44 protein-coding genes and 6 tRNA genes are annotated in these 48803 nt (G+C 71.3%); 31 read left to right on the top strand and 19 right to left on the bottom strand.

Annotated features, from left to right (window positions below; translation table 11 throughout):
- The 3 genes from ACOWU6_RS15425 to ACOWU6_RS15415 all read right to left on the bottom strand — a co-directional run.
- On the bottom strand, nucleotides 1–716 hold a 716-nt coding region (locus ACOWU6_RS15425), incomplete at its 3' end, for a biotin/lipoyl-containing protein (RefSeq protein ID WP_421076226.1).
- Nucleotides 717–783: 67 nt separating this feature from the next.
- Nucleotides 784–2157 carry a dihydrolipoyl dehydrogenase gene (lpdA, locus tag ACOWU6_RS15420; RefSeq protein ID WP_421076225.1) on the bottom strand — a complete coding sequence of 458 codons (1374 nt, stop codon included), beginning with the start codon at nucleotides 2155–2157 and terminating at the stop codon, nucleotides 784–786.
- Nucleotides 2154–3647, bottom strand: a complete 1494-nt coding sequence (locus ACOWU6_RS15415) for a leucyl aminopeptidase (protein WP_421076224.1) — start codon at nucleotides 3645–3647, stop codon at nucleotides 2154–2156. Before ACOWU6_RS15415 ends, lpdA begins: the two co-directional genes overlap by 4 nt.
- 75 nt (nucleotides 3648–3722) lie before the next feature.
- Between ACOWU6_RS15415 and ACOWU6_RS15410 the strand changes: the two genes are divergently transcribed.
- The 3 genes from ACOWU6_RS15410 (at nucleotide 3723) to ACOWU6_RS15400 (ending at nucleotide 6889) form a co-directional block, all read left to right on the top strand.
- Nucleotides 3723–4658 (top strand): PAC2 family protein, encoded by a 936-nt coding sequence (locus ACOWU6_RS15410; RefSeq protein WP_324014576.1) that lies wholly within the window; start codon nucleotides 3723–3725, stop codon nucleotides 4656–4658.
- Between the two features lie 210 nt (nucleotides 4659–4868).
- On the top strand, nucleotides 4869–6176 hold the full coding sequence (locus ACOWU6_RS15405) for an RNA polymerase sigma factor (protein ID WP_282977951.1): 1308 nt from the start codon (nucleotides 4869–4871) through the stop codon (nucleotides 6174–6176).
- Nucleotides 6176–6889, top strand: a complete 714-nt coding sequence (locus tag ACOWU6_RS15400; RefSeq protein ID WP_271172089.1) for a coenzyme F420-0:L-glutamate ligase — start codon at nucleotides 6176–6178, stop codon at nucleotides 6887–6889. The genes ACOWU6_RS15405 and ACOWU6_RS15400 overlap by 1 nt, the downstream gene beginning before the upstream one ends.
- Nucleotides 6890–6944: 55 nt before the next feature.
- On the opposite strand, the gene ACOWU6_RS15395 is transcribed toward ACOWU6_RS15400, so the two are convergent.
- Nucleotides 6945–7967: a sugar-transfer associated ATP-grasp domain-containing protein gene (locus tag ACOWU6_RS15395; protein ID WP_282977949.1), complete on the bottom strand. Its 1023-nt coding sequence runs from the start codon at nucleotides 7965–7967 to the stop codon at nucleotides 6945–6947.
- 49 nt (nucleotides 7968–8016) lie between these two features.
- On the opposite strand from ACOWU6_RS15395, the gene ACOWU6_RS15390 reads away from it, so the two are divergent.
- Nucleotides 8017–8700: an alanine racemase gene (locus ACOWU6_RS15390; protein ID WP_421076223.1), complete on the top strand. Its 684-nt coding sequence runs from the start codon at nucleotides 8017–8019 to the stop codon at nucleotides 8698–8700.
- Nucleotides 8697–9731 carry an alanine racemase gene (locus tag ACOWU6_RS15385; RefSeq protein WP_421076222.1) on the top strand — a complete coding sequence of 345 codons (1035 nt, stop codon included), beginning with the start codon at nucleotides 8697–8699 and terminating at the stop codon, nucleotides 9729–9731. Before ACOWU6_RS15390 ends, ACOWU6_RS15385 begins: the two co-directional genes overlap by 4 nt.
- Before the next feature lie 60 nt (nucleotides 9732–9791).
- Here the strand turns inward: ACOWU6_RS15385 and ACOWU6_RS15380 are convergent, their stop codons facing one another.
- Nucleotides 9792–10007 carry a DUF7455 domain-containing protein gene (locus tag ACOWU6_RS15380; RefSeq protein ID WP_271172085.1) on the bottom strand — a complete coding sequence of 72 codons (216 nt, stop codon included), beginning with the start codon at nucleotides 10005–10007 and terminating at the stop codon, nucleotides 9792–9794.
- Nucleotides 10008–10221: 214 nt separating this feature from the next.
- Here ACOWU6_RS15380 and ACOWU6_RS15375 point away from each other — a divergent pair, with 214 nt between their 5' ends.
- Nucleotides 10222–12303, top strand: coding sequence for a DNA gyrase/topoisomerase IV subunit B (locus ACOWU6_RS15375; protein ID WP_421076221.1), 2082 nt, complete (start codon nucleotides 10222–10224; stop codon nucleotides 12301–12303).
- Nucleotides 12304–12329: 26 nt separating this feature from the next.
- Here ACOWU6_RS15375 and ACOWU6_RS15370 read toward each other — a convergent pair whose 3' ends face one another.
- On the bottom strand, nucleotides 12330–14777 hold the full coding sequence (locus tag ACOWU6_RS15370; RefSeq protein WP_421076220.1) for a DNA gyrase/topoisomerase IV subunit A: 2448 nt from the start codon (nucleotides 14775–14777) through the stop codon (nucleotides 12330–12332).
- Between the two features lie 99 nt (nucleotides 14778–14876).
- On the opposite strand from ACOWU6_RS15370, the gene ACOWU6_RS15365 reads away from it, so the two are divergent.
- Complete coding sequence (locus ACOWU6_RS15365; RefSeq protein ID WP_421076219.1) at nucleotides 14877–16001, top strand: alkaline phosphatase family protein; 1125 nt, start codon at nucleotides 14877–14879, stop codon at nucleotides 15999–16001.
- A gap of 3 nt (nucleotides 16002–16004) precedes the next feature.
- Here the strand turns inward: ACOWU6_RS15365 and sepH are convergent, their stop codons facing one another.
- Nucleotides 16005–17042 (bottom strand): septation protein SepH, encoded by a 1038-nt coding sequence (gene sepH, locus ACOWU6_RS15360; RefSeq protein WP_421076218.1) that lies wholly within the window; start codon nucleotides 17040–17042, stop codon nucleotides 16005–16007.
- Between the two features lie 232 nt (nucleotides 17043–17274).
- Here sepH and ACOWU6_RS15355 point away from each other — a divergent pair, with 232 nt between their 5' ends.
- Nucleotides 17275–17568 carry a DUF4193 domain-containing protein gene (locus tag ACOWU6_RS15355; protein WP_271172080.1) on the top strand — a complete coding sequence of 98 codons (294 nt, stop codon included), beginning with the start codon at nucleotides 17275–17277 and terminating at the stop codon, nucleotides 17566–17568.
- Here ACOWU6_RS15355 and ACOWU6_RS15350 read toward each other — a convergent pair.
- A complete protein-coding gene (locus ACOWU6_RS15350; protein WP_421076217.1) occupies nucleotides 17543–18052 on the bottom strand; it encodes a DUF3093 family protein in 510 nt (169 codons plus the stop codon). The genes ACOWU6_RS15355 and ACOWU6_RS15350 overlap by 26 nt on opposite strands.
- A 12-nt stretch (nucleotides 18053–18064) precedes the next feature.
- On the opposite strand from ACOWU6_RS15350, the gene dut reads away from it, so the two are divergent.
- The 5 genes from dut (at nucleotide 18065) to dxs (ending at nucleotide 24994) form a co-directional block, all read left to right on the top strand.
- Nucleotides 18065–18514 (top strand): dUTP diphosphatase, encoded by a 450-nt coding sequence (dut, locus tag ACOWU6_RS15345; protein WP_282977938.1) that lies wholly within the window; start codon nucleotides 18065–18067, stop codon nucleotides 18512–18514.
- Nucleotides 18511–19134 carry a DUF3710 domain-containing protein gene (locus ACOWU6_RS15340; RefSeq protein ID WP_271172077.1) on the top strand — a complete coding sequence of 208 codons (624 nt, stop codon included), beginning with the start codon at nucleotides 18511–18513 and terminating at the stop codon, nucleotides 19132–19134. The genes dut and ACOWU6_RS15340 overlap by 4 nt, the downstream gene beginning before the upstream one ends.
- Complete coding sequence (locus tag ACOWU6_RS15335; protein ID WP_421076216.1) at nucleotides 19131–19856, top strand: DUF3159 domain-containing protein; 726 nt, start codon at nucleotides 19131–19133, stop codon at nucleotides 19854–19856. Before ACOWU6_RS15340 ends, ACOWU6_RS15335 begins: the two co-directional genes overlap by 4 nt.
- A 187-nt stretch (nucleotides 19857–20043) precedes the next feature.
- Entirely contained in the window at nucleotides 20044–22926 is a 2883-nt protein-coding gene (locus ACOWU6_RS15330) for an aconitate hydratase (protein ID WP_421076215.1), read from the top strand.
- A gap of 106 nt (nucleotides 22927–23032) precedes the next feature.
- Nucleotides 23033–24994 (top strand): 1-deoxy-D-xylulose-5-phosphate synthase, encoded by a 1962-nt coding sequence (gene dxs, locus ACOWU6_RS15325; protein WP_324014590.1) that lies wholly within the window; start codon nucleotides 23033–23035, stop codon nucleotides 24992–24994.
- 60 nt (nucleotides 24995–25054) lie between these two features.
- On the opposite strand, the gene ACOWU6_RS15320 is transcribed toward dxs, so the two are convergent.
- From ACOWU6_RS15320 to ACOWU6_RS15305, 4 genes are all read right to left on the bottom strand, one after another.
- Nucleotides 25055–27193 (bottom strand): 3-hydroxyacyl-CoA dehydrogenase NAD-binding domain-containing protein, encoded by a 2139-nt coding sequence (locus ACOWU6_RS15320; protein WP_271172194.1) that lies wholly within the window; start codon nucleotides 27191–27193, stop codon nucleotides 25055–25057.
- Nucleotides 27194–27198: 5 nt separating this feature from the next.
- The gene (locus ACOWU6_RS15315) at nucleotides 27199–28407 is read right to left on the bottom strand and encodes a thiolase family protein (RefSeq protein WP_271172073.1); all 1209 of its coding nucleotides are present in this window, start codon (nucleotides 28405–28407) and stop codon (nucleotides 27199–27201) included.
- Between the two features lie 73 nt (nucleotides 28408–28480).
- Entirely contained in the window at nucleotides 28481–29695 is a 1215-nt protein-coding gene (locus ACOWU6_RS15310) for a ribonuclease D (protein ID WP_421076214.1), read from the bottom strand.
- The gene (locus tag ACOWU6_RS15305; protein ID WP_271172071.1) at nucleotides 29692–30267 is read right to left on the bottom strand and encodes a DUF3000 domain-containing protein; all 576 of its coding nucleotides are present in this window, start codon (nucleotides 30265–30267) and stop codon (nucleotides 29692–29694) included. The genes ACOWU6_RS15310 and ACOWU6_RS15305 overlap by 4 nt, the downstream gene beginning before the upstream one ends.
- Nucleotides 30268–30292: 25 nt before the next feature.
- Between ACOWU6_RS15305 and ACOWU6_RS15300 the strand changes: the two genes are divergently transcribed.
- Nucleotides 30293–31498 carry an alpha/beta hydrolase family protein gene (locus tag ACOWU6_RS15300; protein ID WP_421076213.1) on the top strand — a complete coding sequence of 402 codons (1206 nt, stop codon included), beginning with the start codon at nucleotides 30293–30295 and terminating at the stop codon, nucleotides 31496–31498.
- A gap of 6 nt (nucleotides 31499–31504) precedes the next feature.
- On the opposite strand, the gene ACOWU6_RS15295 is transcribed toward ACOWU6_RS15300, so the two are convergent.
- Entirely contained in the window at nucleotides 31505–31942 is a 438-nt protein-coding gene (locus ACOWU6_RS15295) for a SufE family protein (RefSeq protein WP_271172069.1), read from the bottom strand.
- A gap of 10 nt (nucleotides 31943–31952) precedes the next feature.
- Nucleotides 31953–32858 carry a sulfurtransferase gene (locus ACOWU6_RS15290; RefSeq protein WP_421076212.1) on the bottom strand — a complete coding sequence of 302 codons (906 nt, stop codon included), beginning with the start codon at nucleotides 32856–32858 and terminating at the stop codon, nucleotides 31953–31955.
- Nucleotides 32859–32969: 111 nt separating this feature from the next.
- Between ACOWU6_RS15290 and zapE the strand changes: the two genes are divergently transcribed.
- The 3 genes from zapE to ACOWU6_RS15275 all read left to right on the top strand — a co-directional run bounded on the left by zapE (nucleotide 32970) and on the right by ACOWU6_RS15275 (nucleotide 36130).
- A complete protein-coding gene (gene zapE, locus ACOWU6_RS15285; protein ID WP_324014597.1) occupies nucleotides 32970–33992 on the top strand; it encodes a cell division protein ZapE in 1023 nt (340 codons plus the stop codon).
- Nucleotides 33993–34184: 192 nt separating this feature from the next.
- The gene (locus ACOWU6_RS15280; RefSeq protein WP_324014598.1) at nucleotides 34185–35447 is read left to right on the top strand and encodes an ammonium transporter; all 1263 of its coding nucleotides are present in this window, start codon (nucleotides 34185–34187) and stop codon (nucleotides 35445–35447) included.
- A 77-nt stretch (nucleotides 35448–35524) separates the two neighbouring features.
- Entirely contained in the window at nucleotides 35525–36130 is a 606-nt protein-coding gene (locus tag ACOWU6_RS15275) for a type II toxin-antitoxin system PemK/MazF family toxin (protein ID WP_282977927.1), read from the top strand.
- On the opposite strand, the gene ACOWU6_RS15270 is transcribed toward ACOWU6_RS15275, so the two are convergent.
- From ACOWU6_RS15270 to ACOWU6_RS15260, 3 genes are all read right to left on the bottom strand, one after another.
- A complete protein-coding gene (locus tag ACOWU6_RS15270; RefSeq protein ID WP_419775752.1) occupies nucleotides 36106–36309 on the bottom strand; it encodes a DUF2180 family protein in 204 nt (67 codons plus the stop codon). The genes ACOWU6_RS15275 and ACOWU6_RS15270 overlap by 25 nt on opposite strands.
- Nucleotides 36296–36955: a sugar O-acetyltransferase gene (locus ACOWU6_RS15265; protein WP_421076211.1), complete on the bottom strand. Its 660-nt coding sequence runs from the start codon at nucleotides 36953–36955 to the stop codon at nucleotides 36296–36298. Before ACOWU6_RS15265 ends, ACOWU6_RS15270 begins: the two co-directional genes overlap by 14 nt.
- A gap of 155 nt (nucleotides 36956–37110) precedes the next feature.
- Nucleotides 37111–37186, bottom strand: a tRNA-Val gene (locus tag ACOWU6_RS15260).
- Between the two features lie 197 nt (nucleotides 37187–37383).
- Here ACOWU6_RS15260 and ACOWU6_RS15255 point away from each other — a divergent pair.
- The 7 genes from ACOWU6_RS15255 (at nucleotide 37384) to ACOWU6_RS15225 (ending at nucleotide 40497) form a co-directional block, all read left to right on the top strand.
- Nucleotides 37384–37456, top strand: a tRNA-Gly gene (locus tag ACOWU6_RS15255).
- Between the two features lie 50 nt (nucleotides 37457–37506).
- A tRNA-Cys gene (locus ACOWU6_RS15250) sits at nucleotides 37507–37577 on the top strand.
- A 28-nt stretch (nucleotides 37578–37605) separates the two neighbouring features.
- Nucleotides 37606–37677, top strand: a tRNA-Val gene (locus tag ACOWU6_RS15245).
- A 1-nt stretch (nucleotide 37678) separates the two neighbouring features.
- Nucleotides 37679–37751, top strand: a tRNA-Gly gene (locus ACOWU6_RS15240).
- A 36-nt stretch (nucleotides 37752–37787) separates the two neighbouring features.
- A tRNA-Val gene (locus ACOWU6_RS15235) sits at nucleotides 37788–37859 on the top strand.
- A gap of 135 nt (nucleotides 37860–37994) precedes the next feature.
- Nucleotides 37995–39923 carry a threonine--tRNA ligase gene (gene thrS, locus ACOWU6_RS15230; protein WP_421076227.1) on the top strand — a complete coding sequence of 643 codons (1929 nt, stop codon included), beginning with the start codon at nucleotides 37995–37997 and terminating at the stop codon, nucleotides 39921–39923.
- A 1-nt stretch (nucleotide 39924) separates the two neighbouring features.
- Nucleotides 39925–40497 (top strand): HIT family protein, encoded by a 573-nt coding sequence (locus ACOWU6_RS15225; RefSeq protein ID WP_271172064.1) that lies wholly within the window; start codon nucleotides 39925–39927, stop codon nucleotides 40495–40497.
- A 201-nt stretch (nucleotides 40498–40698) separates the two neighbouring features.
- Here the strand turns inward: ACOWU6_RS15225 and ACOWU6_RS15220 are convergent, their stop codons facing one another.
- Nucleotides 40699–42027, bottom strand: a complete 1329-nt coding sequence (locus tag ACOWU6_RS15220; protein WP_421076210.1) for an aminotransferase class I/II-fold pyridoxal phosphate-dependent enzyme — start codon at nucleotides 42025–42027, stop codon at nucleotides 40699–40701.
- A gap of 102 nt (nucleotides 42028–42129) precedes the next feature.
- Here ACOWU6_RS15220 and pdxS point away from each other — a divergent pair, with 102 nt between their 5' ends.
- Both pdxS and pdxT read left to right on the top strand, forming a co-directional pair.
- Nucleotides 42130–43020, top strand: coding sequence for a pyridoxal 5'-phosphate synthase lyase subunit PdxS (gene pdxS, locus ACOWU6_RS15215; RefSeq protein WP_421076209.1), 891 nt, complete (start codon nucleotides 42130–42132; stop codon nucleotides 43018–43020).
- 2 nt (nucleotides 43021–43022) lie between these two features.
- A complete protein-coding gene (gene pdxT / locus ACOWU6_RS15210) occupies nucleotides 43023–43619 on the top strand; it encodes a pyridoxal 5'-phosphate synthase glutaminase subunit PdxT (RefSeq protein ID WP_421076208.1) in 597 nt (198 codons plus the stop codon).
- A gap of 40 nt (nucleotides 43620–43659) precedes the next feature.
- Here pdxT and pdxY read toward each other — a convergent pair whose 3' ends face one another.
- Nucleotides 43660–44511, bottom strand: a complete 852-nt coding sequence (gene pdxY / locus ACOWU6_RS15205) for a pyridoxal kinase PdxY (RefSeq protein ID WP_421076207.1) — start codon at nucleotides 44509–44511, stop codon at nucleotides 43660–43662.
- Between the two features lie 73 nt (nucleotides 44512–44584).
- On the opposite strand from pdxY, the gene ACOWU6_RS15200 reads away from it, so the two are divergent.
- From ACOWU6_RS15200 to ACOWU6_RS15180, 5 genes are all read left to right on the top strand, one after another.
- Complete coding sequence (locus tag ACOWU6_RS15200) at nucleotides 44585–45487, top strand: L,D-transpeptidase (RefSeq protein ID WP_421076206.1); 903 nt, start codon at nucleotides 44585–44587, stop codon at nucleotides 45485–45487.
- 102 nt (nucleotides 45488–45589) lie between these two features.
- On the top strand, nucleotides 45590–46351 hold the full coding sequence (locus ACOWU6_RS15195; RefSeq protein ID WP_271172058.1) for a YebC/PmpR family DNA-binding transcriptional regulator: 762 nt from the start codon (nucleotides 45590–45592) through the stop codon (nucleotides 46349–46351).
- Nucleotides 46352–46443: 92 nt separating this feature from the next.
- Nucleotides 46444–47706 carry a DNA polymerase IV gene (gene dinB / locus ACOWU6_RS15190; protein ID WP_421076205.1) on the top strand — a complete coding sequence of 421 codons (1263 nt, stop codon included), beginning with the start codon at nucleotides 46444–46446 and terminating at the stop codon, nucleotides 47704–47706.
- A gap of 32 nt (nucleotides 47707–47738) precedes the next feature.
- Nucleotides 47739–48059: a hypothetical protein gene (locus ACOWU6_RS15185; protein ID WP_271172056.1), complete on the top strand. Its 321-nt coding sequence runs from the start codon at nucleotides 47739–47741 to the stop codon at nucleotides 48057–48059.
- A complete protein-coding gene (locus ACOWU6_RS15180; protein WP_421076204.1) occupies nucleotides 48043–48612 on the top strand; it encodes a hypothetical protein in 570 nt (189 codons plus the stop codon). The genes ACOWU6_RS15185 and ACOWU6_RS15180 overlap by 17 nt, the downstream gene beginning before the upstream one ends.
- The last annotated feature ends 191 nt before the right edge of the window (nucleotides 48613–48803 follow it).

Genomic DNA, 48803 nt, shown 5'->3' with positions numbered 1-48803 from the left:
ACGACGTCGAGGCGCTCGAGCCCGAGGCCGAGGAGCCCGACGCCCTCGGCGGGAGCCGCGGGGGCGGCAGCCGGGGCGGCGGGAGCAGCCGGGGCTCCGCTGCCGACGCGAGCGAGCACCGACCCGACCTCGACCGTCTCGTCCTCCTGGACGAGGATCTCCTGGACCGTGCCGGCGACCGGCGACGGGATCTCGGTGTCGACCTTGTCCGTGGAGATCTCCAGCAGCGGCTCGTCGACCTCGACGGAGTCGCCGACCTGCTTGAGCCAGCGGGTGACGGTGCCCTCGGTCACGCTCTCGCCCAGCTCGGGGAGCACGACGTCGGAGGAGTCGCCGCTCGCGGCGGGCGCGGCAGCGGGAGCCTCCGCGGCAGGCGCAGCCTGGGCGGCCGGAGCCTCCGCGGGGGCAGCCTGGGCGGGGGCGGCCTCGGCGGGCGCCGCCTCGGCGGCCGGTGCCGCGGGAGCCTCGGCCGCGCCGGAGCCGTCGCCGACACGGGCGAGCTCAGCACCGACCTCGACCGTCTCGTCCTCCTGCACGAGGATGGTCTCCAGGACGCCGCTCACCGGCGAGGGGATCTCGGTGTCGACCTTGTCGGTCGACACCTCGAGAAGCGGCTCGTCCGCTGCGACGGTGTCACCGACCTGCTTCAGCCAGCGGGTGACCGTACCCTCGGTCACGCTCTCTCCGAGAGCGGGGAGGACGACGGAAGTGCTCATGTCAGGAGTCTCCTTCGGAATGTCGAATTCTTGTCTAGCTTAGTGTTGTTGGGGTCCGGGGGCGGCGTCACAGCGCGTGGAGCGGCTTGCCCGCGAGCGCCAGGAAGGCCTCGCCGAGCGCTTCGCTCTGCGTCGGATGCGCGTGGATGAGGGGCGCCAGGTCGTCGGGGTGGGCTTCCCACGCGACGGCCAGCTGGCCCTCCGTGATGAGCTCGCCGACGCGGTCGCCGATGAGGTGCACGCCGAGGACGGGGCCGTCCTTGCGGCGCACGACCTTCACGAGTCCGCCGGTCCCGATGATCTCGCTCTTCGCGTTGCCCGCGAGATTGAACTCGGCGGTCTCGATCCCGTCGGCACCGTGCTGCGCGATCGCCTGCGCCTCGGTCACGCCGACCGAGGCGAGCTCGGGGTGGGAGTAGGTCACGCGGGGGAGCTGGGCATCGGGAACCGGGGCGCTCGCGAGACCCGCGATGCGCTCGGCGACGGCGATGCCCTGCTGGAAGCTGCGGTGGGCCAGCTGCAGGCCCGGCACGATGTCGCCCACGGCCCACACGCCGCGTGCGCTCGTGCGCAGCTCGTCGTCGACGACGACGAAGCCGCGATCCCGCCGGACGCCGGCCTCGTCGAGACCGAGCCCGTCGGTCGCGGGGCCGCGACCGACGGCCACGAGCAGCACGTCGGCCGTGTGCGTCTCGCCGTTCTCGAGCGTCACGGTGACGGCGTCGGCGGTCTGCGACGCCGACGCGAAGCGGACGCCGAGCGAGGTGCGGATGCCGCGACGGCGGTAGGCGCGCTCGAGACCCTTGCTGAGCGCGATGTCCTCGTTGGGCGCGAGATGCTCGAGGGCCTCCACGATCGTCACGTCGGCGCCGAAAGACCGCCAGACGCTCGCGAACTCGACGCCGATCACCCCGCCGCCGAGGATGATCGCGCTCGACGGGATCTCATCCAGGGCGAGGGCGCCCTCGCTCGCCATGATCCGGCCCCCGAGCTCGAGCCCGGGCAGCGTCCGGCTGTACGAGCCCGTCGCGAGGACGACGTTCTGCGCACGCAGGAGATCGTCGCCGACGCGGACGGCCGGGCCCGCCTCGAGACGCCCCTCGCCGGCGACGACCGTGATGCCGCGCGCCTTGATGAGGCCCTCGAGGCCCTTGTGCTTCTTCGCCACGATGCCGTCGCGGTAGGCCGCCACCTGCGCGGCGTCGATGCCCGAGAGCTCGGCGGTGACGCCGAACTCGGCCGCGCCGCGCACGGTGTCGGCGACCTCCGCCGCGTGCAGCAGCGCCTTCGTGGGGATGCACCCCCGATGCAGGCACGTGCCGCCGACCTTGTCCTTCTCCACGATCGCCACGCGCTTGCCGAGCTCGGCGGCGCGCAGCGCGGCGGCGTAGCCGCCGCTGCCGCCGCCGAGGACGACGATGTCGAAGACCTGCTCGGTCATCGCACCTCACCGCCCGCCGCGACGAAGTCGATGAGCGCGCGGACGGTGGCGCCGGTCGGCCCCTTGTCAGTGAAGCCGAAGGCGCTGCCGGTGCTCATCGACGAGCCCGCGATGTCGAGGTGCACCCACGGGATGCGCGGGGCGTCGTCTCCCTCGCCGGTGCGGCCCACGAAGCGCTGCAGGAAAAGCCCCGCGAAGAGCGCGCCGCCCGCGCGGTTCCCGACGTTCGCGTTGCGCATGTCGGCCACACGCGACTCGAGCTCCTCGGCGATGTGCTCGGGCAGGGGGAGCGCCCACGCGAGCTCGCCGGTCCGATCGGCTGAGCGGAGGAACGCGTCGACCGCGTCGCCGTGCCCCATCACGCCCGTGTGGCGCGTGCCGAGGGCGACGATCATCGCCCCGGTGAGGGTCGCGACGTCGACGATGACATCGGGGTTCTCCCTGCTCGCGGCGATGAGGCCGTCGGCGAGCACGAGGCGCCCCTCGGCGTCGGTGTTGGTCACCTCGACGGTCGTGCCGTCGGCCATCACGAGCACGTCGCCGGGGCGCGTCGCGCGACCGGACGGCATGTTGTCCGCGATGCACATCCACGCCGTCACCCGCACGGGAAGCTCGAGCTGGGCGGCGGCGCGGACGACCGCGAGCACCTCGGCGGCGCCCGTCATGTCCTCCTGCATGCCGACCATGGACGCCGCGGGCTTGAGCGAGAGCCCGCCCGTGTCGAAGGTGATGCCCTTGCCGACGAGCGCGATATGGCGCTCCGCGCCGGCCGGGGCGTAGTCGAGGCGGACGAGGCGCGGCGGCCGGTCGGATCCCTTCCCGACGCCGAGGATGCCGCCGAAGCCGGCCTCCGCGAGGGCGCTCTCGTCCCACACGGTGACGTCGATCGGCAGACCCTGCGTCGTCTCGACGGCCGTGTCGGCCAGCTGCGCAGGGCTCTGCCACTCGGCGGGCGTCGACACGAGGTCCTTCACGAGGGCGACGGCCTCGGCTCCTGCGCGCACCGTGGCGAGGGCCGCGTCGTCCGCGCCTTCCGGCGCGTGCACGACGACGCGCGACGCCCGACGGCGCTTGTCCTTCTTGTCCTGCGAGTCGGACTTGTATCCCGCGAACGCGTATCCGCCGAGCGCCGCGCCCTCGGCGGCCGCGCGCCATCCGTCCTCCACCTCGGCGGCGACGGAGACGGCGATCGTGTCGAAGCCCGTGAGCGAGCGGATGGCCGTCCCCACGGCGTCGCGGACGGCGTCCGCATCGGGGCGCCGCCCGAGGCCGACCACCGCGACCGGGGCGTCCGAGAAGCCCGGCGTGTAGACCCGCGCGAAGGCGTTGCGGGCCCCCGTGAAGCCGATGGCGTCGAGCGCGGGGAGGAGGTCGGCGAGCCCGGCCGGCCCCGGCCCGTCGCCCGTCAGATCGGGGATCGCGATCACGAGGGCATCGGCGCCCTCTGCGGGGAACGTGGCTGCGGACAGCTCGATCTCGGGGTGAGGCATTCCTCCATCCTAGGTTCGCGCTCGCCCGACGCCGACGACCGCCCGCGCGGGCCGTGCGACTCGTAGCATGGAGGAATGCCCGCTCATCGAGATCTCTTCGAACGACTCGCCGACGCCCCCGTGGTTCCCGGTGGCCTGCCGCTCGTCGTGCTCCTGACCGGGTTCACCGACGCCGGCGGCGCGGTGTCGGGCGCGATCGACTACATGCGGGAGGACCTCGATCCGCACGTCATCGCGGTGTTCTCGAACGACGTGCTCCTCGACTACCGGGCGCGTCGCCCGATCGTCACCTTCGACAAGGACCACCTCACCGAGTTCCGCCCTCCGCGCCTCGAGCTCTCCCTCGTCCACGACGCGCTCGGCCAGCCCTTCCTCCTCCTGTCCGGGTACGAGCCCGACTTCGTGTGGGACGCGTTCGCCGAGACCGTGATCGCCTTCGCGCGGGAGTTCGACGTGTCGGGGCTCACCTGGGTGCACGCGATCGCGATGCCGGTCCCGCACACCCGCGAGCTGGGTGTCACCGTGAGCGGCAACCGCACCGAGCTGATCGCCGCGCAGTCGATCTGGCAGCCCCGCACGCAGGTGCCGGCGACTGCGGGGCACCTCCTGGAGTACCGCGCGTCGGCCGCTGGGCTGCTCGTGGCCGGGTTCGTCCTCCTCGTGCCGCACTACCTCGCCGAGACCGACTACCCCGCGGCGACGCTGTCGGCGATCGACCGGATCGCGTCGTCCACGGGGCGCGTGTTCGATCTCGACGGACTCCGCGACGACAACCTCGAGTACCTCGCGAAGGTCGAGGAGCAGATCCACGGCAACGACGAGCTCGCGCGGATGGTGACGGGGCTCGAGGAGCGGTACGACGCCTACATGGCCAATCTGTCGGACGGCGGAGCGCCGAGCTCGGCCGGCCTCATCCACGAGAGCGACATCCCGAGCGCCGACGAGCTCGCCGCCGAGCTCGAGCGGTACCTCGCCTCCCGTCCGAACGGCGACGAGGACAAGCCGAACTGACCCCGCCGGGAATGTGGGCGGGGGCCGGGCTGTTTCCCTCATCGGAGCGGATCGAGCCGCGGCGGAGGACGCGGCTCAGGTATGAGAGAATGAGTGCACGACCCGTTGTCGAGTCCGTGCTGTCGAGGCGCGGGACTTGACAAGGGTCTTACTAGTGCCCGAAGACACCCGGGGGCGACGCGCGCAGCGCCGTCGGTGAAAGGCGAGAACGTGACAACTGCCACGAAGGCTTCGCGGAGTACCGCGAAGAAGGACGAAGCCGCCGCGGAAGAAGTCGTCGAGGAGACGGCTCAGGGCTCCACGGCGAAGAAGACGACCAAGAAGACCGCAGCGAAGACCGCGTCGACGAAGAAGACGAAGGCGGCCAAGAGCACAGCGAAGAAGGGGTCCGACGAGGACGCCGAGATCGAGGAGGACGTCGACGTCGAGGACATCGACGTGGACGCCGACGCGGAGACCGACGCCGACGAGGTGAAGGACGACGCCAAGGGCGACGAGAAGGACGAGAAGAAGCCGGCCGTCGAGCCGCTTCCGACCGGCGCGATCGTCATCAGCTCGAGCGACGAGGAGGACGTTCCCGTCTACTCGACGCAGATCACGGGCGCGACGGCCGACCCCGTCAAGGACTACCTGAAGCAGATCGGCAAGGTGCCCCTCCTCAACGCGGCGGAGGAGGTCGACCTCGCGATGCGCATCGAGGCCGGTCTGTTCGCCGAGGAGAAGCTCTCCAAGATGTCGGCCGCCGAGAAGTCGAGCCAGCTCGGCCTCGACCTCCAGTGGGTCGCGCGCGACGGCCAGCGGGCCAAGAGCCACCTGCTCGGCGCCAACCTGCGCCTCGTCGTCTCGCTCGCGAAGCGCTACACGGGCCGCGGCATGCAGTTCCTGGACCTCATCCAGGAGGGCAACCTCGGTCTCATCCGCGCGGTCGAGAAGTTCGACTACACCAAGGGCTTCAAGTTCTCGACCTACGCGACGTGGTGGATCCGCCAGGCGATCACGCGCGCGATGGCCGACCAGGCGCGCACCATCCGCATCCCGGTCCACATGGTCGAGGTCATCAACAAGCTCGCCCGCGTCCAGCGGCAGATGCTGCAGGACCTCGGTCGCGAGCCCACGCCCGAGGAGCTCTCCAAGGAGCTCGACATGACCCCCGAGAAGGTCATCGAGGTCCAGAAGTACGGTCGCGAGCCCATCTCGCTGCACACGCCCCTCGGCGAGGACGGCGACAGCGAGTTCGGCGACCTCATCGAGGACACCGAGGCCGTGGTCCCCGCGGACGCGGTGGGCTTCACGATGCTGCAGCGTCAGCTCGAGAGCCTGCTCGACTCGCTCTCCGAGCGCGAGGCGGGCGTCATCCGCATGCGCTTCGGTCTCGGCGACGGGCAGCCCAAGACGCTCGACCAGATCGGCGACACCTTCGGCGTGACGCGTGAGCGCATCCGCCAGATCGAGTCGAAGACCATGGCGAAGCTGCGCCACCCGAGCCGCTCGCAGTCGCTCCGGGACTACCTCGAGTGATGGCGGAGGCGAACGAGGGCAAGCACCTCGAGGTCGAGGTCGACGGCGTCCGCTACGCGCGCATCCCCCTGCGCACGAAGGTGGTCATGCCGGATGACGAGATCGACGCGATCATCGCGGAGTACGCGAAGGACGCCGTCGAGCCGGGAGACCTCCTGTTCGTGACGGAGAAGATCGTCGCGATCACGCAGGGCCGCTCGTACATGATGGACGAGATCCGGCCGCGGAAGCTGGCGACCTTCCTGTCGAAGTACGTCACCAAGACCGCGTACGGCATCGGTCTGGGCATCCCCGAGACGATGGAGATGGCGCTGCGCGAGGTCGGCACGCCGCGCATCCTCTTCGCGGCCGCCGTGTCGGCCGTGACGAAGCTCCTCGGCCGCCGCGGCGACTTCTACCGCATCGCGGGAGACAAGGCGCGCGCGATCGACGGGCCGACCCCCGGCACGATCCCGCCCTACAACCGGGCGGTCGTGCTCGGCCCCGAGCGTCCGCGCGAGGTCGCCGAGCACGTGCGCTCGCTGCTCGGGGTGGACGCCGACGTCGCCGTGGTCGACATCAACGACATCGGCGGGAACATCCTCGGCTCGACGCTCGACAAGGCCGGCGAGAAGCGCCTCGTGCGCATCCTCGGCGACAACCCGCTCGGGCAGGGCCACCAGTCGACCCCGCTCGGCATCATCCGGAAGGTCACCGCGCCGGCCGGTCGCTGATCAGACGCGCGAGAACGGGCCGGACCCCTCGGGGTCCGGCCCGTTCTGCGTTCCGTCAGAAGCCGATCGCCTTGCGGTAGCGGGGCTTGTGCCCCGTGCGGATGCCCGTCACGGACGGCTTGTTCTCGTAGACGCCGGCGCCCCAGTTGCCCTCGACGAGCACGGGGCCGTCGGGGGAGACGACGACGTCCCAGCCCACGTACTGCACCTGCGGCACGATGCGCGCGACCTGGTCGATGAACGCGCGCACCTCCTCCATGAAGGGCAGCTGGAACTGCGCGATCGGGAAGCCCGTGTCCGGGTGCTTCTCGTGGACGTGGCCGTGGGAGTCGTACCCCGCGCCGATCGCGTGCCCCGCGTCGTCGAGCATCGTGTAGAAGCCGCCGAACGACATCTGGTCGCTCACCGCTCCGCGGCCGAACTTCTGCGCGATCGCGAGGATGTGCACGTCGCTGCCGTCGTTGAACGCCGTGATGCGCGTCGTGTTGACCGTTCCGGGGCAGACGGCGGCGAGGTCGGGATGTTGCACGATGACCTCCTCGAGGAGGATCTCGTCGCGCTCGAGGAGACCGCGGTGGAACGCGGCCCAGTCCTGCACCTCCTCGGCGTGGTAGCGGTGCACTCCGAGCCCCATGTGGCTCACGGGCACCTTGGCGACGATCGTGCCGTGCTTCTCGACGAACGCGCGGACGGCGTCCGCGTTCCCCGCCTCGACGACGAGCCACTCGCGCCGCAGGAAGCGGTCGAAGCGCCGGTTGAACTCGATCTTGTTCTCGAAGAGGACGCGGTGGTCGGGGTGCGCGTACTTCGCGGCGAGCTGCATCGACACCGGGTGGGTCATGAACGTCGCCCGCTCCTCGCGCGTGAGGATCGCGAAGTCGTAGTCGACGTAGTCCTGGAACGCGACGTCGCGCCGTGCGGCGGACCACAGCATGTCGGCGACGACGAGCGGGACCGCCTTGCCGTGCTGCTCGTGCACCTCCTTGGCGCGTTCGATCACCGACCCGACGTCGATGCGGCGCGCGCGCTCCACGAGGTAGCGGAGCTTGGGGCCGAGGCTCAGGCCGGTCGAGGGCATACGGGCGTCCTCCAGGTCGCTTGCGATGGGCCTGGCTAGTCTAGATCGGGTGACTTCGCAGCGCCTTCGGACGTCCGCGCCCCGCGCGCGCGTGTCGGCAGCGGCCCTGGCCGCGAACCTGCGTGACACGCCGCCCGACGCGATCGGCGACGTCCGGCGCGATGCGTGGGGTCACGGCCTCGTGACCGTGGCGCGCGCCCTGCACGCGGCGGGTGTCCGCGCGGTGCGCGCGGACGCCCCCGATGTCGCGATCGTCGAGGATCTCGGCCTCGTCGCGACCGCCGACGAGCCGACGCTGCCCATGGCCCGCGTGCTCGGCCTTCCCGGCTCCGGCGGACAGCCGGTCCTGTCGCTCGCATCGCGCGTCCTGTCGACGAAGCCGCTCCTCGCGGGCGAGGGCGTGTCGTACGGCTTCGTCCACCGCGCGCCCGCTGACACGCAGATCGCGCTCGTCCCCGGCGGGTACGCGCAGGGCGTCGTGCGCGCGCTCGGCAGCCGCGCGCACGTCGACATCCGCGGACGCCGCTGCGCGATCGTCGGGCGCGTCGCGATGGACGTGTGCGTCGTGGACGTCGGCGGGGCGGGTGGCGCGGAGCCGGGCGACGAGGTCGTCTTCTTCGGATCGGGCGCCGTGCGCGACGAGATCGCGGAGTGGACGACGGTGACGGGTCTGACGGCCGCCGAGCTGGTGGCGCGGGTCGGCCTCGGCGTGGAGAGGGAGGTCGTCGCGTGAGCGCCCTGCGGATCGATCTGGGACGGTTCCGGGAGAACGTGCGCGCCGTCAGGGCCCGCGTCGCGCCGGCCGACCTCATGGTCGTCGTCAAGGACGACGCCTACGCCCACGGCGTGGAGGCCATCGCGGATGCGGCCGCCGCGGAGGGCGTGCGCTGGCTCGGCGCATTCGACATCGCGACCGGCGTGCGCGCCAAGGCCGTGACCGGCGACCGCGCGCGGGTGTTCTCGTGGCTGACCGTCGACGAGGGCGAGATCGCGGAGGCTCTCGAGGCGGGCGTCGAGCTCGGCGTGGGCGACGCGGGCTATCTCGAGCGCGTCGGCCGCGTGGCCGCCGCCCGCGGCGAGACCGCGGTCGTCCACCTCAAGATCGACACGGGCCTCCACCGCAACGGCGTGCGCGTCGAGGCGTGGCCGGCGTTCGCGGCCCGCGCGGCCGCGCTCGAGGCGGAGAACGCGGTGCGGGTCGCCGGGATCTGGAGCCACATCGCCGAGGCGAGCGACGAGGAGGACGACGCCGCGCGCGCTCTCTTCGACGAGGCGGTCGCGGCGGCGCGAGCGGCCGGCCTGCGGCCCGAGGTGCGCCACCTCGCGGCCAGCGCGGCCGCGTGGCATCGCGCGGAGTTCCGGTGCGACCTCGTCCGGGTCGGCGCCTTCTGCTACGGCATCCGCTCGGCCGAGGGGCCGGAGATCCCCGGCACCGCGCCATCCGCCTCCCTCGTGAGCGAGGTGACCGCCGTGCACGGCGACACGGTCGAGGTGGGCATCGGATCGCTCGACGGCCTGTTCTCCACGCTCGCCGGGCGGATGTCGGTGGGCACGCCCGCGGGCGCGCGTCGGCTGCGCGCGGTGCGCGAGACGACGTCGACGATCGACGGATGGGACGGCGCGGCCGTCGGCGACGAGGTCGTGCTGTTCGGCGCGGGCGATCGCGGCGAGAGCACGTCGACGACCATCGCCGAGGCGATCGGCACGGTCGGCGAGGAGCCCCTCCTGCGCGTGTCGCCCCTCATCCCGCGCGTGTACGTCTGAGGAGCGGGAACGGCGAAGCGCCCGCCCCCTCGCGGGGACGGGCGCCTCGGAAGCCTGGTGTCAGTCCGTCTCGGCGAGACGGGCCGTCTCGTCGAGCCACGAGGTCGCCACGGCGCGCAGCTTCTCCTCGTACTTGCGACCGTGGTGGGCGCAGTAGAGCAGCTGGCTGCCGTTGACCTCGGCGGCGATGTACGCCTGCGCCCCGCAGCTGTCGCAGCGGTCGGCCGCGGTGAGACGGTACGAGACAGGGGCTTCGGGTGTGGATGTCGCGGTCATGGTCTGCCTCCCTGTTCGAACCTGTCGATCTCGGTCTCGACTCTTCCGATTCACTGTATGAAACCACGGGGACCTCGGAATCATGCCCGCATGGCCGCATGTTTCGCTCTGCGCGTACGGGCTGGACGCGAGCGCGCCGGATGTCCTCGTGGGAGCGCGCATCGGGGGAGTGTCGCAGGCTCTTCCGGGCACGTCGAAAGTATGATCGAAGATCGTGACCTCCGAGTACTCCGCTCATCATCTCCAGGTGCTGGAAGGCCTCGAGGCCGTCCGCAAGCGCCCCGGCATGTACATCGGGTCGAACGGATCGCCCGGCCTCATGCACTGCCTGTGGGAGATCATCGACAACGCCGTGGACGAGGCGGTCGCCGGCAACGGCACGCGCATCGACGTCATCCTGCACGGCGACGGCAGCGTCGAGGTCCAGGACCGCGGCCGCGGCGTGCCGGTCGACGTCGAGCCCCGCACGGGCCTGTCCGGCGTCGAGGTCGTCTACACGAAGCTCCACGCGGGCGGGAAGTTCGGCGGCGGCTCGTACGCCGCCTCCGGCGGACTCCACGGCGTCGGCGCGTCGGTCGTGAACGCCCTGTCCGAGCGCCTCGACGTCGAGGTCGACCGCGACGGCAAGACCTGGGCGATGTCGTTCCACCGCGGCGAGCCCGGGCGCTTCGCGGACACCGGCGAGCCGACGCCCGAGGCGCCGTTCACGCCCTTCGAGGAGCGCAGCGAGCTGCGCGTCGTCGGCAAGGTCGCCAAGGGCGTCACCGGCACGCGCGTGCGGTACTGGGCCGACCGGCAGATCTTCACGAAGGATGCGGCGTTCCAGGTCGACGAGCTCGTCACGCGCGCGCGGCAGACGGCGTTCCTCGTACCGGGGCTCGAGATCGTGATCCGCGACGAGCGCGGAGACGAGCCGACGGAGACGTCGTACCGCTTCGACGGCGGCATCTCCGAGTTCGTGCACTTCCTCGCGACCGACGCGCCCGTGACCGACGACTGGCGCTTCCAGGGCTCCGGCACGTACACCGAGACGGTGCCGATGCTGCAGCCCGACGGATCGATGCGATCCACGGATGTCCAGCGCGAGTGCAGCGTCGACATCGCGCTGCGCTGGGGCACGGGGTACGACACGATCATCCGCTCGTTCGTCAACATCATCTCCACGCCCAAGGGCGGCACGCACCAGCAGGGCTTCGAGCAGGAGCTGCTCAAGCAGCTGCGCGCGGAGGTCGAGAAGAACGCACGGCGTCTCAAGGTCGGCCAGAACGACCGCATCGAGAAGGACGACGTGCTGGCCGGTCTCACGGCGGTCCTCACGGTGTCGGTGCCGGAGCCGCAGTTCGAGGGCCAGACGAAGGAGGTGCTCGGGACGCCCGCCGTCCGCGCGATCGTCGCGAAGGTCGTCCGCGAGGGCCTCAAGGAGCGCTTCACCTCGACGCGCCGCGACGACAAGAACCAGACGTCGATGCTCCTCGACAAGGTCGTCGCCGAGATGAAGGCACGCGTGTCGGCGCGCGCCCACAAGGAGACGCAGCGCCGCAAGAACGCGCTCGAGAGCTCGTCGCTCCCGGCCAAGCTCATCGACTGCCGCTCGAGCGACGTGTCGAACTCCGAGCTGTTCATCGTCGAGGGCGATTCGGCGCTCGGCACGGCCCGCCGCGCTCGCGACAGCGAGTTCCAGGCCCTTCTGCCCATCCGCGGGAAGATCCTCAACACGCAGAAGGCCTCGATCGGCGACATGCTCTCGAACGCCGAGTGCGCCTCGATCATCCAGGTCGTGGGCGCGGGCTCCGGGCGGACGTTCGACATCGACGCCGCGCGCTACGGCAAGGTCATCATGATGAGCGACGCCGACGTCGACGGCGCGCACATCCGCACCCTGCTGCTGACCCTCTTCTACCGGTACCTCCGGCCCCTCATCGAGCACGGCAGGGTGTACGCGGCCGTTCCGCCGCTGCACCGCGTGATCGTCATGAACCCGGGCTCGAAGCCCAATGAGACGATCTACACCTACAGCGACGCCGAGCTCACGCGCCTCCTCGCGCGACTGCAGAAGCAGGGCAAGCGCTGGCAGGAGCCCATCCAGCGCTACAAGGGGCTCGGCGAGATGGACGCGGACCAGCTCGCGGAGACGACGATGCAGCGCGACGGCCGCCTCCTGCGCCGCGTGCGCATGGAGGACGCCGAGGCCGCGGGCCGCGTGTTCGAGATGCTCATGGGCAACGAGGTCGCCCCGCGCCGCGAGTTCATCATCGACTCCGCCGATCGCCTGGACCGCGAGTCGATCGACGTCTAGGACGGGTGCTCGGCCGAGCACCCGTCCTAGACGAGCGTCCGGCCGATCGAGGCGACGACGGATTCGAGCGGCTGCCCCGACGCGTCGCGCTTCGAGAGGGTCTGCGGGAGCTTCCGCACCGACCCGTTCGCGTCCACCGCGAGGGCGGGGTCGGGGCCGACCCACGCGAGCGTCAGCCGGTCCTCGCCCCGGAGGAAGGCGTGCGCGCGGACGCCGCCCGTCGCGCGGCCCTTGCCGGGGAACTCCGAGAAGTCCGAGATCTTCGCCCGCCCCGTGTCGGCGCCCGCGAGCATGCCCTCGGCGCCCGACACCGTGACGACGACCGTGTCGTCGCCGGTCGCAGCGCCGAAGAAGAGCACGGCGCCCTTCGCGCTGAGCTTGATCCCGGCCATCCCGCCTGCCGCGGCCCCCTGGGGGCGCACCGAGGAGGCGGCGAAGCGCAGCAGCTGCGCGTCGGTCGTGATGAAGACGAGCTCGGCGTCGTCGGGTGCCGACGCCGCGCCCACGACCTCGTCGCCGGGCTTGAGCGCGATGACCTCGAGCTCGGGCTTCGCCGGCAGCGCGGACGGGACGATCCGCTTCACGACGCCCTGCGCGGTGCCGATGGCGACCGGAGCGTCGTCGTCGAGCTTCACGAGCGCGAGGATCCGCTCGCTCCGGTCGGCGAGCCCGATGTAGTCGTGCAGCTTGACGCCGACGCCCAGCTGCACCGCGTTCGGCGGCACCGACGGCAGGTCGACGGGGTGGAACCGAACGATGCGCCCGCGGTTCGTGAGCGCGCCGGCCTCGCCGCGGACGGTGGTCTGGACCGTCGAGAGGATCGCATCGTGCTTGCTCCGCCTCGACGGCGCCGCGAGCTGCTGGCCCTCCGGGACCTCGACGCGCACCGCGCGCCCCGTCGTCGACAGCGCCACGAGCGTGGGGCCATCCGCGATCTGGAGGTCGACATCCGAGGTCTGCCGCGTGCGCGCCGCGGCGGGCTTCGCGTTCATGAGGAGCGTGCGCCGCGGCGTGCCGTACTTGTCGACGACCGCGTCCAGCTCCGCCGCCACCTGTCTGCGCAGCAGCGCATCGGAGCCGAGGAGCTCCTCGAGGTGCGCGATCTCGGCGAGCAGCTCGTCGCGCTCCTTCTCGAGCTCGATGCGCGAGAACTTCGTGAGGCGGCGCAGGCGCAGCTCGAGGATGTACTCGGCCTGCACGTCGTCGAGATCGAACACCTGGCACAGGCGCGTGCGGGCCTGCTCGGAGTCGTCGGACGTGCGGATGACCTGGATGACCTCGTCGATGTCGAGGATGGCCACGAGCAGGCCGCGCACGAGGTGCAGGCGCTCCTGCCGGCGCGCGAGGCGGAAGCGGCTGCGGCGCGTGACCACCTGCAGGCGGTGCTCGACGTAGACCCGCAGAAGCTCGACGAGGCCGAGCGTGTGCGGCCGCCCGCCGACGAGGGCGACGTTGTTGAAGTTGAAGGAGTCCTCGAGCGGCGTGAGGCGGTAGAGCCGCTCGAGCACCGCCTGCGGGTCGAAGCCCGTCTTCACCCCGATGACGATGCGCAGCCCGTTGTTGCGGTCGGTGAGGTCGGTGACATCGCTGATGCCCTGGAGCTTCTTGGACTGGACGGCGTCCTTGAGCTTCTCGATCACGCGCTCGGGCCCGACCATGTAGGGCAGCTCCGTGACGACGATGCCCGTGCGGCGCGGGCCGATCTGCTCGATCGACACCTTCCCGCGCACCTTGATCGCGCCGCGGCCGGTCTCGTACGCGTCTCGGATCCCGTCGAGGCCGACGACGATGCCGCCCGAGGGGAAGTCCGGCCCCGGGACGAACTCCATGAGCTGGTCGAGGGTCGCGTCGGGGTTCTCGAGGAGGAAGTTGGCGGCCGCGACGACCTCGGTGAGGTTGTGCGGCGCCATGTTCGTCGCCATGCCGACGGCGATCCCCGTCGTGCCGTTCACGAGGAGGTTGGGGTAGGCGGCCGGCAGGACGTCGGGCTGCTGGAACTGCCCGTCGTAGTTGGGGATGAAGTCGACGACATCCTCGTCGAGGTTCTCGGTCATCGCCATGGCGGCGGCCGCGAGGCGCGCCTCGGTGTACCGGGCCGCCGCGGGGCCGTCGTCGAGCGAGCCGAAGTTGCCGTGCCCGTCGACGAGCGGCACGCGCAGCGCGAAGTCCTGCGCGAGGCGCACGAGGGCGTCGTAGATGGCGGTGTCGCCGTGCGGGTGGAGCTTTCCCATCACCTCGCCGACGACGCGCGCGCTCTTCACGTGACCGCGGTCGGGGCGCAGCCCCATCTCGGCCATCTGGTAGAGGATGCGGCGCTGCACGGGCTTGAGGCCGTCGCGGGCATCGGGCAGAGCGCGCGAGTAGATGACGGAGTAGGCGTACTCGAGGTACGACCCCTGCATCTCCGACTCGAGGTCGATGTCCTCGATGCGCTCCTCGACCGGCGTGGCCTCGGATGCCTGCTTGCGCGCCATTCAGCCCTCTCCTCGGGTGGGACGGATCCCGGGCCGTGCGGCGCGCGCCCGCGGGCGGAGGGCGACGGCGCGCAGCTCCCCTGTGGGAGACTGGCCCGGATGTCCCTCATCGTACCGGCGGGCCCCCTGAACGCCCGGAGCCTCACCGAGGTCGCGCAGGAGTCCCTGCGCTCGCTCGACGGAGGAGGGGAGTGGCTGCCCGCCGCGACCTCCGCGGTCATCGTCGTCGTCGACGGCCTCGGATCGATCCAGCTGCGAGCCCATGCCGGGCACGCGCGACGTCTCGCGGGCGCCATGGCCAAGAAGGATGTCGCGCGCAGCGTGTTCCCGTCGACGACGGCCGCGGCGCTCACGAGCACGCTCACCGGCGCCTGGCCGGGAGAGCACGGACTCGTCGGCTACCGCGTCCTCGACCCCGCACAGGGGGTGCTCGCCAACCAGCTGAACGGCTACGAGCGCGACGGCCTCGACCCCGTCACGTGGCAGCGCGCGACGACCGTCTTCGAGCGCGCGCACGCCGACGGCCGCGCGGCGTTCGCGGTCGGGCTCGCGGAGTTCGCCGGCAGCGGCTTCACCGCTTCCGTCCTGCGCGGCGCGCGCTACATCGCGGAGGACGGCGTCCGGGCGCGCCTCGCGACCGCGTACGGGCTCGCGAGCGCTCATCCCGGCTCGGTCGTCTACTGCTACCTGCCCGAGGTCGATAAGGCCGGCCACCGGCACGGTGTCGCCTCGGACGCGTGGGTCGCCGCCCTGGAGGACGTCGATGCCGCGTTCGCCGTGCCCGTCCCCGCGGGCGTCGGCGTCGTCGTGACCGCCGACCACGGGATGATCGACGTGCCCCGGCACCGGCACATCCTCCTCCGCGACGGAGACCCGCGACTCGACGGGGTGGCGCTCGTCGGCGGCGAGCCGCGCCTGCTGCATCTCTACCTCGAGGACGACGCGCGGGCCGACGAGGTCGCGGACGTCTGGCGCCGCGCAGCCGAGGGGACCGCCGACATCGCCACGCGCGCGGAGGCGATCGCCTCCGGTCTCTTCGGCGACGTCCATCCTGATGTCGAGGCGCGCATCGGCGACGTGCTCGTCGCGGCGCGCGGGACGTGGGCGTTCTACGACGACCGCCTGGACGACAAGCGTCCGCAGGACATGGTGGGCCAGCACGGCTCGACGACCCCCGAGGAGATGACCGTGCCGCTGATCCGCCTCGGCTCCTACGCGCGCTGAGGCTCAGTCGTCCGCACGGGCTCCGAAGACGATCTCGTCCCACGAGGGCATGGACGCGCGCCCTCGACGACGCGGGGTCTCCGGCTCGGGCTGCGGTGCGGGCTGCTCCGGCTCCGACTCCGAGCGGTAGCCCGGCTCGAGCGCATCGAAGAGCGCGACCGGAGCGGGCCCGTGATCCTCGCCATCGGCCTCGGCCGGCGGCGTCTCCTCCATCTCGAGGACGGGAGCGCTCTCGCGCTGGCCCCGGCGGCGGCGCAGCGCCTCCAGGAGGTCGGCGGTCTCGGAGCTCGGCCCCTCCGCGCTGGGAGCGCGCTTCGTCGCGGCCTCGCGCACCGACGGGATCGACCGGGTCATGCCGTCGGTCGCGGTGTCCTGCTCGGGAAGCCTGCGGGGCCCGAAGGCGCCGGAGTCGAAGCGATCCTCGTCGGCCGTCTCCACGACCTCGAGCGCGCGCAGGCGGGGGATGAGCCCCTCCGGCAGCGGGCCCTGACGCGACAGCTGCGTGGCGTCGCCGTTGAGGGGAGCGAGGGCGCTGCGCCGCGGGTCGAAGCTCCACCGGGCGTCGTGGTCGACCTCCGCGGCCGAGAACTCGAGCTTGACGATCCAGCCGGTCTCGTCCTTCCAGCTCGTCCAGCGCTCGCCCGACGCGTCGAGGTCCGCGAGCTTCGAGCGGATGGCCTCGCCGAAGGTCGGATTCTGGTCGCCGGCGAGGTCGACCCCCATGAGCACGGGGACCGCGAGGGCGCGGCCCACGATGTGCTCGCGCTCGGCGAGCACGGGGCCCTCGAAGCGGCGGACGTCCTCGACGCGCGCGCCGAGGAGCTCCGCGACCTGCTCTGCCGTGAGTCCCGCGCGGATGTGCTGCTGGATGTCGCGAGGGCTCGCGGTCGGCGCGTGGGGCTCCTCGCGATGCGCCGCGCGGTCGATCCGGCGCAGCTCGGAACGCAGCAGGTCGTCCACGGGGAGCGTGAAGCGCTGCCCCGACTCGTTCGCCAGGACGAGCTTGCCGTCCTCGGTCCCCACGATCGTGAGCTGATCCATGCTCTTGCTCCTCACACGATGACAATCGGTGTCCCGACATGGTTTCACGCGCGGTGGCTCGCAGGCGGGAATACCGCGGGCGCGCCGCGAGTTTCATCGCGAGCACGGACGGACGCCCCGACGGCGACGCGCTGAGCATTTGCGAAAGCCGCGGGCGTCGTGCAAACTATCGCCGCCCCGCCCGATGGCGGGGATGTGCAACACCCGATGACGAAAGAAGTGACGCCCTCCGATGGCAACCGACTACGACGCCCCACGCAAGAGCGAAGACGACAACAACGAGTCGATCGAGGCGCTCAAGGCGCGCCGCCCCGACAACGCGGGATCCATCGACTCGGAGGACGCGGACAACCCGTCGAGCTTCGACCTGCCGGGCGCCGACCTGTCCAATGTCGAGCTCGATGTCGTCGTGCTCCCGCCGCAGGAGGATGAGTTCACCTGCATGAGCTGCTTCCTCGTGAAGCACCGCTCGCAGCTCGACCACGACGGCGCCGACGGGCCTATCTGCCGCGACTGCGCTGCGTGATCTGCGCGCGCACCACGGCCGCCGCGAGGCGGTCGGGGGTGCGCGTGGAGATCGTCCACGACGAGACGGGATCGTCCGGGTCGATGACCGGGACCACGACGACCGGGTCGATCCCGCCTCGCACGAGATACCACCCGCGCGGGTCGAGCCCGGCTCCCCGCGCCGCCTTCGCCTCGTCGCCCGTGAGCGCCGACGGCTCGCCGAGGAGCTCCACCTCGATGCGCGCCCGCCCTGCGCGCAGCATGCCGTCGCGCACCTCCACGACGGGCGACGATGCGATGAGCAGGGCGATGACGCCGACGGCCACGATGGCCCCCAGCGCGAGGGCGATCGACGGATCGAGGCGCACGAAGACGAGCGACACCATGGGCGCGGCGATCGCGGCCGACGCGAGCAGCCAGAGCGACGGGGAGAGCCGCTCGCGGTAGACGGCGGCGGCGCCTGCGGCCGACGCGCTGTTCGGGGACGACACTGTGTTCTGCATTACCCTCGTTGCGTGACCGATATCGTTGACGTCCCCATTGTGGCATCAGAGGCTCCCGCGTACGCGCACCCCGGCGACGCCGGGGCGGACCTCGTCGCGAGCGAGTCGGTGCTCCTCGAGCCGGGAGAGCGTGCGCTCGTCGGCACCGGCGTGCGCATCGCGCTGCCCGAGGGCTACGCCGCGTTCGTCGTCCCGCGCAGCGGGCTCGCGGCCAAGCACGGCATCACGATCGTGAACGCGCCGGGCACGATCGATGCGGGCTACCGGGGCGAGATCAAGGTCGCCCTCCTGAACACCGACGCCCGAGAGGCGTACCAGATCACCGCGGGGGACCGCATCGCTCAGCTCATCCTGATGCCCGTCCCGCGCGCCCGATTCATCCCGGTCGACGAGCTGCCCGACTCCGTGCGCGGGGTCGGCGGATTCGGCTCGACCGGCTACGAGACACGAGGAGTGGCATGAGCGACGAGAGCGCGCCGCAGAACGACGAGATCGCCGTCCCCGAGGGCGAGGCCGCGCCCGCGACGACCCGCAACCGCGCCGAGGAGGGGCCGTTCGACGAGAGCGAGGCCAACCCGGTCCGCCCCTACATCGATCTCGGCGGCATCAAGATCCTGCCGCGCGAGGGCCTCAACCTCCGGCTCGAGGTCGAGGAGCAGTCCAAGCGCATCGTCGCGGTCGGGCTCGACTACGCCGAGTCCACGCTCCAGGTCCAGCCGTTCGCGGCGCCGCGGTCCAGCGGACTGTGGGATGAGACGCGAGACCAGATCCGCGACCAGGTGCGTCAGCAGGGCGGGCGGGTCGAGGAGCGCGAGGGACCCCTCGGCCCCGAGCTCCTCGCCGAGGTGCCGGTCGTCGCGGGCGGCGGCAGCGCGGAGAAGCGCCTCGCGCGCTTCATCGGAGTGGACGGCCCGCGCTGGTTCCTGCGCGGAGTCGTGGGCGGGCGCGCGACGAGCGACCCGGAGGCGGCGGAGCGGATCGAGGACCTCTTCCGCTCGATCGTCGTCGTGCGCGGCGGCGCTCCCATGCCGCCGCGCGACCTCATCCCGCTCAAGATGCCGCAGACGCCGGGCGCGGCGTGACCGGACAGGACGACCGAGGGGACGAGACACCCCTCGAGCCGCCGCGCGCGTCCGATGCGCTCGGAGCGGCACTCGGCGACGCCGCGCGCCGCATGGGGCTGGACCCCGCTGAGGAGCGGGGCACCGGCCACGTCGTCTGGAAGGCGATGGGCGGCTGGCGCGGCGTGCTCGAGTCGGTGCTGCCGAGCCTCGCCTTCGTCGTCCTCTTCACGCTGCGGCCCGACGCGCTCCCTCTCGCGCTCGGAGTCTCGGTCGGCGTCGCGGCGGTGTTCACGGTCGTGCGTCTCGTCCAGAAGTCGCCCCCGTCTGCCGCGATCGGAGGCCTCGTCGCGGCCGCCGCTGCGGCGGCGCTCGCGCTGTGGACGGGCCGCGGCGAGGACAACTTCGTCCCGGGGTTCCTGACGAACGGCCTCTACGGCACGGCGCTGCTCGTCTCGGCGCTCGTCGGCTGGTCGCTCATCGGCCTCGCGGCCGGCTTCCTGATGGGGGAGGGGACGGCGTGGCGCGCCGACCGGCGCAAGCGGCGGGTGTTCTTCTGGCTGGGCATCGCATGGGCCGCGCTCTTCTTCACGCGGCTCGCCGTGCAGCTGCCGCTCTACTTCGCGGGCGATGTCACGGCCCTCGGCACTCTCAAGATCGTCATGGGCCTGCCGCTGTTCGCGCCCATGGTCGCCGTCACCTGGCTCGCCGTGCGCGCGCTGTACGGCCGACGCGAAGGCTGAGCGCCGCGCGCCGCGGCTGCCGCCGGGCATCCGCCGTGCTAGATTTATCTTGACATCGAGATAAATTGCGCACTGCGGGAGACCTGTCGCCCGGCCGCGGCCGGTAAGGTCCGCCTTCCTAGCCGACGCGCTCAGCGGCGAGCATGATGGGGGCGTAAGTGCGCGGTCGACCAGGAGGAGACAGCCCGTGTCCACGGTGAACAGCTTCGGTGCGAAGAGCACCCTGACGGTCGGCAGCACCGACTACGAGATCTTCCGCCTCGACGCGGTCGCCGGCTTCGAGAAGCTCCCCTTCAGCCTCAAGGTCCTCCTCGAGAACCTGCTTCGCACCGAGGACGGCGCGAACATCACCAAGGAGCAGATCAGCGCCCTGGGCTCGTGGGACCCGAATGCCGAGCCGAACACGGAGATCCAGTTCACGCCCGCGCGCGTCGTGATGCAGGACTTCACGGGAGTGCCCTGCATCGTCGACCTGGCAACCATGCGCGAGGCCGTCACCGCCCTCGGCGGCGACCCCGACAAGATCAACCCGCTCTCGCCCGCCGAGATGGTCATCGACCACTCGGTCATCGCCGACCTCTTCGGCTCCGAGAACGCCCTCGAGCGCAACGTCGAGATCGAGTACGAGCGCAACGGCGAGCGCTACCAGTTCCTCCGCTGGGGTCAGACCGCCTTCCAGGACTTCAAGGTCGTTCCCCCCGGCACCGGCATCGTGCACCAGGTGAACATCGAGCACCTGGCGAAGGTCGTCTACGACCGCACGGTTGACGGCGTTCTGCGCGCCTACCCCGACACCTGCGTCGGCACCGACTCGCACACCACCATGGTCAACGGCCTCGGCGTGCTGGGCTGGGGCGTCGGCGGCATCGAGGCCGAGGCCGCCATGCTCGGCCAGCCGGTGTCGATGCTCATCCCGCGCGTCGTGGGCTTCAAGCTCACGGGCGACATCCCCGCCGGCGTGACCGCGACCGACGTCGTGCTCACGATCACCGACATGCTGCGCAAGCACGGCGTGGTCGGCAAGTTCGTCGAGTTCTACGGCGAGGGCGTCGCCTCGGTGCCGCTGGCCAACCGCGCCACGATCGGCAACATGAGCCCTGAGTTCGGCTCGACGGCGGCCATGTTCCCGATCGACGACGTCACGCTCGACTACCTGCGCCTCACCGGGCGCGACGAGCAGACGGTCGCCCTGGTCGAGGCGTACGCCAAGGAGCAGCACCTCTGGCACGACCCGTCGCGCGAGCTCGTCTTCAGCGAGTACATGGAGCTGGACCTCGGCACCGTCGTGCCCTCGATCGCGGGTCCGAAGCGCCCGCAGGACCGCATCCTGCTGTCGGAGGCCAAGCCGCAGTTCCAGAAGGACATCCTCAACTACGCCTCGCTCCCCGAGGACACGGTCGAGGTCGAGGGCACCTTCCCGGCGTCCGACCCCGGCACCACCCCCGGCGTGGAGCACGAGCACGTGCCCGCGAACGGCGTGTCGCACCAGCACGAGGAGCAGCACGCGGCGCACGCCGAGCACGTGGCGGCCGGCCTGCTCGCGAGCGGCGAGCCGCACGCGGCGTCGCAGCCGGTGAAGGTGACCACGCCGGAGGGCGAGTCGTACCTCCTCGACAACGGGGCAGTCACCCTGGCCGCCATCACGTCGTGCACCAACACCTCGAACCCGTCGGTCATGATCGCCGCAGGTCTTCTCGCCCGCAAGGCGCGCGAGAAGGGCCTCACGCGCAAGCCGTGGGTGAAGACGACGCTGGGCCCTGGCTCGAAGGTCGTGACGGACTACTACGAGAAGTCCGGCCTCGACAAGGACCTCGAGGGTCTCGGCTTCTACACGGTCGGCTACGGCTGCACGATCTGCATCGGCAACTCGGGGCCGCTCATCGAGGAGGTCTCCGAGGCGATCAACGAGAACGACCTGGCCGTGACGGCCGTCCTCTCGGGCAACCGCAACTTCGAGGGCCGCATCAGCCCCGACGTGAAGATGAACTACCTCGCGAGCCCGCCGCTCGTGGTGGCCTACGCTCTGGCCGGCTCGATGAACTTCGACTTCGAGACCGACCCCCTCGGCAAGGACGAGAACGGCGACGACGTCTTCCTCAAGGACGTGTGGCCGTCGCCCGACGAGGTGCAGGAGATCATCGACTCGTCGATCTCGCGCGAGCAGTTCATCAAGCAGTACGCCACCGTGTTCGACGGCGACGAGCGCTGGAAGAACCTGCCCACCCCGACCGGCCCGGTGTTCGAGTGGGACGAGAGCTCGACGTACGTGCGCAAGGCTCCGTACTTCGACGGCATGACGATGGAGCTCACGCCGGTCGAGGACATCACCGGCGCTCGCGTGCTCGCGACGCTCGGCGACTCCGTGACGACCGACCACATCAGCCCCGCGGGCAACATCAAGGCCGGCACGCCGGCCGCGCAGTACCTGACCGAGCACGGCGTCGCGCAGCGCGACTTCAACTCGTACGGCTCGCGCCGCGGCAACCACGAGGTGATGATCCGCGGCACGTTCGCGAACATCCGCCTGAAGAACGCGCTCGTGAAGGCGGTCAACGACGGCCAGCAGATCGAGGGCGGCTACACGCGCGACTTCACGCAGCCCGAGGGTCCGCAGTCGTTCATCTACGACGCGAGCCAGAACTACCAGGCCCAGGGCACGCCGCTGGTCATCTTCGGCGGCAAGGAGTACGGCTCCGGGTCGTCGCGCGACTGGGCGGCCAAGGGCACGCGCCTGCTCGGCGTGAAGGCCGTGATCACGGAGAGCTTCGAGCGCATCCACCGCTCGAACCTCATCGGCATGGGTGTCGTCCCGCTGCAGTTCCCCGCCGGCGAGAGCTGGGAGTCGCTCGGCCTCGACGGCACCGAGATCGTCTCGATCGAGGGCCTCGAGCAGCTCAACGAGGGCGTCACGCCGAAGACCGTGAAGGTCACCGCCGCGCCGAGCGAGCACTCCGCTCCCGGCAAGGAGACCGTGGAGTTCGACGCGGTCGTCCGCATCGACACCCCCGGTGAGGCCGACTACTACCGCAACGGCGGCATCCTGCAGTACGTGCTGCGCAGCCTCGTCTGACGCATCGCGTCGCGCGCATCGACGGCCCCGGGAGCGATCCCGGGGCCGTCGTCGTCGCCGGGCCCGTCGCGCGCCGTCTCCCAGGTGCCCGGCGTAGGCTCGGAGCATGACTCTGCTCGACCGCATCCGGGGGCCCCGCGACCTCGACGCGCTCTCGCACGATGAGCTCGCGACGCTCGCGGAGGAGGTGCGCGCGTTCCTCATCGAGAACGTCGCGCGCACCGGCGGCCACCTCGGACCGAACCTCGGCGTCGTGGAGCTGACGATCGCGCTGCACCGCGTCTTCGACTCCCCGAGCGACCCGATCATCTGGGACACGGGGCACCAGTCCTACGTGCACAAGCTCCTGACCGGTCGGCAGGACTTCTCCGGCCTCCGCTCCCGAGGCGGCCTCGCGGGCTACCCGCAGCGCTCGGAGAGCGAGCACGACGTCGTCGAGTCCTCCCACGCGTCGAGCTCGCTGAGCTGGGCGGACGGCATCTCCCGCGCGTTCCAGCGCACGGGCCGCAGCGATCGGCATGTCGTGGCCGTCGTCGGCGACGGCGCGCTCACGGGCGGCATGACCTGGGAGGCGCTCAACAACATCACCGACGACAACGAGCGCAACCTCGTCATCGTCGTGAACGACAACGGCCGGTCGTATGCGCCGACCATCGGCGGCATGGCCCGCTACCTGAACCGCGTGCGCACGGGCGAAGTGTACCGCGACCTCGGCGAGAAGTCCGGTCGGCTCGCGGGCAAGTTCGGCGCGGCCGGCCGCGCACTGTATCGCGGCGTGCGCGGGGGGACCCACGGCTTCCTGTCGCGTCTCACGAACAACAGTCAGCTGTACTCGCAGCTCGACATCAAGTACCTCGGCCCGGTCGACGGCCACGACCTGCCTGCGCTCATCGAGACGCTCGAGCTCGCGAAGGCGTTCGGCGCGCCCGTGATCGTGCACGCGATCACCGAGAAGGGGCGCGGGTACCAGCCCGCCCTCGACGACGAGGCCGACCAGTTCCATGCCGTCGGGCGCATCGACCCCGCCACGGGCGACCCGATCGGCGCCTCCGCTGGCCGCGGCTGGACCGAGGTGTTCGCCGACGAGCTCGTGCAGGTGGGCGAGGAGCGCCCCGAGGTGATCGCGATCACGGCCGCGATGCTGCGGCCCACGGGACTCGCTCCGTTCGCCGAGCGGTTCCCCGATCGCGTGTACGACGTCGGGATCGCCGAGCAGCACGCCGTCGCGTCAGCCGCGGGGCTCGCCTACGGCGGCCTGCACCCCGTCGTCGCCCTGTACTCGACCTTCGTGAACCGCGCGTTCGACCAGGTCCTCATGGACGTCGCCCTGCACCGCGCCGGGGTGACGTTCGTCCTCGACCGCGCAGGCGTCACCGGCCCCGACGGGCCGAGCCACCACGGCATGTGGGACCTCGCGCTCCTGCACATCGTCCCGCACATCCGGCTCGCCGCACCCCGCGACGGGGAGCGGCTGCGCGAGGAGCTGCGCGAGGCCGTCGCGGTCGATGACGCGCCCACCGTGGTCCGCTTCCCGAAGGGGGCGGTCGGCGAGGAGATCCCCGCGATCGAGCGTCTCGCCGACGGCGTGGACGTGCTCGCGCGCGGTGACGAGGAGGACGTCCTCATCGTCGCGATCGGCACCTTCGCCGAGACCGCGCTCGACGTCGCACGGCGGCTCAGGGCACAGGGCATCGGCGCGACCGTCGTCGACCCGCGGTGGGTCGTCCCGGTTCCCGCGTCGATCGTCGAGCTCGCCTCGCGTCACCGACTGGTCATCACCCTCGAGGACGGCATCCGCGTCGGCGGCATCGGGACGCGCGTGCGCCAGGTGCTGCGCGAGGCGGGCGTCGACACCGCGGTGGACGAGCTGGGCCTTCCTGACGCCTTCATCGACCACGCCTCGCGCGATCAGGTGCTCGCGGATGCGGGCCTCACGCCCGCGAAGATCGCCCAGGACGTCGTCGCGCAGGTGCTCGGCACCCGCGTGCCCGTCGCGCGGCCGGAGAAGGACGGCCGCGGCGTGCCGACCGTGACCGGTCAGATCGGCCGCATCGCGAACAGCTCCTGAGACGCGACAGCGGGGCGCACCGCGTCGGTGCGCCCCGCTGTCGTCGCCTCGATCGCCGTCTCAGGCGTCGACGCCGCGGATCACGGGATCGTGGAACGTGCCGCCGAACACGCGCTCGGATGCGCCGACGCGGTCGAGGTAGACCGAGGCGCCGCCGTCGATGAACGGCCATCCGGCGCCCAGGATGAGCGCGAGGTCGATGTCCTCGACCTCGGGGACGACGCCCTCGTCGAGCATGATCCGGATCTCGCGCGCGAGCTCGTCCTCGACACGACGGAGGATCTCCTGCTCGGAGACGGGGGAGGAGCCGACCGAGAGCGCCTTCTGCGCGTCCTTCGTCCAGCCGGTGACCCGACCGGACCTGTCCTTCTCGACCGCCTGGGGCAGGTCGGCGAGAGCGTGCAGGTTCGCCGAGGCGTGGAAGCGGTCGGGGAAGTGCGACACCATCGTGTCCTGCACGTGGGCTGCAACCTTCCAGCCGACGAGGTCGATGAGCTGGAACGGCGTCATCGGAAGGCCGAGGGGCGCGAAGGCGCGCTCGACCGTCATGAGCGGCGTGCCCTCGTCGATCGCGCGTGCAGCCTCGCCCATGACCTTCGCGAGCAGGCGGTTGACGATGAAGCCCGGAGCGTCGGCCGAGCCGATCGCGTTCTTGCGGAGGTCCTTCGCGACCGCGTATGCCGTCGCGAGCGCCTCCTCGCTCGCCTGCGGCGTGCGGACGACCTCGATGAGCGGCATGACCGCGACCGGGTTGAAGAAGTGGAAGCCGACGAGGCGCTCGGGGTGCGCGAGCACCGAGCCGATCTCCTCGACCGAGAGCGACGACGTGTTCGTCGCGAGGATCGCCTCGGGAGAGACGATCCGCTCGATCTCGGCGAAGACGTCCTGCTTGACCTTCGTCTCCTCGAACACGGCCTCGATGACGAAGTCGCAGTCCGCGTACTCGGCCTTGTCGATCGTGCCGTGCACGAGCGCGCGGAGGCGATTCGCGGCGTCGCCGTCCAGCCTCCCCTTCTGCTCGAGCTTCGCGATCTCCTCGTGGATGTACGCGAGACCCTTGTCGACACGCGCCTGATCGACGTCGGTGATGAGCACGGGCACCTCGAGCCGACGCAGGAACAGGAGTGCGAACTGGCTCGCCATGAGGCCCGCGCCGATGACGCCGACCTTCGTGACCTTGCGGGCGAGCGAGCGGTCGGGGGCGCCCACGGGCCGCTTCGCGCGCTTCTGCACGAGGTCGAACGCGTACATCGACGCGGCGAACTGATCGCCCGCGATGAGGTCGGCGAGCGCCTCGTCCTCGCGCGCGAATCCCTCGGCGCGGGTGCCGGAGCGCGCCTTGTCGAGCAGATCGAGCGCGCGGTAGGGCGCGCGGGGGACCGTGCCGATGCGGCTCTCGAGCATCCCGCGCGCGACCTTGATCGCGACGGGCCACTTCGTCAGGCGCTCGATCTTTCCCGGAGCGTTCCTGCGCTCGACCTTGATCGTCCCGGCGAGCACGCCGTCGGCCCAGGCGAGAGAGTCCTCGAGGTAGTTCGCGGGCGGGAAGATCGCGTCGAAGATGCCGAGCTCGAACGCCTGCTGCGGCTTGAGCGTGCGGTTCTGCTTGAGCGGGTTCGAGATGACCACCTCGAGCGCGTTCTCGATCCCGATGAGGTTCGGGAGGAGATAGGCGCCGCCCCAGCCGGGGACGAGCCCGAGGAACACCTCGGGCAGCGCGATCGCGGCTGCCGACGAGTCGACGGTCCGGTAGGTGGAGTTGAGGGCGATCTCCGTCCCGCCGCCGAGCGCCAGCCCGTTCACGAACGCGAACGACGGCACGCCGAGGTCAGACAGCTTGCCGAGGACGTGGTGGCCCTGCTGCGCGATGAGCAGCGCGTCCTTCCGCTCGCGCAGAGCGCTGATCTGCGACAGGTCGGCCCCTGCGGCGAAGATGTACGGCTTGCCCGTGATCGCCACCGCATCGATCTCGCCGGCCGCGGCGCGCGCCCGCAGCGTCTCGAGCACGCCGTCGAGCTCTGCGAGCGTGCGCGGGCCGATCGTGTTCGGCCGCTTGTGGTCGCGCCCGTTGTGGAGCGTGATGAGCGCGATCGTGCGACCCCCGCGCGTGCGGATGTCGCTGACGAGGGAGTGCGTCACGACCTCGTCGGCCGTGAGCGCCTCGAGCCCGGAGAAGTCGATGGAGGAGTAGTCGGTCATCGTGCTCACTTCCGCTTCTTCTTGCCGGTGTAGTGCGGGTTCTCCCACACGACGCTGCCGCCCTGACCGAGCCCGACGCACATCGCGGTGAGGCCGTAGCGCACCTCGGGGTGCTCGGCGAACTGCGCAGCGAGCTGGATCATGAGGCGCACGCCGGATGCCGCGAGGGGATGCCCGACCGCGATGGCGCCGCCCCAGGGGTTGACCCGCGGGTCGTCGTCGGCGATCCCGAAGTGGTCGAGGAAGGAGAGCACCTGGATCGCGAAGGCCTCGTTGAGCTCGAACAGGCCGATGTCGTCGATCGTGAGCCCCGCCTTCGCGAGGGCCTTCTCGGTCGAGGGGATGGGGCCGATGCCCATGATCTCCGGCTGGACGCCCGCGAACGCGAAGGAGACCATCCGCATCTTGGGCGCGAGGCCGAGCTCCTTGACCGCGGCCGACCCGGCGAGCAGGCTCACGGTCGCGCCGTCGGTGAGCGGCGACGACGTCCCCGCGGTGACGCGCCCGTGCGGCCGGAACGGCGTCTTGAGCGAGGCGAGGCCCTCCATCGTCGTCTCGGGGCGGCGTCCCTCGTCCTCGGTGGCGAGCGCCCACGCTCCGTCAGGGCGCGCCACCGCGACCGGGACGAGATCGGGCTGGATGCGCCCGGCGTCGTAGGCCGCCTGAACCTTCTGCTGGCTCAGCATGCCGAAGCGGTCGGCGCGCTCCTTCGTGAGGTGCGGGAACCGGTCGTGGATGCGCTCGGCGGTGACGCCCATGTTGAGCGCGCCGGGATCGACGAGCTTCTCGGCGACGAAGCGCGGATTCGGATCGGCGTTCGACCCGATGGGGTGCCGGCCCATGTGCTCGACTCCGCCCGCGATGGCGAGGTCGTACATGCCGACGCCGATCGACGCGCCCATCGTTGTGACGGCCGTCATCGCGCCCGCGCACATCCGCTCGATCGCGAGGCCCGGCACGGTCTGCGGGAGTCCCGCGAGGATGGCCGCGGTGCGGCCGAGGGTCAGGCCCTGGTCTCCTGTCTGCGACGTGGCCGCGATGGCGACGTCGTCGATCCTGTCGGCGGGGACGCCGCCGTTGCGCTCCATGAGCCCGATCATCGCCTTGACGACGAGGTCGTCGGCTCGGGTGTTGGCGTACATGCCCTTCTCGCCGGCGCGCCCGAACGGGGTCCGCACGCCATCGACGAAGTAGACATCCGAAAGCTCGGCCACTCTGCCTCCCTGTGTCAGTTGACCTCAGCCTAGGCACGGGCGGGCGCGCGTCTCCGCATCGATTGGGATGAACCTACGAAGCCGGATCGTCCTGCTCTCCGGGCGTTTGCGCGGCGCGCACAAACGCGGCGGCGATGAGGTCGGCGGTGGCCTCGATCTGCCAGGGGCGGGCTCCCTGCGCGCGGAGGGCGTCGCCGACGGTGGCGGCATCCACGACGGCGGGCGGCTCCCACGCCACCCGGCGCAGCGTCTCGGGGGTGAGGAGGTTCTCCGTGGGCATCGACAGCTCGGCGGCCTTCGCCTCGACGTCGGGCCGAGCCTGCTTGAGCCGCTGGTCGGCCTCGGGGTTGCGGTCGGCCCAAGCCCGATGGGGCGGCAGCGCATCGCTCGGGACCCGCTCGGCAGGGAGGTCGTCGCTCTCGCGTCCGGCGACGATCGCGTTCCACCAGCGGTCGAGCTCGGTCCGGCTCGCGCGGCCGGTGAACTCGCGGATGCCGGCGAGGGCCTGCTTCGTGCGCGGCATGGCCAGCACGGCGGCGACGAGCGCGCGATCGGGCACGAGTCGACCGGGCGAGACGTCCTGAGCCTGCGCGAGCTCCTCGCGCGCGCGCCACAGCTCGCGAGCGACCGCGAGGTTGCGACGGCCGCGCACCTTGTGCAGTCCGCTCAGGCGCCGCCACGGGTCGGGGCGCGGCGCCTTCGGCTCGCGCGCGAGCGTCGCCTCGAACTCCTGACGGGCGAACTCGGCCTTCCCCGACGCCTCGAGCTCTGCCTCCAGCCGGTCGCGCACGTCGACGAGGTGGAGGACGTCGAGCGCCGCGTACTCGAGCCACGCGCGCGGGAGGGGCCGGGTCGACCAGTCGGCGGCCGAATGCGCCTTCGCGAGCTCGATCCCGAGCGCGGCCTCGACGACGGCGCCGAGGCCGACGCGCTCCCAGCCGAGGAGGCGGGCGGCGAGCTCCGTGTCGAAGATGCGCCGAGGGTCGAGCCCCAGCTCGCGAAGGGAGGGCAGGTCCTGGCTCGCCGCGTGGAACACCCATTCCTCGTCGCCCAGGAGGCGCTGGATGGCCGTCACGTCGGGAACCGCGATCGGGTCGACGAGCAGGACGCCGCCGTCGCGACGGTAGAGCTGCACGAGGTAGGCGCGCTGCGAGTAGCGGAAACCGGAGGCGCGCTCGACGTCGACGGCCACGGGGCCGGTGCCCGCGGCCAGGCGCTCGACAGCCTCGGCGAAGACCGCGGGGTCGTCGATCACGGGGAAGTCCGCTGCCGGCTGCTGGTCGGTCATCTGGGCCTCCGGGCGCCGAACACGGCGATGTCCTCCGACCCCGGCGGGAGGCCGGCGAGCATGCAGACGAGCTCGGCCCAGGCCTCGACGTGGGAGCGGAACGATCCGACGGGCGACCACGAGGCGCGCAGCTCGATCTGCGCGCCGTCGCCCTCGGCGGCGAGTGCCCCGAACCCCTTCGACAGGATCTTCGTCGCGGTGCCGGAGGGGGAGTGGTACGGCGCCCCGCGGGTCTCCAGCGCGTCGACGAGCCACGACCAGGTGACATCCGCGAGGAGCGGATCGGTCCCGATCTCGGGTTCGAGGGGAGCCTGGGCGAACGTCACGATGCGCCAGCTGCCGCCCCATGACTCCTGCCCGTCAGGGTCGTGGAGCAGGATGAGCCGGCCGGTCCCGTACGGCGAGTCGCCGTGGTCGTCGGGTCGGACATCGGCGGCGAGGGCGATGCTGAAGGGCGCCAGACCCTGCGGCGACGGGATGTCGCGCACGGTGAGATCGCCCCGGAACGTCGCCGAGCGCACGGCCGCCTCCGCCTCCGCGAAGGCGTCTGAGCGCGCCCGATCTCCCGTCACGTCGACAGATTAGAGTGAGGGTGCCATGAACACCCCCAGGCGCGCCGCATCCCCGGTCCTCATCGGTCTCCGCTCCGCTCTCACCGTGCTCGCCGCCATGCTCGCCGGCGTGGCGGGCGCCGTCGCCTACGTCTCGCTGCGGATCGCGCGCAAGGCGGTCACGCCCGGCCCGCGCGTGGCCGACGTCGCCGTCCACGGGTTCGACACCGGCGCGCAGACGATCACGCTCTCGCGCACGCCCGATACCGTCCTCCCCGGGCGCTACGGGCTCTTCACGGGCGGATCAGAGCACTACCTGAAGCTCGGCGCGGTCCTCGCGGAGGACGGGCAGCGCGTGCGGAGGAAGCTGCTCACGCAGGTCGACTCGAGCTCGCAGATCGGGCCGTACGCGGCCTTCAGCGGCTGGTACTGGGAGCGCGCCGAGGAGCTCCACCTCCCGTTCACGACCGAGTTCATCGGCGCCCCGGTCGGGCCGTGCCCCGCGTGGTACTTCCCGGGCGAGGATCCCGATGCGGACACGTGGGTCGTCGCGGTCCACGGGCGCGGGACGACCCGCGCCGAGGTGCTCCGCGCGGTTCCCGTCCTCCATGAGGAGGGGCTCCCCGTCCTGTGCGTCTCGTACCGGAACGACGGCGAGGCGCCGCGCAGCCGCTCGGGCCGGTACGGTCTCGGCGCGACCGAGTGGCGCGACGTCGACGCCGCCGTCGCGTGGGCGCTGCGGCGCGGAGCCCGCCGGATCGTCCTGATGGGGTGGTCGATGGGCGGGGCGATCGTCCTCCAGGTCGCGCTCAACTCGGCGCACGCCGACGCGATCGCGGGCGTCATGCTGGAGTCGCCGGTCGTGGACTGGCGGCTCGTGCTGGGATTCCAGGCGCGCGAGCTGCGCGTCCCGTCGCCCTTCACCCGGCTCGCGATGGGCGCGCTCGGACAGGAGTGGACGTCGCGGGTCGTGCGCCACGGCGACCCGATCTCGCTCGACGACCTCGACATCGTCTCCCGCGCGGAGGAGCTGCGGCATCCGATTCTGCTCCTGCACAGCGACGACGACGGGTTCGTGCCGTCCGACGCCTCGCACCGGCTCGCGTCCGAGCGCCCCGACCTCGTGACGCTCGAGCGCTTCCACACGGCGCGCCACACGAAGCTGTGGAACTTCGACGAGCACCGCTGGAACAGCGCGATCCGCTCCTGGCTGCGCACGCAGGCGCTCGTGCCCGACGTCGGCGGGGCCTGAGCCGCCTCAGACGAGACGCGAGCGGATCTGCCGCTTGGCGCGCAGGAGCATCCCGGTCATTCCCGAGATCCGCAGCGGCGACACGACGCGGGTGAGGCCGAGGGTCTGCGGGAAGTCATCGGGCACCGCGAGGGCCTCGTCGGCGGTGAGGCCCGTGAGCCCCTGAGCGAGGATGCTCGCGAAGCCGCGCGTCGTGGGCGCCTCTGCGGGCGCGGTGGCGTGCATCGCGACGCGGCGATCGGCGTCGACCTCGAGCACGATGAACACGGGCGACTGGCATTCCGCGACGCGCTCGGTGAGCTCCGGGTGATCGGCGTAGCGCGCGGGGATCTCCGGGAGCTCGTTCGCGAACTCGAGGAGGAGCTGGAGACGCTCGGGCTCATCGAGCGCGAGGAACTCGTCGCGGATCTCCGCGAGGGCGTCGGGGAGCGCGTGGTCGGTCATCCGCCCCAGACTACTGCGCGGGGAGCGCCCCTGGCTCGCCGCCGGTCGCGATCGGCACCCGGACGGCGCTGCCCCACTCGGTCCAGGATCCGTCGTAGTTGCGGACCTTCGGGAAGCCGAGGAGGTGCTTGAGGACGAACCACGTGTGGCTCGAGCGCTCGCCGATGCGGCAGTACGCGACGATGTCGTCGTCGTCCTGCAGGCCGATCTCCTCGCGGTAGATCGCCTCGAGCTCGGCGCGCGGGCGGAAGCCGCCGTCCTCCGCGACGGCGCGCCCCCACGGCACGCTGCGGGCCGTGGGGATGTGGCCGGCGCGGAGCGCTCCCTCCTCGGGGTACGCGGGAGCGGTCGTGCGCTCGCCGGTGTACTCCTCGGGGGACCGCACGTCGACGAGCGGACCCGCGCCGAGATGCGCGAGGACGTCGTCCTTGAACGCGCGCAGCGTGGCGTCGTCGCGCTCGACGACGGGGTACTCGACGGCCGCGCGCACCGTGCGCTCCGTCGTGAGCTCCCGGCCCTCGGCGATCCAGCGATCGCGCCCTCCGTCGAGGAGGCGGACGTCCTCGTGCCCGAAGAGCGAGAACACCCAGAGGGCGTAGGCGGCCCACCAGTTGCTCTTGTCGCCGTAGATCACCACTGTGTCGTCGCGGGAGATGCCCTTGCGGCCGAGGAGCTCGGCGAAGCCCGCGCCGTCGAGGTAGTCGCGCACGACCGGGTCGTTCAGCTCCGTGTGCCAGTCGATCTTGACCGCGCCCGGGATGTGGCCGGTCTCGTAGAGGAGGACGTCCTCGTCCGACTCGACGACCACGAGACCCGGCTCGCCGCGGTGCTCTTCGAGCCATTGGGTCGAGACCAGCCGCCACGGCTCGGCGTACGCGGCGAACTTCTCCTGCGACTCATCCGGTGCGACGGCCATGGCTGCTCCTAGTTATCGTTGTGGGGACCCGTCTTCGAGCCTACGGCCCGCGAGCACGGTGCGGCTCGGCCCGTCGGCCGGGGCGCGTAACCGACAGACATCTGAGGACCCATGACCTCCACCGCGACCGAGATCGTCCACCTCGCCGACCGCCATCCGCAGCTGTCCGGCGAGGAGATGCTCGCCAGCCTCGTGCCGCCGCGGCAGTTCGACGACGCGACGTTCGCGTCGTACCGCGTCGACCCCGACTACCCCTCGCAGCAGGAGGCGAAGGAGGAGCTCGAGCGGTTCGCGACGGGGGCCCAGCCCGCGCGGCGCGGCGGGCTCTTCTCGCGCAGGCCAAAGCTCCCGGAGACCAAGCCCGGCGTGTACCTCGACGGCGGGTTCGGCGTCGGCAAGACGCACCTGCTCGCGGCGATCTACCACGCGGTCCCCGCCCGCCGGAAGCACTTCGGCTCGTTCATCGAGTACACCGCCCTCGTCGGCGCGCTGGGCTACAAGAACACGGTCGAGCTGCTGCGCGGATCGGCGCTGCTGTGCATCGACGAGTTCGAGCTCGACGACCCGGGCGACACGATGGTGATGACGCGGCTCCTCGGCGAGCTCGTGGCGTCGGGGACGCGTCTGGCCGCGACGAGCAACACCCCGCCGAACGCGCTCGGCGAGGGGCGCTTCGCCGCGCAGGACTTCCTCCGCGAGATCCACGCGATGTCCGACAGCTTCCGCACCCTGAGGATCGACGGCGTCGACTTCCGCCAGCGATCCCTCGACGGGCACGCCGTCGTCCTCGACGACGCGGAGTACGACGCGGCGCTCGCGGGCGCGGGCGGCTCGGCCTCCGACGACGGCTTCGATGCGCTCATCTCGCACCTCGCCCGCGTGCACCCCTCGCGCTACATCCGCCTCATCGACGGCCTCAGCGCCGTGGGCCTGCGCGACGTGCGCCAGCTCACCGACCAGTCGGAGGCGCTGCGCTTCGTCGCGTTCGTCGACCGCGTCTACGACGCCGAGCTGCCGATCCGCGCCACGGGCGCACCGCTCGAGGACGTGTTCGGCGCCGACATGCTCGCAGGGGGCTACCGCAAGAAGTACCTCCGCGCGATCTCGCGTCTCGTCGCGTCGACGCACGCGTGACGCGCTGCCGCCCGAGGTCCTCCCCAGGGCGGCGAAACACGATGTTTACGGAACGCCGATCCTCGTAACACATCCGAAACACCAGCCGCACCAGACGGGTAACGCGCTGTCGGGACACTGAGTCCACCCGGTCGAGCGAACCTCTCGACCCGACGGCTCGCCGGGGTCCCCACACTCGATCTGGAGAAGCACATGGATCAAGGCAACACAGCGTTCATGCTGATCGCCGCGGCGTTCGTCCTGCTGATGACGCCCGGGCTGGCGTTCTTCTACGGCGGACTCGTGAAGGCCAAGAGCGTCATCAGCATGATGATGCTGAGCATCGGGGCGATGGGCCTCATCGGGGTACTCTGGGTGCTCTACGGCTATGCCGTGGCGTTCCCCGGCGCCGAGGGCCTCGTCGCACCGTGGTCGATCGACTGGACGGCGCTCGGCCTCGACAGCCTGCTCGAGACGCCCGAGGACGCGGCGTACCCGCCGCTCGCGTTCGTCGCGTTCCAGGCGACGTTCGCCATCCTCACGGTCGCCCTCGTGTCCGGCGCGATCGCCGACCGCGCGAAGTTCGGCGCGTGGATGACGTTCGCGGGCATCTGGGCCACCGTCGTCTACTTCCCGGTCGCGAGCTGGGTCTTCAACTTCGGTCTCGCCGACGACGGCTCGTTCGCATACGGCGGATGGATCACCTACGGCATGCAGGAGGTGTTCGGCGTCGGCGCGATCGACTTCGCGGGCGGCACCGCCGTGCACATCAACGCGGGCGCCGCGGCCCTCGCGCTCTCGCTCGTGCTCGGCAAGCGCGTCGGCTTCCAGAAGGGCGCGCACGTCCCGCACAACCCGCCGTTCGTGCTGCTCGGCGCCGGGCTGCTGTGGTTCGGCTGGTTCGGCTTCAACGCCGGCTCCGAGCTCGCCGCGGACGGCACCGCCGCCCTCGCCTTCGTCAACACGATCGCCGCACCCGCCGCCGCGCTCCTGGCCTGGCTCGTCGTCGAGAAGATCAAGGAGGGCAAGGCGACCTCTGTCGGCGCTGCCTCGGGCGCCGTCGCGGGCCTCGTCGCGATCACGCCGGCCTGCGCGTCGGTCCACCCGATCTGGGCCATCCTGCTCGGCCTCATCTCGGGCGCGGTGTGCGCGCTCGCGATCGAGCTGAAGTACCGCTGGGGCTTCGACGACTCGCTCGACGTCGTGGGCATCCACCTCGTGGGCGGCCTCATCGGAACCATCTACCTCGGCTTCTTCGCGAACGAGACCGGCCTGTTCATGGGCGGCAACGGCGCGCAGCTGCTCGTCCAGGTGATCGCGGCGGTCGCCGTCCTCATCTACTCCTTCGTGCTCGCCTACATCATCGGCTTCGCGATCGAGAAGACGATCGGCTTCCGCGTGAAGAACGAGGACGAGGTCGCCGGCATCGACACCGTTCTGCACGGCGAGGAGGGGTACGTCCTCGACGTGCGCTGATCCCATCTCCTCTCCAGGACGCCCCGGCCGGATGGTCGGGGCGTCCTCGTGCGCGTCGGCACCGGTAGGGTGACGGCGTGGCAAGACAGGGATTCCTCGGCATGCTCGCCGGCATCGCGCTCGACGTCCTCGCGCAGGCGACGAAGCCTCAGCGGAAGGCAGGGTCCGCGCGGAAGCGCGACGACGACCGGTCCTCGGCCCCGCGGGCGCCGCGCCCCGCGCGCGAGGCGGCGCGCGAGGTCCCGCCGCAGGCGGCCGACGCGCGCTCCGGCGTGCAGACGGTCGAGGTGGATCCGAGCGACGTCCGAGACCTCGTCCTCAGCTACGCTCCCGATCGCGACGGCGCGCCCGACGGCGGCGAGATCATCTGGACCTGGGTTCCGTACGCCGAGAACGACGGGAGAGGCAAGGACCGGCCCGTCCTCGTCCTCGGCCGGCACACGTCCGATCGCTCGTACGCCGTGAAGCTCACGAGCAAGTCGCACGACGGCGACCGCGAGTACGTCTCGATCGGCTCGGGGGAGTGGGATGCCCAGGGCCGCGAGTCGTGGGTCGATCTCGATCAGCTCTACAGCGTCCACGTCGACGGGATGCGGCGCGAGGCGGCGGAGCTCGACCGTCGACGGTTCGAGCGCGTCGCTCAGGAGCTCGTGCGCCGCTACGGCTGGCGCACGGGGGAGTAGGCGCACGCGCCGCACCGGAGCCGGCGCACCGTGCGCACCGTCGGGTTCCCCAGGGTCAGGGCCTGCACTTCGGTGGTGAGCTCGTGCGCGTGGGCCGAGCACAGGCCCGCGCCGCATTCGGTGCAGACCGCGAGTGCCACCCTCTCGACGCCGACGGCGTCGCAGTCATGACAGCGCATCGGCCGTCTCCTGAGCTGAGCCGGGCGCACTCCGGGCGGTCGTGATCTCGCGAACCGGGCGACACGGATTCCCGACGGCGACGACGCCGGCGGGGATATCGCGGGTGACGACGGATCCCGCCCCGACGATGGCGTCGTCCCCGATCGTGACGCCAGGGGTGATCGTGACGGAGCCTCCGAGCCACACCCTGCTGCCGATCGTCACGGGCTCTGGCAGCTCCCACCCCTCGACCCTGCTCGCGATGTCCTCCGCGTGGTTGGGGGTGTAGATCGCGCAGCGGGGGCCGATCAGCGTGTCCTCGCCGATCGTGACGAGCCCGCCTCCGACGACGAGGAAGTCCGCGTTGATGAACGTGCGGTCGCCGATCACGAGCCGCTCGCCGTAGTCGATGCTCAGCGGCGGCCGGAAGTCGATCCCGTCTCCGGCGCCCGGCACGAGCTCGCGGAACAGACGGCGAGCCTCGTCGAGATCGTCGTGGTAGGTCCGTCCGATCCGCGCGCACAGCGCGTGCGCTCTCCACGAGAGGTCCTGGAGAGCGGGTGAGGTCCGATACCGGATCCACCCGCCCGAGAGCAGACTGCGCACGTCCTCGTCCTGCGCGGCGAGCACGGTCATCGTGGGCGGCGGTTCGGCGATGCGGTCCATGGGAGGCCTCCTATTGGTTGGGAGTGCCAACATATAGCATGCTCCGGAGGGAGGGCAATGGTCTCTCATGCGATGCCGGTCGCCGCACGGCCCTGCTCGCGTGCCGCGCGGGCGGGGAAAACGACGAAGCCCCCGGCGGGACCGGGGGCTTCTCATGGTGGGCGATACCAGACTCGAACTGATGACCTCTTCCGTGTGAAGGAAGCGCGCTACCAACTGCGCCAATCGCCCATGTGGAGTTGTCGTGCCTCAGCGGCACAGGTGTCGAGCATACCGGATCGGCTCGACGCAGGCGAACCGGGTCGCCCGTCTCGCGTGTCGCACGTGAACGGTCGGTGACACGCCCGGATCCGGGTCGTGGTTTGGCCGGTCGTGGAACGTGGGCTAAAGTGGTGCAAGTGCCCGGAGCGAGACTCCGGGGGCGAAATGCGGATGTAGCGCAGTTGGTAGCGCATCACCTTGCCAAGGTGAGGGTCGCGAGTTCGAGTCTCGTCATCCGCTCGAGTGCAGGGGTTCCGAAAGGGATCCAGGCACGTGGGTTCGATCCCCGCGGTGGCGTGGCCGAGAGGCGAGGCACCGGCCTGCAAAGCCGTTTACACGGGTTCGAATCCCGTCGCCACCTCGCTCGACAACTGAATAGCTCTTGATGAGCGCGATTGGCGCAGCGGTAGCGCGCTTCCCTGACACGGAAGAGGTCACTGGTTCGATCCCAGTATCGCGCACGCGGATGTAGCGCAGTTGGTAGCGCATCACCTTGCCAAGGTGAGGGTCGCGAGTTCGAGTCTCGTCATCCGCTCGCGCACAGGGCCCCCTCGTGGGGCCCTGTTCCTTTGGGCGATTGGCGCAGCGGTAGCGCGCTTCCCTGACACGGAAGAGGTCACTGGTTCGATCCCAGTATCGCCCACCCGAGAACCCCCGCTTCGGCGGGGGTTTCGTCGTTCTCGCGGGTGCACGCGGTGCGAGCCCACGGAGGCTGCGCAACTAGGATGGTCGAGTGACCACCGGATTCGACCTGTACCCCGAGAAGAACGTCGTCGCCATGCGCGTCGACGGTGAGCTGAAGGACCTCGCAGCCGAGGTCGCGGAGACGCAGACGACGGAGCCGGTGACGATCGACAGCCCCGACGGGCTGAACATCCTGCGCCACTCCACCGCGCACGTGCTCGCACAGGCGGTGCAGAAGATCAACCCCGCCGCGAAGCTCGGCATCGGACCGTTCATCGCCGACGGCTTCTACTACGACTTCGGCGTCGACGAGCCGTTCACGCCCGACGACCTCAAGGCGATCAAGAAGGAGATGCAGCGCATCGTCAAGGAGGGCCAGCGGTTCGTCCGCCGGGTCGTCACGGACGAGGAGGCGCAGGCCGAGCTCGCCGACGAGCCGTTCAAGCTCGAGCTCATCGGCCTCAAGGGCGGCAAGAAGGAGGCCGCGGAGGGGGCGAGCGTCGAGGTCGGCGCCGGCGAGCTGACCATCTACGACAACGTCGACGCGAGGAGCGGCGAGACGCAGTGGAAGGACCTCTGCCGCGGCCCTCACGTGCCCTCCACGCGCCTGCTCGGCAACGGCTGGGACATCGTGCGGGTCGCGGGCGCGTACTGGCGCGGCAGCGAGAAGAACCCGCAGCTCCAGCGCATCTACGGCACGGCGTGGCCGACCAAGGATGACCTGAAGGCCTATCAGGACCGCCTCGCCGAGGCCGCGCGTCGCGACCACCGCAAGCTCGGCAAGGAGCTCGACCTCTTCTCGTTCCCCGACGAGATCGGGTCGGGCCTGTCGGTCTGGCACCCGCGCGGAGGGATCGTGCGCGGCGAGATGGAGCAGCACGCGCGTCGGCGCCACATCGAGGGCGGCTACACCTACGTCTACACGCCGCACATCTCGAAGGAGGACCTGTTCCTCACCTCGAACCACCTCGTCACATACAAGGACGGGATGTTCCCGCCGATCGTCATGGACGAGGAGCGCGACGAGGACGGCAACATCACGAAGCAGGGCCAGGACTACTACCTGAAGCCCATGAACTGCCCGATGCACATCCTCATCTACAAGGAGCGCGCGCGCAGCTACCGCGATCTCCCGCTGCGGTTCGCGGAGAACGGGACGGTCTACCGCAACGAGCTGTCCGGCGCGCTGCACGGCCTCACGCGCGTGCGCGGCTTCACGCAGGACGACTCCCACCTCTTCGTGACGCCCGAGCAGCTCGAGGCCGAGGTGACGAAGGTGCTCGAGTTCATCATCTCGATGCTGCGCGACTTCGGCCTCGACGACTTCGAGCTCGAGCTGTCGATGCGCGATGACGAGAAGGCCAAGTGGATCGGCTCGGACGAGTTCTGGGAGTACTCGACGAACGCCCTGCGCAATGTCGCGGTCGCGAGCGGGCTCAAGCTCACCGAGGTCCCCGGAGAGGCTGCGTTCTACGGTCCCAAGATCGACCTCAAGACGCGCGACGCGATCGGCCGGGTGTGGCAGCTGTCGACCGTCCAGGTCGACCCGAACCTCCCGGAGCGCTTCGACCTCGAGTACACCGCGGCGGATGGGTCGAAGCAGCGGCCGATCATGATCCACCGAGCCCTGTTCGGCTCGATCGAGCGCTTCTTCGCGATCCTCCTCGAGCACTACGCGGGCGACTTCCCGGTCTGGCTCGCGCCTCAGCAGGTCGTGGCCGTGCCCGTGGCCGACGAGTTCGCGCCCTACCTCGAGGACGTCGCCCACCGCCTGCGGACCGAGGGTGTGCGCGTGGAGGTCGATCGCTCCGACGACCGCATGCAGAAGAAGATCCGGACGCACTCGACCGGCAAGGTTCCGCTCATCCTCATCGCGGGGGAGCAGGACCGCTCGGCCGGCACGGTGTCGTTCCGCTTCCGCGACGGATCGCAGCGCAACGGCGTCCCGATCGACGAGGCGGTGCGCCTCGTCACGGGCGCGATCGCCGAGAAGAAGCTCATCCTGACGGACGAGGACCTCTGACATGACCGAGGAGCACGAGGCGCGCGAGGAGTTCGCGCGCCTCGAGCCGTCGTCTGACTTCCCGTCGTCGGCCGATGCGTTCCAGCGACTCTGGACGCCGCACCGGATGGCGTACATCAACGCGGGCGCGGATGCGAACCGCGGCACGGGCTGCCCGTTCTGCGCGGCGCCCGGCAAGAGCGACGAGGACGCCCTCATCGTGCACAGGGGAGAGCACGCCTTCGTGCTGCTCAACCTCTTCCCGTACAACTCGGGGCACCTGCTCGTGTGCCCGTATCGCCACATCGGCCTGTACGACGAGGCGGACCCGCACGAGACGGCCGAGATCGCCTATCTCACGCAGACGGCGATGCGCGTGCTCCGCTCCGTGTCCCGGTGCGACGGCTTCAACATCGGGATGAACCAGGGCCACGTCGCGGGCGCGGGCGTCGAGGAGCACCTCCACCAGCACGTGGTGCCCCGCTGGGCCAGCGACGCGAACTTCTTCCCGATCATCGCGAAGACGAAGGCGCTCCCGCAGCTCCTCGGCGAGGTCCGCTCGGCCATCGCCGGCGCCTGGCCCGAGTACCACTAGACACTCAGCGAGCGCAGCGAGCCGCCCCCGGTCGTTGAGCGACGAGCGCCAGCGAGGAGTCGAAACGCGACTCAGCGAGCGCAGCGAGCCGCCCCCGGTCGTTGAGCGACGAGCGCCAGCGAGGAGTCGAAACGCAAGCCCCCGTCAGCGCGCCGCCCCCGGCCGTTGAGCGAGCGGAGCGAGTCGAAACGCAAGCCCCCGTCAGCGCGCCGCCCGGCACGCGGCGGCAAGGTCTCGGGCGAGCGCCTCGGCATCGTCGTCGGCGAGACCGTGCACCGTCAGACGGAGGTGGTGTGACGGCGTCGCGGCGTCGTCGAGCACGAAGTCGTCACCCGTCCGCGCGAGCCAGCCGCGGCGCATGAGCTGCTCGGAGACGGCGCGGGCCGGCGCCGGGAGCGGCACCCAGAGGCTCAGCCCATCACCGGGGTCGACCTCGATGCCGTGGCGCGACAGGCGCTGCGCGAACGCCGCGTTCCGCTCGGCGTAGTGCGCGCCGGCGCGCTCGATGGTCGCGAGCGCGACCGGGTCGGTGAGGAGCGCGACGGTCAGTCGCTGGAGGAGATGACTGACCCACGTCGTCCCGGGGCTCAGCCGCAGCGCGAGACGGTCCGCCGTCTCGGGGTCGGACGCGGTCACCGCGAGGCACATGTCGGGCCCGAGGAACTTGGAGACCGAGCGCACGAGCGCCCAGCGCCGGTGCGCGGGGCCGATGATCGAGTGGTACGGCCTGCGCGACAGGAGAGAGAAGTGGTCGTCCTCGATGACGAGGACGTACGGATGGTCGGACAGCACGGCGCGGAGGTCCGCTGCGCGCGCGGGTGACAGCCCGGCACCGGTCGGGTTCTGCGCGCGCGGGGTGCAGACGATCGCGCGCACCCCCTGCTCGAGCGCGTGACGCAGTCCGTCGACCGTCATCCCCTCGGCGTCGACCGGCACGGGCACTGCGCGGTAGCCGCCGAGTCGGACGGTCTGGATGCTCGCGAGGAAGCACGGGTCCTCGAGGGCGACCGCGTCGTCGCGCATGAGGGCCTGTGCGAGGAGGCGCTCGACCGCGTCGACGGCGCCGCTCGTGATCGTGAGACGCGGAGGGCCTGCCGGTGCGAGGTCCTGGCTCATCCACGCGCGGGCGCGCTCCTCGAGCTCTCGGTCGATGACGGGCTCTCCATAGAGCACCGGGCGGCCGGCGAGCGAGGCGAGCGCGTGCGACATGTCGGGAATCAGAGCGGGATCGGGATTGCCCGTCCCGACGTCGCGCAGCACGCTGTCGGTCGCATAGCCCTCCTGAGCGACGGGGGAGCGGTCGGCGATCCGCGTGCCCGCACGCCCCTGCGTGAGGACGATCCCCGCCTGGGCGAGCTGACGGTACGCGGCGACGGCGGTGTTGCGGTTCACGCCGAGATGCTCGGCGAGCGAGCGGACCGGGGGAAGCGCGTCGCCGGGCCGGAGCCGGCCGCGTTCGAGGAGGGCGCGCACGCTGTCGGCGATGTCCGACGCGGAGCGGCCCGTGATCTCGATGACGCCCTGTTCCATTCCGCCGAGTCTACGGTCCGCACCGTGCTACGGTTTGACCTAGGTCAAAAGCCCGAATGTACCCGACCGTCGCCGGACGGCGACGATGTGAAAGGAAGCACCGTGGCCACTGCCACCACTGGAACCGGGCGCGTCAAGCGCGGACTCGCCGAGATGCTCAAGGGCGGCGTCATCATGGACGTCGTGACGGCCGAGCAGGCGCGCATCGCCGAGGACGCGGGAGCGGTCGCCGTCATGGCGCTCGAGCGCGTGCCCGCAGACATCCGCGCGCAGGGCGGCGTCGCCCGCATGAGCGACCCCGACCTCATCGACGAGATCGTCGCGTCCGTCTCGATCCCGGTGATGGCCAAGGCGCGCATCGGGCACTTCGTCGAGGCGCAGGTGCTGCAGGAGCTCGGCGTCGACTACATCGACGAGTCCGAGGTGCTCTCGCCGGCCGACTACGTCAACCACATCGACAAGTGGGGATTCACCGTGCCGTTCGTGTGCGGCGCCACGAACCTCGGCGAGGCACTGCGCCGCATCACCGAGGGCGCGGCGATGATCCGCTCGAAGGGCGAGGCCGGCACGGGCGACGTCTCCGAGGCGACCAAGCACATCCGCCGGATCACGAGCGACATCAACGTGCTCCGCTCGAAGACCAAGGACGAGCTCTACGTCGCGGCCAAGGAGCTTCAGGCGCCCTACGAGCTCGTCGCGGAGATCGCGGAGACGGGCAAGCTGCCGGTCGTGCTCTTCACGGCCGGCGGTGTGGCGACCCCCGCCGACGCGGCCCTCATGATGCAGCTCGGCGCGGACGGCGTCTTCGTCGGCTCCGGCATCTTCAAGTCGGGCGAGCCGGCCAAGCGCGCGGCGGCGATCGTCAAGGCCACGACGTTCTACGACGACCCCAAGGTCGTCGCAGAGGCGTCGCGCGGCCTCGGCGAGGCCATGGTCGGCATCAACGTCTCCGACCTGCCGGCGCCGCACCGCCTCGCCGAGCGCGGCTGGTAGCCGTGCCCGCCGCACCGCGCGTCGGGGTGCTCGCGCTGCAGGGGGATGTGCGCGAGCACGTCGCCGTGCTCGAGCACCTCGGCGCGCACGTCGTGCGCGTGCGTCGGCCCGAGCAGCTCGACGAGATCGACGGCATCGTCCTCCCCGGTGGAGAGTCGAGCGTGATCGACAAGCTCGCGCGCGCCTTCGACGTCCGCGAGCCGCTCGTGGCGGCCATCCGCACGGGGATGCCCGCATTCGGGACGTGCGCGGGGCTCATCCTGCTCGCCGACCGGATCAGCGACGGCATCGAGGGTCAGCAGACGTTCGGCGGGCTCGATGTCACGGTGCGCAGGAACGCGTTCGGCGGACAGGTCGAGTCGTTCGAGACCGAGCTGTCGATGCCGGTCCTCGGCGCCCCTCCCGTGCACGCGACGTTCATCCGCGCGCCGGTGGTCGCGCAGGTCGGCGCCCGAGCCGAGGCGATCGCTGCGCTCCCCGACGGCCGCGTGGTCGCGGTGGAGCAGGATGGCCTCCTCGGCATCTCCTTCCACCCGGAGGTCTCGGGGGAGGAGCGGCTGCACCGCCGCTTCCTCGCTCGCGTGCAGCGCGCGGCCTGACCGCGGCAGGGTCCGCGCGGCGGACCCTGCCGCTGCGGCGTCAGCGCACCTGGCGAACCGCGAACTCGAGGCGCGGATGCGCGAAGTGCTCCTGCGCCTGCACGAGCTGGAGCTCGCGGTCGCCCGCGGCGAGCGTCTGCTCGAGAAGGCCGAAGACGCTCGACGCGGTGCGCGCGAGCGCATCGGGCGCGGACCGCGTCGCGAGATAGTGCGAGGTGAAGAGGGCGGCCGTCACGTCGCCGGAGCCGTTCGCCTTCATGGGGAGGTGCGGCGTCTGCACGACCCACGCGCCGTCGTCGTCGACCACCATCATCTCGATCGTGCCCTCGGGCCGGTCGGGGCGCTCGACCGAGGTGACGAGCACCGTGCGGGGGCCCATGTCGCGCGCGGCGTCGGCCGCTGCGACCGTGGACTCGAGCGTGTCGGGCGCCGTGCCGGTCAGGAAGCCCAGCTCGAACTGATTGGGCGTGATGATGTCGGCGACGGGCACGACCCTCTCGCGCAGGAGGTCGGGGATCGCCGGGGCGACGAAGCAGCCCGACTTCGCGTTGCCCATGACGGGGTCGCAGGCGTAGACGGCGGCGGGATTGGCCTCCTTGACGCGTGCCACGGCGTCGATGATCACATCGGCGATGCCCTCGCTGCCCTGGTATCCCGAGAGCACCGCGTCCAGCGACGCGAAGGCGCCGCGCTCCTCGACGCCGCGGATGACCTCGGCCACGTCGGCCGGCGGGATGAGCGGGCCCCGCCACGCGCCGTAGCCGGTGTGGTTGGAGAAGTTGACCGTGTAGACGGGGAGCACCTCGACGCCGATGCGCTGCATGGGGAAGACGGCGGCGGAGTTGCCGGCGTGCCCGTACGCGACGGCCGACTGGATCGAGAGGATATTCATCCTGAGATCATCTCATCGCCGCCCGCGCGTCCGATCGGCGTGGTGGAATGGACGCGGACGAGGGGGGGAAGCCGTGGACGGGCGTCGACGCGGGGTCGCGATCGCGTGGAGCGCGATCGGGCTCGTGGTGCTGGGCCTCGTGGCGGTGTTCCTCTGGTCCGTCCTGCAGCCGCAGGCCGAGCCGGCCGCGCAGCCGACGCCATCCGCGTCGGTCTCGACGACGCCCACGCCCACGCCGACTCCGACGCCGACGCCCACGGGGCATCCGGCGAACACCGAGGAGTACGACCTCGGGGCGCTGCCGGCGCTCGACGTCTTCGCGGTGATTCCCGAGCTCCCGCTGGACGACGACCCCGACGGCGAGACCGCGTCGCTGTCCGCTCGTCCGCTCGGCGATGGCGCCCCGGTCTTCGCGGATCCCGAGGGCGAGCCGGTCGCGGCGCTCGCGCGCGAGCTGCCCTTCGAAGGCACGGTCGTCCCGGTCGTCGAGCGAGAGGAGCACTGGGTCAAGGTGCTCCTCGTCGGGCGCCAGAGCACGCCGTCGCAGGGCGACGCGCGCCAGGTCGCGGGATGGCTGCGGATGGCCGACGTCGAGCTGAGCGCGAACGCCGCGCGCGTCGAGGTCGACCTCGGCGACCGCACGATCGACATCGTCACGCCGGATGGCGCCGAGCGCGTCGCGACGGACTTCGCGTCGGGGACGACGGCGACGCCCACGCCCCTCGGGCGCTCCTTCATCATGCTCACGCGGGCCGTGCCGGAGCTGGCGTACACGGCCGGACTGCCGATCGTCTACCTGTCGGCGCAGTCGCCGACGCTCGACGGGTTCGACGGGCAGAGCGTCGCGGTGACCGCGTTCCACTACCACGACGTGCGGTCGGGGCCCATCTCGAACGGATGCATCCGCCTGGGCGGCGAGGCGATCGCGCGCCTGGCGGAGCTGCCCGCCGGGACCCCCGTCTACATCCGCGAGTGAGCGCCGTGCGCCGCCCGCACGAGCAGTTCGGCGCGAGCGAATAGAATCGTCCTGGACGGCGCGCGCAGCGCGCGGTCGCGCAGTCAGACGAGCGGGAGATCTATGTCCGGGCATTCCAAGTGGGCCACGACCAAGCACAAGAAGGCGGTCATCGACGCCAAGCGTGCCAAGTCGTGGGCCAAGCTGATCAAGAACATCGAGGTCGCGGCCAAGCTCGGCGGCCCCGACCTGCAGGGCAACCCGACCCTCTTCGACGCCGTCCTCAAGGCGAAGAAGACGTCGGTCCCGAAGGACAACATCGACCGCGCGATCAAGCGCGGCGCCGGCATCGGCGGCGAGGCGGTCGAGTACACGTCGATCATGTACGAGGGCTACGCGCCCGGCGGCATCGCGATGCTCATCGAGTGCCTCACCGACAACAAGAACCGCGCGGCCGCCGAGGTGCGCACGGCGATGACGCGCAACGGCGGCAACATGGCCGACCCCGGCAGCGTCGCGTACAACTTCGAGCGCAAGGGTGTCATCGTCGCCTCCTCGGAGGGCGTCAGCGAGGACGACGTCATGCTGGCCGCGCTCGAGGCCGGCGCGCAGGAGATCGAGCCGCACCCCGCCGGATTCGAGATCATCACCGAGGCGAGCGACATGGTCGCCGTCCGCACCGCGCTGCAGGAGGCGGGCATCGAGTACGAGTCGGCCGATGCCGAGTTCGTGCCGAACCTCAAGGTCGAGGTCGACGCGGAGACCGCGCGCAAGGTGTTCCGCCTCATCGACGCGCTCGAGGACAGCGACGACGTGCAGAACGTCTTCACGAACATGGACCTGACGCCCGAGGTGCAGGCCGAGCTCGAGGAAGACGACGAGTGACGACCGGATCCCGGTGAGCGAGGGCGGAGGCGCGAGCCTCCGCCCTCGCTCCGTCCGGGGCGGATGTCGGCGGTGACGGGGAGGATGAACGCATGGGGCGGGCAGACGGCACGGGCAGGCTCGTGTCGGCCGACGGGGCCGACGACAGCGGCACCGGGATCCTGCACGTCGACATGGACGCGTTCTACGCGGCGGTCGAGGTGCTCGACGACCCGACCCTGGCGGGCAAGCCGATCATCATCGGCGCCCCGGATCGCCGCTCGGTCGTCTCGAGCGCGTCGTACGAGGCACGCCGCTACGGGGTGAGGTCCGCGATGCCCGTGAGCCAGGCCATCCGCCTGTGCCCGCACGCGCTCATCGTGCCACCCCATTTCGACCGCTACCGGGCCGTCTCGGCCCAGGTGATGGAGATCTTCCGCAGCTTCACGCCGCTCGTGGAGCAGCTCTCGATCGACGAGGCGTTCCTCGACGTGCGCGGCGCCCGCCGGCTCTGGGGGAGCCCGGGGCGCATCGCGCAGCTCATCCGCGCGCGCGTGAAGGACGAGGCGGGCATCACGTGCAGCGTCGGCGTCGCCGCGACGAAGCACGTCGCGAAGATGGCATCGACGATCTCGAAGCCCGACGGGATGCTCGTCGTCCCCGGGCACCGGACCCTCGAGTTCCTCGGGGCGCGGCCCGTGCGCGCGATGTGGGGCGTCGGGCCGAAGGCAGCCGAGGTGCTGGAAGGGCGCGGCATCCGGACGATCGCCGACCTGCGCGACACGCCGCTGCCCGTCCTCGCGCGCGCCCTGGGGCAGGCGTCCGCCCACAGGCTGCACGCGCTCGCGCGCGGCGAGGACTCACGAGAGGTCGAGACGACGCGCATCGAGAAGAGCATCTCGCACGAGGAGACGTTCCACACCGACGTCTCCGACGTCGAGCTGCTCCGAGCCGAGCTGCTGCGCCTCGCCGATCGGGTCGCCGTGCGGCTGCGCCGCGGCGGCGTGGAGGCGGGCGGCGTCGCGATCAAGGTGCGCTTCGCCGACTTCGCGACGATCACGCGCTCCCAGGCGCTGGCCGAGCCGACTGCGCTCGGCCAGCGGATCGGCGAGGTCGCGCGCGAGCTGCTCGGGTCGGTCGAGCTGTGCCAGGCCGTGCGTCTCATCGGCGTCCGCGCCGAGCGCCTCCGCGAGGCGGGCTCGTCGGCCCTCGCCCTGTGGGATGAGGACGCCGACTGGAAGCGCGTGGAGGGCACGCTCGACGACGCCGTGAGCCGTTTCGGCGACGGCGCTGTGACCCGCGCGGCCTTCCTCGGGCGCGCGGAACGGCATCCGGAGGTGCCCCGCACGCCGCGCCCGCCGGAGGATTCCGACTGACAGGCGCGGCTCGCCCCGGTAGCGTGGGGGACATGCCCAACATCGCCCTCGAAATCGGCAAGATCTCCGCGAACCTCGGCGTCACCGCCGCCTACGGCGAGCCCCAGGAGCTCGACGGCGAGCGCTTCGTCCCCGTCGCGGCGACGTGGACCGGCTTCGGCGGCGGCTCCGACGAGGCCGGCAACGGCGGAGGCGGAGGCGGCGGCTTCTCGGCGCCCGTGGGCGCGTACGTGCGACGCGACGGCGAGCTGCGCTTCGAGCCGAACCTCATCGCGACGCTCGCGGTCGCGATCCCGCTCGTGTGGGTCACCGGCCGCGTGCTCGCCAAGCTCATCCGTGCCCTCAAGAAGTAGCGAGCGCGCCGAGGTCGCGATCTCGGAGGCGGCGCACCGCGTGCGCGCGCTCATCGACGCGAGGGCGGCGCGGAGGGTCGTCGTCGACGGCCGCAGCGGCGCCGGGAAGACGACGCTCGCGCGGCTCGTCGTGGAGGCGTGGCCGGGAGCGCAGCTCGTCTCGCTCGACGAGCTCTACCCCGGATGGGGCGGACTGCGGGAGGGCGCGGCGCTCGCCTGCGCCCTCGTGCTGGCTCCGCACGCCGCCGGCTCCGTCGGACGGTACCGGCGCTTCGACTGGACCCTCGGCACGTTCGCGGGCGCCGAGGTCCGTGTCGATCCGGATCGGCCGCTCGTCGTGGAGGGATGCGGCGCGCTCACACGCGCCTCCGCACAGGTCGCGGACGCGAGCGTCTGGCTCGATGCCGAGGCCGCGCTGCGTCGCGAGCGCGCGCTCGCCCGCGACGGCGACGGCTTCGCGCCCTACTGGGACATGTGGGCTGCGCAGGAGGACGCGCACATCGTGAGCGAGGCGCCCGAGGCACGCGCGGACCTCGCCCTCCTGACCCGCTGATCAGGGGCACGCGCATCCCGTTCGGATGTCGGTGGTGGGGTCGATGATGGGGGTGTGACGAGCAGGAAGCCGCGGTTTGTGGATCCGCTGTCGTGGGATGCGACGGTGGAGGAGCGGTGGGTGCTGTCGAATGTGCGGGAGACGTTGACGGGTTTCCGGCGGGCGGTGGCGTCGGCTGCGGCGGCGGAGGT

This window comes from Microbacterium sp. SA156, from assembly GCF_049065455.1.
Classification (GTDB): domain Bacteria; phylum Actinomycetota; class Actinomycetes; order Actinomycetales; family Microbacteriaceae; genus Microbacterium; species Microbacterium barkeri.
This window is presented reverse-complemented; position numbering and strand designations above follow the sequence as displayed.

Excerpts from the sequence above, each read along its gene's own strand:
- lpdA (WP_421076225.1), bottom strand. The coding sequence starts at position 2,157 with ATGACCGAGCAGGTCTTCGACATCGTCGTCCTCGGCGGCGGCAGCGGC.
- ACOWU6_RS15415 (WP_421076224.1), bottom strand. The coding sequence starts at position 3,647 with ATGCCTCACCCCGAGATCGAGCTGTCCGCAGCCACGTTCCCCGCAGAG.
- ACOWU6_RS15410 (WP_324014576.1), top strand. The coding sequence starts at position 3,723 with ATGCCCGCTCATCGAGATCTCTTCGAACGACTCGCCGACGCCCCCGTG.
- ACOWU6_RS15400 (WP_271172089.1), top strand. The coding sequence starts at position 6,176 with ATGGCGGAGGCGAACGAGGGCAAGCACCTCGAGGTCGAGGTCGACGGC.
- ACOWU6_RS15395 (WP_282977949.1), bottom strand. The coding sequence starts at position 7,967 with ATGCCCTCGACCGGCCTGAGCCTCGGCCCCAAGCTCCGCTACCTCGTG.
- ACOWU6_RS15380 (WP_271172085.1), bottom strand. The coding sequence starts at position 10,007 with ATGACCGCGACATCCACACCCGAAGCCCCTGTCTCGTACCGTCTCACC.
- ACOWU6_RS15370 (WP_421076220.1), bottom strand. The coding sequence starts at position 14,777 with ATGGCGCGCAAGCAGGCATCCGAGGCCACGCCGGTCGAGGAGCGCATC.
- ACOWU6_RS15365 (WP_421076219.1), top strand. The coding sequence starts at position 14,877 with ATGTCCCTCATCGTACCGGCGGGCCCCCTGAACGCCCGGAGCCTCACC.
- sepH (WP_421076218.1), bottom strand. The coding sequence starts at position 17,042 with ATGGATCAGCTCACGATCGTGGGGACCGAGGACGGCAAGCTCGTCCTG.
- ACOWU6_RS15355 (WP_271172080.1), top strand. The coding sequence starts at position 17,275 with ATGGCAACCGACTACGACGCCCCACGCAAGAGCGAAGACGACAACAAC.
- ACOWU6_RS15350 (WP_421076217.1), bottom strand. The coding sequence starts at position 18,052 with ATGCAGAACACAGTGTCGTCCCCGAACAGCGCGTCGGCCGCAGGCGCC.
- ACOWU6_RS15340 (WP_271172077.1), top strand. The coding sequence starts at position 18,511 with ATGAGCGACGAGAGCGCGCCGCAGAACGACGAGATCGCCGTCCCCGAG.
- dxs (WP_324014590.1), top strand. The coding sequence starts at position 23,033 with ATGACTCTGCTCGACCGCATCCGGGGGCCCCGCGACCTCGACGCGCTC.
- ACOWU6_RS15320 (WP_271172194.1), bottom strand. The coding sequence starts at position 27,193 with ATGACCGACTACTCCTCCATCGACTTCTCCGGGCTCGAGGCGCTCACG.
- ACOWU6_RS15310 (WP_421076214.1), bottom strand. The coding sequence starts at position 29,695 with ATGACCGACCAGCAGCCGGCAGCGGACTTCCCCGTGATCGACGACCCC.
- ACOWU6_RS15300 (WP_421076213.1), top strand. The coding sequence starts at position 30,293 with ATGAACACCCCCAGGCGCGCCGCATCCCCGGTCCTCATCGGTCTCCGC.
- ACOWU6_RS15295 (WP_271172069.1), bottom strand. The coding sequence starts at position 31,942 with ATGACCGACCACGCGCTCCCCGACGCCCTCGCGGAGATCCGCGACGAG.
- ACOWU6_RS15290 (WP_421076212.1), bottom strand. The coding sequence starts at position 32,858 with ATGGCCGTCGCACCGGATGAGTCGCAGGAGAAGTTCGCCGCGTACGCC.
- zapE (WP_324014597.1), top strand. The coding sequence starts at position 32,970 with ATGACCTCCACCGCGACCGAGATCGTCCACCTCGCCGACCGCCATCCG.
- ACOWU6_RS15280 (WP_324014598.1), top strand. The coding sequence starts at position 34,185 with ATGGATCAAGGCAACACAGCGTTCATGCTGATCGCCGCGGCGTTCGTC.
- ACOWU6_RS15270 (WP_419775752.1), bottom strand. The coding sequence starts at position 36,309 with ATGCGCTGTCATGACTGCGACGCCGTCGGCGTCGAGAGGGTGGCACTC.
- ACOWU6_RS15265 (WP_421076211.1), bottom strand. The coding sequence starts at position 36,955 with ATGGACCGCATCGCCGAACCGCCGCCCACGATGACCGTGCTCGCCGCG.
- thrS (WP_421076227.1), top strand. The coding sequence starts at position 37,995 with ATGCGCGTCGACGGTGAGCTGAAGGACCTCGCAGCCGAGGTCGCGGAG.
- ACOWU6_RS15225 (WP_271172064.1), top strand. The coding sequence starts at position 39,925 with ATGACCGAGGAGCACGAGGCGCGCGAGGAGTTCGCGCGCCTCGAGCCG.
- ACOWU6_RS15220 (WP_421076210.1), bottom strand. The coding sequence starts at position 42,027 with ATGGAACAGGGCGTCATCGAGATCACGGGCCGCTCCGCGTCGGACATC.
- pdxY (WP_421076207.1), bottom strand. The coding sequence starts at position 44,511 with ATGAATATCCTCTCGATCCAGTCGGCCGTCGCGTACGGGCACGCCGGC.
- ACOWU6_RS15195 (WP_271172058.1), top strand. The coding sequence starts at position 45,590 with ATGTCCGGGCATTCCAAGTGGGCCACGACCAAGCACAAGAAGGCGGTC.
- dinB (WP_421076205.1), top strand. The coding sequence starts at position 46,444 with ATGGGGCGGGCAGACGGCACGGGCAGGCTCGTGTCGGCCGACGGGGCC.
- ACOWU6_RS15185 (WP_271172056.1), top strand. The coding sequence starts at position 47,739 with ATGCCCAACATCGCCCTCGAAATCGGCAAGATCTCCGCGAACCTCGGC.